Genomic DNA, 56229 nt, shown 5'->3' with positions numbered 1-56229 from the left:
CCGTGGTGATCGGCGGAACGAGCCTGATGGGCGGTATCGGACGGATCGCGGGGACGGTGGCGGGCGTGCTGATCTTCGGCTTTCTCGGCAACATCCTGCTGCTCAACAACATCGACAGCAATACGCAGCTGGTGCTGAAGGGGCTCATCATCGTCGTCGCGGTGTTCCTGCAGCAGACGCGGATGAATCCGCAAACGATGCTCGCGCGGCTGCGCGGCCGGCGCGTGGTGATGAATGCGCCGGGGCGCGAGGAGAAGGCGCGGCCGTGAGGGTTGACCGCGCAGCGCTTGCATGCGTGCGCGGCTCGGCGTGTGCATCAGCGTGAGATGGCGCGGTTGTCGTGAACGCCGCGCTTGAGCGATGCGAATGTAAGCGTGTGCATCAACGCAAGGCGGTCGCGAACGCCGCGCCTGCGTGACACGAACGTAGGCGTGCGTTAAAGCGAGAGGACGGGCAGTGGAGATGTTTTGTGATCGCTGCCCGGCGCGTCAGCGCGGCAACGAAACGATCCGCGTGCCGGCCAGCCGGTCGTGCAGGAACTGCCGGCTAGCGCCGATCCGGCCGATGGCCGCATACAGGACGAACCACACGGCGACGACGATCAACGTCTGCGGCACGGCGAGCCCGAGCAGCGGATGCAGCGCGAGCGGCGGCAAGAACCACAGCCACGCGAACACATAGCGCACGACGGCGCGCGCAACCGACAGGCGCCCGCCATCCCTCGCGCCGACGACGCGCAGCCGCCACGTCTTCATCGGCAGCGTCTGCCCGCCGTGCGTCCAGAACCAGACGAAGTACGCGCCGACCACCAGAGCGACCCACGCCGCGAGCCAGTTGTGATGCACGAGCCCGTTGCGTTGCTGCGTGAGCGTGCTGAACAGATAGCCCGCGAAGAACACCACGCCGAACAGCAGCACGCCTTCGTACATCAGCGTCGCGAGACGCCGGCGCACGGTGGGCGCGGCGAGTTCGGAGGTTTCGGGCGTGGGCGGCAGGGCTGCGGAGTCGACGGAAGTGGACACGGGCGGGGCCTCGGTTGCCGTTGATGAGCCCGCGACGCGGGCTCGCGGAAGTTTATGAGCCGTTGAAGATCGACGGCGCGTCGGAAGGCGAAACGGGCGTCGGCGTCGCCGGAGCGAAGCTGCCGGCTGCGGGAGCGGCAGGCGCGCCCGGCGCGGGCGCCATGCCTGCCGCCGCGCCCGCCGATGCACCCGCCGCCGGCGGCACGGGCACGCTCGCGAGCTTGTCCTTGCCGTTCACGAGGCGGTTGATGTCCTTGATCTCGGACTTGCCCGAAGGCGGCGCGCTGACGACAGTGGGACGGCGCTTGTGCTCGCTCGCGGCGAGCTTCTGCTTCTGCTCTTCGGAGAGCTGCTGATACGCCTTCCACGCATTCTGACGCGCTTCGCGCGGCAGCTCCTTCGACACCTGATAGTTCTCACGCGCGACACGCCGCTGTTCGGGCGTCATGCGCACCCATTCCGACATCCGTTCGTGGAGCCGCTTCTGCGCTTCGGGTGTCATCTTCGGGTAGCGCGACGCGATTTTCAGCCACTTGTGCTTGCGCTCTTCGCTGAAGCTGTCCCACTGCGACGCGAACGGCGCGAGCGCCGCGTGCTCGGAGCTGGTCAGCTTCGCCCAGGCGAGAGGGCTGCTCGACGTCGGCAGGGCAGGCAGTTCGACGGTCAGCGCCGGGGCGGGCGCCGGTTTCGCAGGCGCGCCGGCGGCGGCAGGCGCCGCAGCCGGCGTGGGTGTCGGGTAGAAGCGCGGATAGGTGGCGGCGAATGACACCAGGGCCGCGATCACGCATCCGGACACAACGGCGAGGCCGCGCTTGTAACTCACCCGTCAAGTCTCCGCCGTCAGTGGTTGCGCGTCAGGTACGCGTTGAACCCGTGATCGAGATAGGCATTGAGCGGCAGGTCGTCGCTCAGCATGGCGGCGTCGATATCGGCGAGCTCGGCCGTGCGCTGGTGGTCTTCCCACCACGCGATGCCCGCGAGGCCGATGACGAGCGCCAGCACCGGCCACGCGAGCGCGAGCTTGCGCAGGCGCGGCAGGCGGCGCGATGCTTCCCGTTGCGGCATGCCCGCAAGCGTGCCTGCGCCGACGAAGACAGGCACGAAGGCGGGCGCATGCACGGCTTCGGGCTTCTTGCGAGCGAGCGCGGCACTGCGCGCGGCGGCGAGCCGGTCGGTGGTGGCGGTCGGAATGCGGGCAGCGTTTTCGTCGAGCGCACGGCGAAGCTGCCGCGCAAACTCGAGTTCTTTTATTTCGAGAGCGGAGCTCATAGCGTGATTCCTTTGGCCTTGAGCGCGTGCGCCAGCGTGTGCGTGGCTCGCGAGCAGTGGGTTTTCACACTGCCTTCCGAGCAGCCCATCGCGGCAGCAGTCTCAGCGACATCCATATCTTCCCAGTAACGCATCAGAAACGCCTCCCGTTGACGTGCCGGTAATTTTTGGATTTCGTCGTCGATCAACTGCAGCACCTGCTCGCGCTCGAGCTGCTGCTCGCTGCTTTCCGCGCCCGTTGCGCCGTCCTGGCTTTCGAACGTCTCCAGTGGGTCGAAGTCCTCGTCGTCAGCATTGCCTAACGACGAGAACAGCGTCACCCAGGTGTTGCGCACTTTTTGCCGACGGAAATAGTCGTGCGTCGCATTCTGGAGAATACGCTGAAATAAAAGCGGCAGCTCAGCGGCAGGGCGGTCGCCGTATTTTTCGGCGAGCTTGATCATCGCGTCCTGCACGATGTCGAGCGACGCGTCATCGTCCCGCACGGCGTAGACCGTCTGCTTGAACGCGCGCCTTTCGACGCCCGCCAGAAAATCGGCGAGTTCCTTGTCTGATGCCATCCGTTGGGGGTCGGCGCAGCGAGTGTGCGCGGAATCGGTCGAAAAATGTCGTAAAACTCGCGGATGCTAACAAACTTTCGCGCGAATCGGGAAAAAACGCGGCAACCGTGCGGCTTGCATCCAGCCTTCGGTCGAGCTTTGTCCACGGTTCATGCAGTTTGGGCAAAGCGGTCAGAAGTGGACGACGGAAGGGCAGCCGCCGTCAATCATGGAAATATTTGCTTGACCACCGGACGCATCGTAGATATCGTCTACGGTTCGCAACATAAGTGACTTGTCTCATTTGAGTCGAGCCCAAGAAGCTCGCCTGTCAAACTGGACGCGCCGCTTGAACCCGAGCCACAAGCCCGGCAGAGAGCACCCGATCAATTTTTTGCCGAAAATTCGAAAGGTGAACGATGAATATGCCCAGCGCGGAATTCTCCACGTCGGATACCACACCCCCTCACGAAGCTGACTCGATCGGCGCCACCGTGCTCATGAAGGCACTGGCCGACGAAGACGTCGAGTTTGTCTGGGGCTATCCCGGCGGCTCGGTACTCTACATCTACGACGAGCTGTACAAGCAGGACAAGTTCCAGCACATCCTCGTGCGCCATGAGCAGGCCGCGGTTCACGCCGCCGACGCCTACTCGCGCTCGACCGGCAAGGTCGGCGTGTGCCTCGTGACCTCCGGCCCCGGCGTCACCAATGCGGTGACGGGCATCGCGACGGCCTATATGGACTCGATCCCGATGGTGATCATCAGCGGCCAGGTGCCGACTGCCGCGATCGGCCAGGATGCGTTTCAGGAGTGCGACACGGTCGGCATCACGCGTCCCTGCGTGAAGCACAACTTCCTCGTGAAGGACGTGCGCGATCTCGCCGCCACCGTCAAGAAAGCGTTCTATATCGCCCGTACCGGCCGGCCCGGCCCCGTGCTGATCGACATTCCGAAGGACGTGTCGAAGGCGCCTTGCCAGTACGAGCCGTTGAAGAGCGTGTCGCTGCGCTCGTACAACCCCGTCACGAAGGGCCACTCGGGCCAGATCCGCAAGGCCGTCGCGCTGTTGCTGTCGGCGAAGCGCCCGTACATCTACACGGGCGGCGGCATCATTCTCGCGGACGCATCGCGCGAGCTGAACCAGTTCGCCGATCTGCTCGGCTATCCCGTCACGAATACGCTGATGGGCCTCGGCGGCTATCGCGCCGCGGACAAGAAATTTCTCGGCATGCTCGGCATGCACGGCACGTACGAAGCCAACATGGCGATGCAGCACTGCGACGTGCTGATCGCGATCGGCGCGCGCTTCGACGACCGCGTGATCGGCGACCCCGCTCACTTCGCGTCGCGTCCGCGCAAGATCATTCACATCGACATTGACCCTTCGTCGATCTCGAAGCGCGTGAAGGTCGACATCCCGATCGTCGGCGACGTGAAGGAAGTGCTGAAGGAACTGATCGAGCAGTTGCAGACGGCCGAGCATGGCCCTGACACGGAAGCGCTCGCCGCGTGGTGGAAGGACATCGAAGGCTGGCGCTCGAAAGACTGCCTGAAGTACGACCGCGCAAGCGAGATCATCAAGCCACAATACGTGGTCGAAAAGCTGTGGGAGCTGACGGACGGCAACGCGTTCGTGTGCTCGGACGTGGGCCAGCATCAGATGTGGGCCGCGCAGTTCTACCGCTTCAACAAGCCGCGCCGCTGGATCAACTCGGGCGGCCTCGGCACGATGGGCTTCGGCCTGCCCGCGGCGATGGGCGTCAAGATGGCGCATCCGGACGACGACGTCGTCTGCATCACGGGCGAAGGCTCGATCCAGATGTGCATCCAGGAGCTGTCGACCTGCAAGCAGTACGACACGCCCGTCAAGATCATTTCGCTGAACAACCGCTATCTGGGCATGGTGCGCCAGTGGCAGCAGATCGAATACAGCAAGCGCTATTCGCATTCGTACATGGATGCGCTGCCCGATTTCGTTAAGCTCGCCGAGGCGTACGGGCACGTCGGCATGCGCATCGAAAAGACTGCGGATGTCGAGCCGGCGCTGAAGGAAGCGCTGCGCCTGAAAGATCGCACGGTGTTTCTCGACTTCCAGACCGATCCGACCGAAAACGTCTGGCCGATGGTTCAGGCCGGCAAGGGCATCACGGAGATGCTCCTCGGGTCGGAAGATCTATAACGAGCGCGTTTGTGCGCCGGCTTCGTCATGCGCGTCTTCACAAAAGGCGAGAGCGGATGGAGCGGCGCCAGATCGCATAAGGGCATGCATCGCCTGCATCGACATCTGGAAGAAGCGAACATGAGACACATCATTTCCGTCCTGCTGGAAAACGAACCGGGCGCGCTGTCGCGCGTGGTCGGCCTGTTCTCCGCACGCGGCTACAACATCGAAACCTTGACGGTGGCACCGACGGAAGACCGCTCGCTGTCGCGCATGACCATCGTTTCCATTGGCTCGGACGACGTGATCGAACAGATCACGAAGCATCTGAACCGCCTGATCGAGGTGGTGAAAGTGGTCGACCTGACCGAGGGCGCCCACATCGAGCGCGAGCTGATGCTGATCAAGGTAAGGGCGGTCGGCAAGGAACGTGAGGAGATGAAGCGGATGTCGGATATTTTCCGCGGCCGCATCATCGACGTCACCGAAAAGACCTATACGATCGAGCTGACGGGCGCGAGCGAGAAGCTCGACGCGTTCATCGAAGGGCTCGACGCCACCGCGATTCTCGAAACGGTCCGCACGGGCGGTTCGGGCATCGGACGCGGCGAGCGTATCCTGAAGGTTTGATGACGAGCCACAGAAGCCGGTTCGATCCGGGCCCGGCGTCGCGTCATCCGTCGGGCCCAGGCAACACACACACGCAGCTTTGAATTTTTCTGAATTTCGCCAAGGAACAGACATGAAAGTTTTCTACGACAAGGACGCCGACCTCTCCCTCATCAAAGGCAAGCAGGTCACCATCATCGGCTATGGCTCGCAAGGCCATGCTCACGCGCTGAACCTGAAGGAAAGCGGCGTGAACGTCACGGTGGGTCTGCGCAAGGGCGGCGCATCGTGGAGCAAGGCTGAGAACGCTGGCCTCGCGGTGAAGGAAGTGGCGGAAGCCGTGAAGGGCGCGGACGTCGTGATGATGCTGCTGCCCGACGAGCAGATCGCCGAGGTGTACGCGAAGGAAGTCGCCGCGAACATCAAGCAGGGCGCGGCGCTCGCGTTCGCGCACGGCTTCAACGTGCATTACGGCCAGGTGATCCCGCGCGCGGATCTCGACGTCATCATGATCGCGCCGAAGGCGCCGGGCCACACGGTGCGCAACACGTACCAGAACGGCGGCGGCGTGCCGCACCTGATCGCCGTCGCGCAGGACAAGTCGGGCGCGGCGCGCGATATCGCGCTGTCGTATGCAGCGGCGAACGGCGGCGGCCGTGCCGGCATCATCGAAACGAACTTCCGCGAAGAGACGGAAACCGACCTGTTCGGCGAGCAAGCCGTGCTGTGCGGCGGCACCGTCGACCTGATCAAGGCCGGCTTCGAAACGCTGGTCGAAGCGGGCTACGCGCCGGAAATGGCGTACTTCGAGTGCCTGCACGAACTGAAGCTGATCGTCGATCTGATCTACGAAGGCGGCATCGCGAACATGAACTACTCGATCTCGAACAACGCCGAATATGGCGAGTACGTGACGGGTCCGCGCATCATCACGGAAGATACGAAGAAGGTGATGAAGGAAGTCCTGAAGGACATCCAGACGGGCGAGTACGCGAAGAGCTTCATCATCGAAAACCGCGCGGGCGCGCCGACGCTGCAGTCGCGTCGCCGCATCACGGCCGAGCACCAGATCGAGCAGGTCGGCTCGAAGCTGCGCGCGATGATGCCGTGGATCGCGAAGAACAAGCTGGTCGATCAGTCGAAGAACTAATCTGCCTGTTTTTCGCACTCCGGCGCACGAAATGCGCCGGAAGCGTCAAAAAGCCGTCCAGGTGTGCTGAACCCTGGACGGCTTTTGCTATCCTACGGTTTTCCAAAAGACTGAACCCACCTATGAATTACCCCCATCCGATCATCGCGCGCGAAGGCTGGCCGTTCATCGCCGTCGCGGTCGTCGTTGCGTTGTTGATCCATTTCGTCGCAGGGTTCGGCATTGCCTGGATTTTCTGGCTGTTGGTCATCTTCGTCGTGCAGTTTTTCCGCGATCCCGCCCGCCCCATTCCGACCCAGGCGAACGCGGTGCTGTGCCCGGCCGATGGCCGCATCGTCGCCGTCGAAACCGCGCACGATCCGTATGCGAACCGCGAAGCGCTGAAGATCAGCGTGTTCATGAACGTGTTCAACGTTCACTCGCAGCGTTCGCCCGTCGATGGCGCGATCTCGAAGGTCGAGTACTTTCCGGGCGCGTATCTGAATGCCGCTGTCGATAAAGCCTCGACGGAAAACGAACGTAACGCGATTGTCATCGAAACCGCGAGCGGCGCGACTGTGACGTCGGTGCAGATCGCCGGCCTGATCGCGCGGCGCATTCTCTGCTACGTGCGGGCGGGCGAGCCGCTGACGCGCGGCCAGCGCTATGGCTTCATCCGCTTCGGTTCGCGCGTCGACGTGTATCTGCCGATGGGCAGCCGTCCGCGTGTGTCGATCGGCGAGAAGGTGTCCGCGTCGTCCACGATTCTGGCTGAGCTATAAGCGGCACAGGGAGAGTTCGATGGCCGCATTCAAACCGCGTCGTCCTCGCAGCAGCGGTGCGCCGCAGCCGCGTCCGTTCCGGCGCAACAAGCCGCCCGTCGTCGCGGAATCCGCCGTGATCGACAGCCGGCGCGCCGCGCGCCAGCAATTTCTGCGCAAGCGCGGCATCTATCTGCTGCCGAACGCGTTCACGACGGCTGCGCTCTTCTGCGGCTTCTTCGCTGTCGTGCAGGCAATGAACGTGCGCTTCGAAGTCGCGGCAATCGCGATTTTCGTCGCGATGGTGCTCGACGGCATGGACGGCCGCGTCGCGCGCATGACGCATACCCAAAGCGCATTCGGCGAGCAGTTCGACAGCCTGTCGGACATGGTGTCGTTCGGCGTCGCGCCGGCGCTCGTGATGTACGAGTGGATTCTCAAGGACCTCGGCCGCTGGGGCTGGCTTGCGGCGTTCGTCTACTGCTCGGGCGCGGCGCTGCGTCTCGCGCGCTTCAACACGAACATCGGCGTCGTCGACAAGCGCTTCTTCCAGGGCATGCCGAGCCCGGCCGCGGCGGCGCTGATCGCGGGCTTCGTGTGGCTCGCCACCGACAACCGCGTGCCGCTCAAGCTCGTGTGGCTGCCGTGGGTCGCGTTCGCGCTGACCATCTACGCGGGCGTCACGATGGTGTCGAACGCGCCGTTCTACAGCGGCAAGGCGCTCGACGTGCGCCATCGCGTGCCGTTCGCGGCGATCCTGCTGGTGGTGGTCGCGTTCGTGCTGGTGTCGTCCGATCCGCCGCTGATGCTGTTCGGCCTGTTCGTGCTGTACGGCTTTTCGGGCTACGTGTTCTGGGCATATCGCGCGATGCGCGGAATGGGCAATCCAGCGCGCTCGTCGCAGCGTCCGAACTGACGGCGCTCACACGCGGCGTAATGAAACGGAAACGGAACGGCAGCCTGCGGGCTGCCGTTTTTTCTTGCCGCTCCGTGCCGCCAGTTCGTCTTGCCCGTTTGTGCCGCCGACTCACTTTCGAAAGGTCGCCGATTCACCCGCGCGATGTTGCCGATTCACCTTCGCAATGCGATTGTGTGGATCGCTGGGCGCTGGCAAATCCGCTGGCAAATGCTATGGCCGCCCTGGTTAGCGTCAATTGCGCGTTTTCGGGATTGCCGCTATAGTCGCTGGCATGGCACTTTCCAAGTTCCCCTTCCTGTCTCTTCAAGCCGGCAAGCTACTACGCTCGCTAGCTCTAGCGCGCCTGCCGCGCTGATCGTTTTCGCCCTCCGTTTGCCTCGTTCGTTGTTTAGCGTCGCCTGCGGTGGTGGCGCAAACACTCGAATTCCGTTTTCCTGATTCAAACCAACCGAATCCCCCTGGAGACCTGAGATGGCAGACAAGCTCATCATTTTCGACACGACGTTGCGCGACGGCGAGCAATCGCCCGGTGCGTCGATGACGAAGGAAGAAAAAATCCGCATCGCGAAGCAACTGGAGCGGATGAAAGTCGACGTGATCGAGGCGGGCTTTGCCGCCAGCTCGAACGGCGATTTCGACGCGATCCACACGATCGCCGGCATGGTCAAGGACAGCACGGTCTGCTCGCTCGCGCGCGCGAACGACAAGGACATCCAGCGTGCCGCCGATGCGCTCAAGCCCGCCGATCACTTCCGCATCCACACGTTCATCGCGACGTCCGCGCTGCACATGGAGAAGAAGCTGCGCATGTCGCCCGAGCAGGTGCTCGAGCAGGCGAAGCTGGCCGTGCGTTTCGCGCGCAAGTTCACGAACGACGTGGAGTTCTCGCCGGAAGACGGCAGCCGCTCGGACATGGACTTCCTGTGCCGCGTGCTTGAAGCCGTGATCGCGGAAGGCGCGACGACGATCAACATCGCCGATACCGTCGGCTACGGCGTGCCGGAGCTGTACGGCAATCTCGTGAAGACGCTGCGCGAGCGCATTCCGAACTCCGACAAAGCGATCTTCTCGGTGCACTGTCACAACGACCTCGGCATGGCCGTCGCGAACTCGCTGGCGGGCGTGCAGATCGGCGGCGCGCGTCAGGTGGAGTGCACGGTCAACGGTCTCGGCGAGCGCGCGGGCAATACGTCGCTCGAAGAAATCGTGATGGCCGTGAAGACCCGCAAGGACTACTTCGGCCTCGACCTCGGCATCGACACGACGCAGATCGTGCCGGCGTCGAAGCTCGTCTCGCAGATCACGGGTTTTGTCGTGCAGCCGAACAAGGCCGTGGTCGGCGCCAACGCGTTTGCGCACGCGTCGGGCATCCACCAGGACGGCGTGCTGAAGGCGCGCGATACGTACGAAATCATGCGTGCCGAAGACGTGGGCTGGACGGCGAACAAGATCGTGCTCGGCAAGTTGTCGGGGCGCAATGCGTTCAAGCAGCGTCTGCAGGAACTCGGCATCACGCTCGACAGCGAAGGCGAACTGAACCTCGCATTCCAGCGCTTCAAGGAACTGGCGGACCGCAAGGCCGAAATCTTCGACGAGGACATCATCGCGATCGTCGCAGAAGAATCGGCGGAAGCGCAGGAGAAGGAGCATTACAAGTTCGTGTCGCTGTCGCAGCATTCGGAGACGGGCGAGCGGCCGCATGCGCGGATCGTGTTCTCAGTCGCAGGCAAGGAAGTGGTCGGCGAGGCGAACGGCAACGGTCCCGTCGACGCGACGCTGAACGCGATCGAAACCGAGGTGGGCAGCGGTTCGGAACTGCTGCTGTACTCCGTCAACGCGATCACGACGGGCACGCAGGCGCAAGGTGAAGTGACCGTGCGTCTGTCGAAGGCCGGGCGCATCGTGAACGGCGTGGGTACCGACCCGGATATCGTCGCTGCATCGGCGAAGGCGTATATCTCGGCGCTCAACCGTTTATACGCGGGCCACGACAAGCTGAATCCGCAGCGCGCGGAAATCTGACGCCGCGTTCATTACGTTCGGTTGCATCGAAAAACCCCGCTGCGGCGGGGTTTTTATCGGCTGCGCGTTCCATGAAAAAGCCGCCTCGATGGGCGGCTTTTTTCGTTACTGGCGCTGACGGGCGGCGGCTTCAGAAGAAGCTGCGTCGATCCGGATCGTGCAGCGGATCGGGCGTCTTCTGCGTCAGGCGCAGGATGCCCTGGTCGTCGAAATAGAAGCTGTACATCATGTACCAGACGTTGTCCTCCTGATAGCGATACGTCCACACCTCGCGCTTCATCAGCGGGAAATAGTTCGTTTCGACGGGACGCCCGAAGTTGACCAGCACGTCATCGCGTGTCCATTTGCCGATTTCCGCGCGATAGAACTCGTTCGGCTGCAGCACCTGACGCACGTTCACGATCTTGCCGGACGCATCGACGTCGGCGGCCGTCGTCGTTTCGCCCATCGGCTGCGTCGGCCACATCAGGCGCTTGCCGCCGTTCGGCAGATCGTAAACTTCGCGCGGCGGCCCGAGGCGGGCGACGATCGTCGACGCGTCCGCGCCCTCCTGATAGTTCTGCCAGGGCTGCGCGCAGCCCGCGAGCGTGACGACGCCCGCGCAAACGAGGACAGCCAGCGCGCCGCGCGCCGTGCGCAAGCCTGGCATCGTCGGCGCGACGGATGAAAGGCGGTTGAACATGACACCTCCGATGGCGTTCGATAGTTGATTATTGTTGTGCCGTCGACGGGAGCCGGCCCTCAGGCGCTTTGTCCCGTCCCATGCAAGATCATTTCGGACCCGATATTTTGACACGCGTCGGACCAAAAGATTTTCGGACCGTGCGCTGGGCGAGACGCATATTCGCTTGCTCGTGGGCGGCGCGGCGTCCTATGATCCGCGCTTCGATCGACAGATGAGACGCGCTGATGAAAACAAAATCGACGAAAGCGGCAGTGGCGGCGATGACGCTGGCAATGGGTGCAATCGGAGCAATCGCGGCGATCGCAGTGTGGCCGGCAGCGAGCGCGTATGCGCAGAACGCGCCGTCGCGAGTGCCGATCCGTATCGCGATGATCGAAGGCATGTCCGGTCCGTTTGCGAACGCGGGCGCGGCCGTCGAGCGCAATTTGCGTTTCGGTGTCGAGACGGTCAACGCGCGCGGCGGCGTGAAGCTCGCGGACGGCGCGCATCCTCTCGAACTCGTCGTGCTCGACAGCAAGGGCAGCGCGGAAGAAGCGCTCGTGCAACTGCGCGCGGCCGCCGACAGGCACATCGGCTTTATCGCGCAAGGCAACAGCTCGGCGGTGGCGGCGGCGCTGCTCGCCGCGATCGACAAGCAGAATACGCGCGAGCCGGACAATCGCGAACTGTTCCTCAACTATTCCGCCGACGATCCGGCGCTCACGAACGCGAACTGCAGCTTCTGGCACTTTCGCTTCGACGCGCACGCGGGCATGCGGATGGACGCGCTCGCCGATGTGATCCAGCGCGACAAGTCGGTGAAGAAGGTCTATCTGCTGAATCAGGACTACAGCTTCGGGCATGACGTGAGCACGCTGGCGCGCGCGGCGCTTGCGTCGAAGCGGCCGGATGTCGCCCTGGTCGGCGACGAGTTTCATCCGATCGGCCGCGTGAAGGATTTCGCGCCGTACATCGCGAAGATTCGCGCGAGCGGCGCCGACGCCGTGATCACGGGTAACTGGGGCAACGATCTGACGCTGCTCGTCAAGGCGGCGCGCGAACAGAGCGTCGACACGAAGTTCTACACGTTCTATGGCAACAGCCTCGGCGCGCCGGCCGCGCTCGGCGATGCGGGCGTGAAGCGCGTGGTCGCCGTCGCCGACTGGCACCCGAACGCGGGCGGCGCGGCATCGGATGCGTGGTATGCGTCGTTCCGTCAGCGTTTCCCGGCTGCGCAGGACGACTACCCGGTGCTGCGCATGCCGCTGATGATCGAAATGCTGGCGGCGGCGATGAACCGGGCGGCCAGCGCGCAGCCCGACAAGGTCGCGAAGGCGCTGGAAGGCATGAAATACGACAACGGCTTCCATCCGTCGTGGATGCGCGCCGACGATCATCAACTGATCCAGCCCCTTTACGTGATGGAGATGGACAAGGCGGGCACGCCGGGTGTCCAGTTCGACAACGAGGGCTCGCATTACGGCTTCCGGACGGTGCTGGCATTGCCGCCCGAGCGCACCGTGCCGGCCACGACTTGCCGGATGAAGCGGCCGTGAGCCATGAATCGGCTTGCATGAGCCGTGAATGGGCGTTGCATGAGCCGCGAATGACCCTCGAGGCGCCCCCAAAAACCGACCGCAAAACGGCGCTCGGCCCCGGGCCCGAAGTACGCCCCGAGACGGCGGGCTTCGCCGGATGATCCTGCTGTGATACAATACGCGACTCGTTTCGTTGTAACCCCACGGCACGGCCCTTCTTCCGTGACCGCCTGTTTGATTCAAAGGAAATCAACATGTCCGTAGCTGAAATCAAGAAATCCGACGTCGTCGCGCAATTCGCACGTGGCACAAACGACACCGGCTCCCCCGAAGTTCAGGTCGCGCTGCTCACGACGCGCATCAACGAACTGACGGTTCACTTCAAGGCCCACACGAAGGATCATCACAGCCGCCGCGGTCTGCTGCGCATGGTGAGCCGTCGTCGCAAGCTGCTCGACTACCTGAAGGGCAAGGACGCTGACCGTTACCGCGCTCTGATCGAGAAGCTGGGTCTGCGTAAGTAATCGGACGCATCGGACTTTCTGTCAGCAAGATGCCTGTGTCAGTTCCGCTGATGCAGGCATTTTGTTTTTCGACGGTACGCTTCGTGTGAGGTTTGCCGCCGAATCACCCGTCTGGCGCGCTGGTTGCGTCGCGGGCAAAACGAAACAAAGCCGGGCTCGAGGGTAGGGCGCTGTGTCATTCCAGCGGTTCGCGTGCAAGTGAGCGCATCCACGCGATTCTCTGGAATGGCATAACACTCCTCTACCCGAAAGGCTTCGGTCCTGACGGTGCCGTGCGCTGTATTGCGCGGCATGACCAAAAGATCAAGGAGGACAAATGTCTATGTTTAACAAGGTCGTCAAAGAGTTCAAGTGGGGCCAGCACACCGTTCGCATGGAAACGGGTGAGATCGCTCGCCAGGCGGGCGGTGCCGTGCTCGTCGACATCGAAGACACCGTCGTGCTGGCGACCGTCGTCGGCGCGAAGACGGCGAAGCCGGGCCAGGACTTCTTCCCGCTGACCGTCGACTACATCGAAAAGACCTACTCAGCGGGCAAGATTCCGGGCGGCTTCTTCCGCCGCGAAGGCCGTCCGTCGGAAGGCGAAACGCTGATTTCGCGCCTGATCGACCGGCCGCTGCGTCCGCTGTTCCCGGAAGGCTTCTACAACGAAGTGCAGGTCGTCGTGCACGTGATGTCGATCAACCCTGAAGTCCCCGCCGACATCCCCGCGCTGATCGGCGCGTCGGCTGCGCTCGCCGTGTCGGGCCTGCCGTTCAACGGTCCCGTCGGTGCTGCGCGCGTCGCGTACGTCAATAACGAATACGTGCTGAACCCGACGCGTACGCAAAGCAAGGAATCGCGCCTCGATCTGGTCGTCGCCGGTACGGAGCGCGCGGTGCTGATGGTCGAATCCGAAGCGGATCAACTGCCGGAAGACGTGATGCTGGGCGCCGTCGTGTTCGGTCACGAGCAGATGCAAACGGCCATCGACGCGATTCACGAACTCGTTCGCGAAGGCGGCAAGCCTGAGTGGGACTGGCAGCCGGCGCCGAAGAACGAAGTGCTGATCTCGCGCGTCAATGAGATCGCTTACGCCGATCTGGCCGCGGCCTATCAGACGCGCGACAAGCAGGCTCGCTCGACCCGCCTGAAGGAAATCTACGCAGCGACGCAGGTCAAGCTGGAAGAAGAAGCAGCAGCGGCGGGCACCGTGGCAGCCGACAAGGCAGCCGTCGGCAACGTGCTGTTCGACATCGAAGCGAAGATCGTCCGTTCGCAGATCCTGAACGGCGAGCCGCGTATCGACGGCCGCGACACGCGCACCGTTCGCCCGATCGAAATCCGCACGGGTGTGCTGCCGCGCACGCACGGTTCGGCGCTGTTCACGCGTGGCGAGACGCAGGCGCTCGTCGTCGCGACGCTCGGCACGAAGGGCGATGAGCAGATCATCGACGCGCTCGAAGGCGAGTACCGCGATCGCTTCATGCTCCACTACAACATGCCGCCGTTCGCGACGGGCGAAACGGGCCGCGTCGGCTCGCCGAAGCGTCGTGAAATCGGCCACGGCCGTCTCGCGAAGCGCGCGCTGATCGCGTGCCTGCCGACCGCGGACGAATTCGGCTACTCGATCCGCGTCGTGTCGGAAATCACCGAGTCGAACGGTTCGTCGTCGATGGCATCGGTGTGCGGCGGCTGCCTCGCACTGATGGACGCCGGCGTGCCGATGAAGGCGCACGTCGCGGGCATCGCGATGGGCCTGATCCTCGAAGGCAACAAGTTTGCTGTGCTGACGGACATCCTCGGCGACGAAGATCACCTCGGCGACATGGACTTCAAGGTGGCGGGCACGGCTGACGGCGTGACGGCACTGCAGATGGACATCAAGATCCAGGGCATCACGAAGGAAATCATGCAGGTCGCGCTCGCGCAAGCGAAGGAAGGCCGCATGCATATCCTCGGCAAGATGACGGCGGCTGTTTCGGGTGCGAACACGCAACTGTCCGAATTCGCACCGCGCATGATCACCATCAAGATCAATCCGGAAAAGATCCGCGACGTGATCGGCAAGGGCGGTTCGGTGATCCGTGCGCTGACGGAAGAAACGGGCACGACGATCGACATCTCGGACGACGGCGTCGTCACGATCGCGAGCACGAGCAGCGAAGGCATGGCCGAAGCGAAGAAGCGCATCGAGAACATCACGGCCGAAGTCGAAGTGGGCCAGATCTACGAGGGCACGGTGCTCAAGCTGCTGGACTTCGGCGCGATCGTGAACCTGCTGCCGGGCAAGGATGGTCTGCTGCACATTTCCGAAATCGCCAACGAGCGCATCAAGGACATCAACGACTACCTGAAGGAAGGCCAGCAAGTGAAGGTCAAGGTCATCCAGACGGACGAAAAGGGTCGTGTGCGTCTGTCGGCGAAGGCGCTGCTGAATGAAGCGGCGCAGACGGAACCGACGCCGCAGCAGTAACGCAGTGAAAGCAGGACGGCCGGTAGCGCAAGAGCGCGCCGGCCGTTTTTCATGTAGGGTGGATTGCAGTGCGAACCGGTTTTCGCGGCCGGTTTGCAGCGCTATCCAGACCTTGGGAGAGACGACGATGAACGCAATCGAAATCACCGAATTCGGTGCGCCGGAAGTCTTGAAGCTCGCCGAGCGACCGATGCCAGAGCCGAAAGCGGGTGAAGTGCTGATCAAAGTGTCCGCGTCGGGCGTGAATCGTCCGGACGTGTTCCAGCGCAAGGGCGGCTATGCGCCGCCGCCTGGCGCGTCGGATCTGCCAGGGCTGGAAGTGGCGGGCGAAATCGTCGGCGGAAATATCGACGAGAAACGCAATCCGTTCGGTCTCAAGATCGGCGATCGCGTGTGCGCGCTGATGGCGGGCGGCGGTTACGCGGAATACGCGACCGTGCCGCTGCTGCAGTGCCTGCCCGTGCCGAAGGGTTTCTCCGATGTCGAAGCGGCGGCTTTGCCCGAGACCTTCTTCACCGTCTGGAGCAATGTTTTTGACCGTGCGTTGCTCGGCAAAGGCGAAGGCGGCGAGAACGAAACGTTCCTCGTGCAGGGCGGCTCGAGCGGCATCGGCGTGACGGCGATCCAGATCGCGCATGCACTCGGCTTTCGTGTGTTCGCGACGGCCGGCACGGACGAAAAGTGCCGTGCATGCGAGGCGCTTGGCGCGGAACGTGCGATCAACTACAAGACGGAAGATTTCGTCGAAGTGATCAAGTCGCTCACGAATGACCGCGGCGTCGACGTGATCCTCGACATGGTGGCGGGCAGCTACGTGCCGCGCGAACTGAAGGCGCTCGCCGACGGCGGCCGTCTCGTGATCATCGCGCTGCTCGGCGGCGCGAAGGCCGAAGTGAACCTGAACGACATTCTTCGCCGTCGTCTGACGGTGACGGGCTCGACGCTGCGTCCGCGTCCCGTCGAATTCAAGGCGAAGATCGCCGCGCAACTGAAGGAGCGCGTGTGGCCGCATCTCGAAGACGGCACGATCAAGCCAGTGATCTACAAGGTGTTCCCCGCTGCTCAAGCGGCGCAGGCGCACGAGCTGATGGAAAGCAGCCTGCACGTCGGCAAGATCGTGCTGAATTGGGGCGCGGGTGCTTGACAGCGCCCATTTAATTGAGTTTGACCCGGTCTGTCAGCACACAGTAAAATCGTGTGTTTTGCGCGTTCTGCATGAATTTTGCAGGCGGACCGCGGGCACCAGAGAGCTGGGGACGCTGACGAAGCGGAGGCGTCCAGGACCCGCACCACGATAAAACGAGCGAGACGATGGCGAAACAACGAGCAAAACTGGTAGTCGGTAACTGGAAGATGCACGGTCGGCTTGCCGACAACCGCGTGCTGCTGCAAGCGGTATCACACGGCGCGAACGATCTTCCGGACGATGTGCGAGTCGGCGTATGCGTGCCGTGTCCCTATCTGACGCAAGCGCAGTCGCTGCTGGAAGGCGGCCGCGTCGCGTGGGGCGTGCAGGATGTGTCCGCGCACACGCAGGGCGCCTACACCGGCGAGGTCGCGGCCGAAATGGCTGCTGAATTTGGCACATCGTTCGCGATCGTTGGACACTCCGAGCGTCGTGCGTATCACCGCGAAAGCGCCGAGACGGTCGCTGTCAAAGCGCAACGCGCGCTCGAAGCAGGCTTGACGCCGATCGTCTGCGTCGGCGAAACGCTCGAAGAGCGCGAGTCGGGCAAGACGGAGCAGATCGTAGGCGCGCAACTCGATGCGGTGCTCGCGAAGCTGTCGGTGGAAGATTCGGCTCGCATCGTCGTTGCATATGAGCCCGTGTGGGCCATCGGCACCGGCAAGAGCGCGACGGCGCAACAGGCGCAGGATGTTCATGCGTTCCTTCGCGCGCGTCTCGTGGCGAAGGGCGAAGATGTCGGTAGCGTGTCGCTGCTGTACGGCGGCAGCGTGAAACCGGAGAACGCGGAAGAGCTGTTCAGCCAGCCGGATATCGACGGCGGTCTGATCGGCGGCGCATCGCTGAAAGACAAGGATTTCCTGGCAATCTGCAGTGCAGCCGTCGCGGCGACCGCCGCGCGCTGACACGACAAGACAGAGTGCCCGGGCGAGGATGACCCATTGCGCGCAGCATCTGTTGTTGCGCGATTAAATAAAGACTCAGGTGAGTGTGATGCTGTATTTGAAAACGTTGATCATTGTCGTGCAGTTGCTGTCGGCGCTTGGCGTCATCGGCCTCGTGCTGTTGCAACACGGCAAGGGCGCGGACATGGGCGCGGCCTTCGGCAGTGGCGCATCGGGCAGTCTCTTCGGCGCGACGGGCTCTGCTAATTTTCTGTCACGTACGACTGCGATACTGGCGGCAGTGTTCTTCGCCACCACGTTGGCACTGACGTACATCGGCGCGTATCATTCGAAACCTTCGGCAGGCGTGCTCGGTAGCGCTCCGGCATCGGCTCCTGTGGCTGCCTCGGTCGCTCCTGCTGCGTCCGCACCGGCTAATGCATCGGCTGCAGTCGCTGCATCTGCAGCTTCTGCGCCAGGCCAAGATGTGCCGAAATAAATTTTCGAAGAAAACGCGTTTGTGCGTTGAACAAACTGCTTAAGCGGGTTACAATTCAACTCTTGAAGCGATTCGCGGGTTTTACAAGTTGTTATCCCGGATTGCAGACAGTGCCGACGTGGTGAAATTGGTAGACACGCTATCTTGAGGGGGTAGTGGCGAAAGCTGTGCGAGTTCGAGTCTCGCCGTCGGCACCAATGTTATCTAATGCCAGCCGCTTGCTTCAGCTTCGGCTGGCATTTTCACTTCCAGGGTGGTGTTTGCTGTGGGCTTTCGACATCAAGCATCCCGAAGTGTTTCGCGTCAGGGGTTGTTCAAACTAGTCTGCGTCTCCTGACGTCACTCAGAACCAACCGATTGAGGATAGCTTTGAACCTCGCAGCCTATTTCCCCGTATTGTTGTTCCTCCTCGTGGGCACCGGTTTAGGCGTAGCACTGGTCAGTATCGGCAAGATCCTCGGTCCGAATCGGCCGGATACCGAAAAGAACGCACCGTACGAGTGCGGCTTCGAAGCATTCGAAGATGCGCGCATGAAATTCGATGTGCGCTACTACCTGGTTGCCATTCTCTTCATCATTTTCGACCTTGAAACGGCGTTCCTGTTTCCGTGGGGAGTCGCCCTGCGCGATATCGGCTGGCCCGGCTTCATCTCGATGATGATTTTTCTGCTCGAATTCCTGTTGGGCTTCGCCTATATCTGGAAGAAAGGTGGCCTTGATTGGGAATGACGGGTTAATCGCCGGTTTGCATGGGTGGCGATGGCTCGCCGCCCGTCTGGAGTGGAAAGCAAATGAGTATCGAAGGGGTCTTGAAGGAAGGGTTTGTCACCACCACGGCTGACAAGCTGATCAACTGGACGCGTACCGGTTCACTGTGGCCGATGACGTTCGGTCTCGCGTGTTGTGCTGTCGAGATGATGCATGCGGGCGCCGCCCGTTATGACCTCGACCGTTTCGGTGTAGTGTTTCGTCCGAGTCCGCGTCAGTCGGATGTGATGATCGTCGCCGGCACGCTGTGCAACAAGATGGCGCCTGCGCTGCGCAAGGTCTACGACCAGATGGCCGAGCCGCGCTGGGTGATCTCGATGGGTTCGTGCGCGAACGGCGGTGGCTACTATCACTACTCGTATTCGGTGGTGCGTGGCTGCGACCGTATCGTCCCCGTCGATGTGTATGTGCCGGGCTGCCCGCCCACGGCTGAAGCGCTGGTGTACGGCGTGATCCAGTTGCAGGCGAAGATCCGCCGCACCAATACCATCGCCCGTCAATAAGGCCAGAGCCTCCCCCACAATATGGCAAGCAAACTCGAGACCCTCAAAGCGAACCTCGAGGCGGCCCTTGGCGGCCGCCTGACGAGCATCACCGAATCTGTCGGTGAGCTGACCATCGTCGTGAAAGCGGGCGATTACCTCGAAGTGGCAAAGCGTCTGCGCGATGACGCGACGCTGCACTTCGAGCAACTGATCGACCTGTGTGGTGTCGACTATCAAACTTACGGTGAAGGCGCTTACGAAGGTCCGCGTTTTGCCGCCGTCCTGCATCTGCTGTCCATCTCGAACAACTGGCGTCTGCGCGTGCGCGTGTTCGCGCCGAACGACGATGTGCCTCTCGTTCCGTCGGTCGTCGAGATCTGGAATTCGGCCAACTGGTACGAGCGCGAAGCATTCGACCTGTACGGCATCGTCTTCGAGGGTCATCCTGACCTGCGCCGCATCCTGACCGATTACGGTTTCATCGGTCATCCGTTCCGCAAGGATTTCCCGGTTTCCGGCTACGTCGAAATGCGCTACGACCCGGAAGAGAAGCGCGTCGTCTATCAGCCGGTGACGATCGAGCCTCGGGAAATCACGCCGCGCGTGATCCGCGAGGATCACTATGGCGGCCTGAAACACTAAGAGAACGTCATGGCAGAGATCAAGAACTACACGCTCAACTTCGGTCCGCAGCACCCGGCAGCGCACGGCGTGCTGCGCCTCGTGCTCGAACTCGACGGCGAAGTGATCCAGCGCGCCGATCCGCACATCGGCCTCCTGCACCGCGCGACGGAAAAGCTCGCGGAGAACAAGACGTTCATCCAGTCGGTGCCGTACATGGACCGTCTCGACTACGTGTCGATGATGGTCAACGAGCACGGCTATGTGCTCGCGATCGAAAAGCTGCTCGGCATCGACGTTCCCATTCGCGCAAAGTACATCCGCGTGCTGTTCGACGAAGTCACGCGCGTGCTGAACCACCTGATGTGGATCGGCGCGCACGCGCTCGACGTCGGCGCGATGGCGGTGTTCCTCTACGCGTTCCGCGAGCGCGAAGACCTGATGGACGTGTATGAGGCGGTGTCCGGCGCACGGATGCACGCTGCGTACTATCGTCCGGGCGGTGTCTATCGCGATCTGCCGGACGCGATGCCGCAATACAAGGCATCGAAGATTCGCAATGCAAAGGCATTGTCGAAGCTGAACGAGAACCGCCAGGGCTCGCTGCTCGACTTCATCGAAGACTTCTTCAACCGCTTCCCGAAGTACGTCGACGAGTACGAAACGCTGCTCACCGACAACCGCATCTGGAAGCAGCGTCTGGTGGGCATCGGTGTCGTGACGCCGGAGCGCGCGTTGCAGCTGGGCCTGACGGGCGCGATGCTGCGCGGCTCGGGCATCGAGTGGGATCTGCGCAAGAAGCAGCCGTACGAAGTGTATGACCAGATGGACTTCGACATCCCCGTCGGCGTGAACGGCGATTGCTACGACCGCTATCTGGTGCGCGTCGAAGAAATGCGTCAATCCACGCGCATCGTGAAACAGTGCATTGAATGGCTGCGCAAGAATCCCGGCCCTGTGATGACGGACAATCACAAGGTCGCGCCGCCGTCGCGCGTCGGCATGAAGTCGAACATGGAAGAGCTGATTCACCACTTCAAGCTCTTCACGGAAGGCTTCCACGTGCCGGAAGGCGAAGCGTACGCGGCCGTCGAGCATCCGAAGGGCGAGTTCGGCATCTATCTGGTGTCGGATGGCGCGAACAAGCCGTATCGCCTGAAGATTCGCGCGCCGGGCTATGCGCACCTGTCCGCGCTCGACGAAATGGCGCGCGGTCACATGATCGCCGACGCCGTGACGATCATCGGCACGCAAGACATCGTGTTCGGTGAAGTCGATCGCTAGGCGAATTCACTAGCGGTATTCATCAAGGCGCGCGCTCACGTAGCCGATAACGCATGACAAGCGGGGCGCGCGTCAAGCAAAGGAACGCCGGGTCTGTCGCAACAAGCAGTGCGCGACAGGTTTTCGTTCGGTAGGAATTGAAAGAGTCGTGTCTGAAAATGATCTCAGCTGAAGGCCTGAAAGAAATCGATCGTGCGATCACGAAGTACCCCGCCGATCAGAAACCGTCCGCCGTGATGGCGGCGCTGGCCGTCGGTCAGCAGGAACATGGCTGGCTGTCGCCCGAACTGATGGAGTTCGTCGCGGACTATCTCGGCATGCCGGCCGTCGCCGTGCAGGAGGTCGCGACCTTCTACACGATGTTCGAGACGTCGCCTGTCGGCAAACACAAGATCACGCTCTGCACGAACCTGCCGTGCCAGCTCGGTCCCGATGGCGGTTCGGACAGCGCCGCCGAATATCTGAAGCAGAAGCTCGGCATCGACTTCGGCGAAACCACCCCGGACGGCAAGTTCACCCTGAAAGAGGGCGAGTGCATGGGTTCGTGCGGTGACGCTCCCGTGCTGCTCGTGAACAACCATCGGATGTGCAGCTTCATGAGCCGCGAGAAGATCGACCAGCTGCTCGAGGAACTTTCGAAATGACGTCTTTGCACGATCGTCACATCAAACCGCTGATTCTCGCCGGCCTGAACGGCGACAACTGGCATCTTCAAGACTACGTGGCGCGCGGTGGTTACAAGCAGCTGCGCCGTATCCTCGAAGAGAAGATTCCGCCGGAGCAGGTGATCGCCGACGTGAAGGCGTCGGGTCTGCGCGGCCGAGGTGGTGCGGGCTTCCCGACGGGCCTGAAGTGGAGCTTCATGCCGCGCCAGTTTCCGGGGCAGAAGTATCTCGTCTGCAACTCTGACGAAGGCGAGCCCGGCACGTTCAAGGACCGCGACATCCTGCGCTGGAATCCGCATTCGCTGATCGAAGGCATGGCCATCGGCGCATACGCGATGGGCATCACGGTCGGCTACAACTACATCCACGGCGAAATCTTCGAAGTCTATAAGCGCTTCGAAGAGGCGCTGGAGGAAGCGCGCGCAGCCGGCTTCCTCGGCGACAACATCATGGGCTCGGGCTTCTCGTTCCAGCTGCATGCGCACCACGGATACGGCGCCTACATCTGCGGCGAAGAAACCGCGCTGCTCGAATCGCTGGAAGGCAAGAAGGGCCAGCCGCGCTTCAAGCCGCCGTTCCCGGCGAGCTTCGGCGTGTACGGCAAGCCGACCACGATCAACAACACCGAAACGTTCGCAGCCGTGCCGTTCCTGCTGGAAGTCGGTCCGCAGGCTTACCTCGAAATGGGCAAGCCGAACAACGGCGGCACGAAGATCTTCTCGGTGTCGGGTGACGTCGAGCGTCCGGGCAACTACGAAATTCCGCTCGGCACGCCGTTCTCGACGCTGATGGAACTCGCAGGCGGCATGCGCGGCGGCAAGAAGATCAAGGCCGTGATTCCCGGCGGTTCGTCGGCGCCCGTGATTCCGGGCGACATCATGATGCAAACCGACATGGACTACGATTCGATCGCGAAGGCGGGTTCGATGCTTGGTTCGGGTGCCGTCATCGTGATGGACGAGACGCGCTGCATGGTGCGCTCGCTGTTGCGCCTGTCGTACTTCTATTACGAAGAATCGTGTGGTCAGTGCACGCCGTGCCGCGAAGGCACGGGCTGGCTGTATCGCGTCGTGCATCGCATCGAACACGGCCTCGGCCGCCAGGAAGATCTGGATCTGCTGAACTCGGTCGCCGAGAACATCATGGGCCGCACGATCTGCGCGCTCGGCGATGCAGCCGCCATGCCCGTGCGCGGCATGCTCAAGCACTACTGGGACGAATTCGAGTATCACGTCGCCAACAAGCGTTGCCTCGTCGGCGGTCATGCGGGCGCAGCGGCGGCATCGGAAACGGTCGCTGCATAACGCCAGAGTAAAGCCAGAGGCAAGCGCGGGAGCCGCCGCTTCGCGCAAAAGCGCAGCGGCGAGCGGGCGAACGATTGAGCGGTAACAGGTTAAGGAAGATTGACCATCATGGTTGAACTTGAAATAGACGGCAAGAAAGTAGAGGTGGCCGAAGGCAGCATGATCATTCAGGCTGCGCATAAGGTCGATACCTACATCCCTCACTTCTGCTATCACAAGAAGCTGTCGATTGCGGCCAACTGCCGGATGTGTCTCGTCGATGTCGAGAAGATGCCGAAGGCTGTGCCTGCATGCGCGACGCCGGTGTCGGCGGGCATGATCGTGCGCACGAAGTCGGAAAAGGCGGTGAAGGGTCAGCAATCGGTGATGGAGTTCCTGCTGATCAATCACCCGCTCGATTGCCCGATCTGCGATCAGGGCGGCGAGTGTCAGCTGCAGGATCTGGCCGTCGGTTACGGCAAGTCGTCGTCGCGTTATAGCGAAGAGAAGCGCGTCGTGTTCCACAAGAACGTCGGCCCGCTGATCTCGATGGAAGAAATGACGCGCTGCATTCACTGCACGCGCTGCGTCCGTTTCGGCGAAGAGATCGCCGGCGTGATGGAGCTCGGCATGCTGGGCCGCGGCGAGCACTCGGAAATTACGTCGTTCGTCGGCAAGACGGTCGACTCCGAACTGTCGGGCAACATGATCGACCTGTGCCCGGTCGGCGCGCTGACCAGCAAGCCGTTCCGCTACAGCGCGCGTACGTGGGAACTGTCGCGCCGCAAGTCGGTGAGCCCGCACGATTCCGTCGGCGCGAACCTCGTGGTGCAGGTGAAGAACAACCGCGTGATGCGTGTGCTGCCGTTCGAAAACGAAGCGATCAACGAGTGCTGGATCTCGGACAAGGACCGTTTCTCGTACGAAGGCCTGAACAGCCCGGAACGTCTGACGCGCCCGATGCTCAAGCAAGGCGGCCAGTGGATCGAAACGGACTGGCAGACGGCACTCGAATACGTCGTCAAGGGCCTGAAGGGCATCAAGGCGGATCACGGCGCGGACGCGTTTGCCGCGCTCGGCAGTGCGCATAGCACGGTCGAAGAACTGTTCCTGCTGAAGAAAATCGCGGAAGCGGTCGGTACGCCGAACGTCGATTTCCGTCTGCGTCAGACGGACTTCACGGCGGACGCAAACGGCACGCCGTGGCTGGGTACGGCTATCGCCAATCTGTCGATCCTCGATTCGGCATTGGTGATCGGCTCGTCGCTGCGCCGCGACCACCCGCTGTTTGCCGCGCGTCTGCGCCAGGCAGCGAAGGGCGGCGCGAAGATCACGCTGCTGCAAGCCACCCGCGACGACGCGCTGATCCCGCAAGCTACGCGCATTGCCGCGGCACCGTCCGCATGGCTCGGCGAACTGGCCGGCATCGCTGCCGCCGTGTCGGAAGTGAAGGGCGTTGCGCTGCCGAAAGCGTTCGCAGGCACGCAGGCGTCGGATGTCGCGAAGCAGACGGCGGCATCGCTTACCACGGGCGAGCTTCGCGTCGTGCTGCTCGGCAACGGTGCGGTCCAGCATCCGGAATTCGCGCGCATTCACGCAGCGGCTCAATGGATCGCTGATGCCACGGGCGCATCGCTCGGCTTCCTGACGGAAGCGGCGAACACGGTCGGCGCGCATCTCGTCGGCGCATTGCCGGGCGAGGGCGGTCTGAACGCTCGCGAAGTCTTCGAGCAGCCGCGCAAGGGTTATCTGCTGCTGAACCTCGAACCGGAATTCGACACGGCCAATCCGGCGCAAGCGCTCGCCGCGCTGAACCAGGCGGAAATGGTCGTCGTGATGTCGCCGTTCCAGACGGGCGCCGAATACGCGGACGTCCTGCTGCCGATCGCGCCGTTCACGGAAACCGCCGGCACGTTCATCAACGCGGAAGGCACGGTGCAGATGTTCAACGGCGTCGTGCGTCCGCTGGGCGATACGCGTCCCGCATGGAAGGTTCTGCGCGTGCTGGGCAGCCTGCTCGGCGTGCCGGGCTTCGAATACGACACGGCCGAAGAAGTGCGCGTCGCCGCGTTGGGCGATGGCGATCTGACGCCGCGCCTGTCGAACAGGACGACGACGGCCGTCGCGCGCAGCAGCGTGGCGAAGGCGGCGGATGGCACGTTCGAGCGCATCGCCGATGTGCCGATCTATCACGCCGATCCGCTCGTGCGCCGCGCAGAGTCGTTGCAACTGACGGCGGCCGCGCGCGCCGCGCACACGATCGGCTTGCCGGCCGCGCTGTTCGACAAGCTGGGTTTGAAGGAAGGCGACGCGGTGCGCGTTCGTCAGGGCGATCGCTCGGTGCAGGTTCCGGCCGTGCGTGATGCGAATCTTGCGGAGACGGTCGTCCGCGTATCGGCGGCTACGCCTGCCGGTGCAGCGCTGGGCAGCCTGTTCGGTGAACTGGTGGTGGAGAAGGCGTAAATGACCTTGTTCGATACGATCAACGCGGGCGGTAGCCAGCTTCTCGGCGTGGCCTGGCCTACGGTGTGGGCACTCGTGCGCATCCTCGTGGTGTCCGTCGCGATCCTGCTGTGCGTGGCTTACCTGATCCTGTGGGAACGTAAGCTGATCGGCTGGATGCACGTGCGTCTCGGCCCGAACCGCGTCGGCCCGGCGGGTCTCCTGCAGCCGATCGCCGACGTGCTGAAGCTGCTCCTCAAGGAAGTCATTCAGCCGACGCAAGCGAGCCGCTGGATCTACCTGATCGCGCCGATCATGGTGGTGGTCCCGGCGTTCGCGGTGTGGGCGGTGATTCCGTTCCAGTCGGGCGCCGTGCTCGGCGACATCAACGCGGGGCTGCTGTACGCGATCTCGATTTCGTCGATGGGCGTGTATGGCGTGATTCTCGCGGGCTGGGCGTCGAACTCGAAGTACGCGTTCCTCGGCGCAATGCGCGCGGCGGCACAGATGGTGTCGTACGAAATCTCGATGGGCTTCGCACTCGTCGTCGTGATGATGACGGCTGGCACGATGAACCTCTCGGACATCGTCGGATCGCAGATGCGCGGCATCTTCGCGAGCCATGGCGTGACGTTCCTGTCGTGGAACTGGCTGCCGCTGCTGCCCGCGTTCGTCGTGTACTTCATCTCGGGCATCGCCGAAACGAACCGTCACCCGTTCGACGTGGTGGAAGGCGAGTCGGAAATCGTCGCAGGTCACATGATCGATTATTCGGGCATGGCGTTCGCGCTGTTCTTCCTCGCCGAGTACATCAACATGATCGTGATCTCGGCGCTGGCTTCCGTCCTGTTCCTGGGCGGCTGGAGTGCGCCGTTCGGGTTCCTGTCGTTTATCCCCGGCATCTTCTGGCTGGTCCTGAAAGTATTCTTCCTGTTGTCGGTATTCATCTGGGCGCGTGCGACGTTCCCGCGCTACCGCTATGACCAGATCATGCGTCTGGGCTGGAAGGTGTTCCTGCCGGTTACCGTGATCTGGGTGATCGTGGTCGGCCTCTGGATCATGTCGCCGTTGAATATCTGGAATTAAGGAGGCGGACGAACCATGACCGCAATCCAAAACTTCTTCAAGACCTTCTTTCTGACCGAACTGCTGAAAGGCCTCGCGCTGACGGGACGCTATACGTTCCAGCGCAAGATCACGGTGCAGTTCCCGGAAGAGAAGACCCCGATCTCGCCGCGTTTCCGCGGGCTGCACGCACTGCGCCGGTATGAAAACGGCGAAGAGCGCTGCATCGCATGCAAGCTGTGCGAAGCGGTGTGCCCGGCGCTCGCGATCACGATCGAATCGGAAACGCGCGCGGACAACACACGCCGCACGACGCGCTATGACATCGACCTGACCAAGTGCATCTTCTGCGGTTTCTGCGAGGAGAGCTGCCCGGTCGATTCGATCGTCGAGACGCACATCCTCGAATATCACGGCGAAAAGCGGGGCGACCTGTACTTCACGAAGGACATGCTGCTGGCAGTCGGCGACCGTTACGAAACGGAAATCGCTGCGAACAAGGCAGCCGACGCACCCTATCGTTGATTTGGGTTGATATAGCAGTTCGACGCCGCACGGCTTACCAGGCACAAAACCGTGCGGCGCTGCCAGACCGCTTGGGTGCCGCGTCAGAGAAAGCGATGTATCAGAAGACGCGCGCCGAAGCACCAAGCCTGACGATGGCCTAACGATGAATCGGTAATCATGGAATTCACGACCGTACTGTTCTACATCTTCGCGTTACTCCTGACGGTGTCAGGGCTGAAGGTGATCACTTCGCGCAACCCGGTGGCATCCGCGTTGTTCCTCGTGCTCGCGTTCTTCAACGCGGCCGCGATCTGGATGCTGCTGCAGGCGGAATTCCTCGCGATCCTGCTGGTGCTGGTGTACGTCGGCGCGGTGATGGTGCTGTTCCTGTTCGTCGTGATGATGCTGGACATCAATCTCGACGTGCTGCGGCGCGACTTCAAACGCTTCGTGCCGATGGCGGCGGTGGTGGGCGCCATTATCGTGGTCGAAACGGCGCTGATCCTGTGGCACGGCTACGGCGCGACGGTTCAACCCGTGCGTGACACGACGGCTGCCGTCGCGGGCGCCGCCGACTGGTCGAACACGCGCCTGATCGGCAAGGTCATCTACACGGATTACATCTTCGCGTTCGAAGTGGCCGGCCTCGTGCTGCTGGTCGCGATCATCGCGGCGATGGCGCTGACCGCGCGCCACGGCAAGGACAGCAAGCGCCAGCGCGTGTCGGAGCAGGTGAAGGTGCGCCGCGAAGACCGCGTGCGCGTGGTCAAGATGGCGGCAGAGAAGGAACGTCTGGCTGAACCTGAAGCCATCACCGGCGACGCTGGCGCCGGCAAGAACAGCTGACGCAGAGGAGAGAAACATGTTGTCACTTGCCCATTACCTCGTGCTCGGCGCGATCCTGTTCGCGATCAGCGTCGTCGGCATATTCCTGAACCGTCGCAACGTCATCATCATCCTGATGGCGATCGAACTGATGCTGCTGGCCGTCAACACGAATTTCGTCGCGTTCTCGCATTACCTCGGCGACGTGCATGGCCAGATCTTCGTGTTCTTCGTGCTGACCGTTGCGGCAGCCGAAGCGGCGATCGGCCTCGCAATTCTGGTGACCCTGTTCCGTAGCCTCGACACGATCAACGTCGAGGATCTCGATCAGCTCAAAGGTTAATTTCAGGCACAGGCTCTTATGTCAACGACACTCAATGAAAACCTGTTGCTGGCGGTTGCGCTCGCACCGCTGGCCGGCTCGCTGATCGCAGGGCTGTTCGGCAAGACGGTCGGGCGTGCGGGTGCGCACTCGGTCACGATCCTCGGCGTCGCGATTTCGTTTGTTCTTTCGTGCATCGTTTTCCTCGACGTGCTGAATGGCGCGAGCTTCAACGCGACCGTGTACGAATGGATGACGGTCGGCAAGGTGAAGTTCGAAATCGGCTTCCTCGTCGACACGCTGACGGCCATGATGATGTGCGTCGTGACCTTCGTGTCGCTGATGGTGCACATCTACACGATCGGCTACATGGCCGACGAAGAGACGGGCTACGAGCGTTTCTTCTCGTACATCTCGCTGTTCACGTTCTCGATGCTGATGCTCGTGATGAGCAACAACTTCCTGCAGCTGTTCTTCGGCTGGGAAGCAGTGGGTCTCGTGTCGTACCTGCTGATCGGCTTTTACTTCAAGCGTGAAAGCGCGATCTACGCGAACATGAAGGCGTTCATCGTCAACCGCGTGGGTGACTTCGGCTTCCTTCTGGGCATCGGTCTGATCCTCGCGTACGGCGGCTCGATGAACTACGGCGAAGTGTTCGCGAAGAGCCACGAACTGGCTTCGCTGACGTTCCCGGGCACCGACTGGGGCCTGCTGACGGTCGCGTGCATCTGCCTCTTCATCGGCGCAATGGGTAAGTCGGCGCAGTTCCCGCTGCACGTGTGGCTGCCGGACTCGATGGAAGGCCCGACGCCGATCTCCGCGCTGATTCACGCGGCAACGATGGTGACGGCAGGTATCTTCATGGTGACGCGCATGTCGCCGCTGTTCGAGCTGTCGGATTCGGCGCTGTCGTTCATCACGGTGATCGGCGCGATCACGGCGCTGTTCATGGGCTTCCTGGGCATCGTGCAGAACGACATCAAGCGTGTCGTCGCTTACTCGACGCTGTCGCAGCTCGGCTACATGACGGTTGCGCTCGGCGTGTCGGCGTATCCCGTCGCCGTGTTCCACCTGATGACGCACGCGTTCTTCAAGGCGCTGCTGTTCCTTGGTGCGGGCTCGGTCATCATCGGCATGCACCACGACCAGGACATGCGCAACATGGGCGGCCTGCGCAAGTACATGCCGATCACGTGGATCACGTCGCTCGTCGGTTCGCTCGCGCTGATCGGCACGCCGTTCTTCTCGGGCTTCTATTCGAAGGACTCGATCATCGATGCGGTCAAGCTGTCGCATCTGCCGGGTTCGGGCTTCGCGTACTTCGCGGTAGTCGCAAGCGTGTTCGTGACGGCGCTGTACTCGTTCCGCATGTACTTCATGGTGTTCCACGGCGAAGAGCGCTTCCGCGGTCCGAAGCATCCTGACTCGCCGTTGGGCGCCGAAGCTGCTGCGCACGGCCATGGCGATCACGGTCACGGTCACGACGACCACGCTCACGAGCCGCACGAAACGCCGTGGGTGGTGTGGGTGCCGCTGGTCCTGCTCGCGATTCCGTCGATCGTGATCGGCGCGATCGGCATCGGCCCGATGCTGTACGGCGATTTCTTCCAGCACGGCGTGGCGTTCGAGAAGGTCATCTTCATCAGTGAAAACCATCCGGCGCTGCACGAGATGGCGGAAGAATTCCAGGGCTGGGCGTCGATGGGCCTGCACGCCGCGTCGGGCGTGCCGGTGTGGCTGGCGCTCGCGGGTGTCGTGGTGGCGTGGTTCCTGTACCTGCAGCGCCCGGACTTGCCCGCTACGCTGCGCCGCGCGTTCGGTCCCATCTACACGCTGCTGGATAACAAGTACTACATGGACAAAATCAACGAAGTCGTGTTCGCACGCGGCGCCGTGGCAATCGGCCGTGGCCTGTGGAAGGAAGGCGATGTCGTTGTCATTGACGGCATTGTCAACGGAAGCGCGCGCTTTATCGGCTGGTTCGCGAGCGTGATCCGTTTCCTGCAATCGGGTTACATCTACCATTACGCGTTTGCCATGATCATCGGCATGCTGGGGCTCTTGACCCTGTTTGTAACGCTCGGCGGCAAATAAGAACAGGCTGGAGACACTTCACATGCACACGACGTTTCCGATTCTAAGTATCGCGATCTGGATGCCGATTATTTTCGGCCTGGTGGTTCTGGCCATCGGTTCGGATCGAAACCCCGGTCCTGCGCGCTGGATTTCGCTGATCGGTTCTGTCCTGAGTTTCATCGTGACGATTCCGCTGATCACGGACTTCGACACGAGCACGGCCGCATTGCAGTTCGAAGAGAAGGCCGGCTGGATCGATCGCTTCAATATCACGTACCACCTCGGCATCGACGGTATCGCGATGTGGTTCGTCGTGCTGACGGCGCTGATCACGGTGATCGTCGTGATCAGCGCGTGGGAAGTGATCACGAAGAACGTCGCGCAGTACATGGCCGCGTTCCTGATCCTGTCGGGCATCATGGTCGGCGTGTTCTGCGCGGCGGACGGCCTGCTGTTCTACGTGTTCTTCGAAGCGACGCTGATCCCGATGTACATCATCATCGGCGTGTGGGGCGGGATGAACCGCGTGTACGCGGCATTCAAGTTCTTCCTCTACACGCTGATGGGCTCGCTGCTGATGCTGGTCGGCCTGCTGTATCTGTACACGCAGACGGGCACGTTCGATCTGGCGACGTGGCAAGCCGCGAAGCTGTCGATGACGCCGCAGGTGCTGCTCTTCATCGCGTTCTTCCTCGCGTTCGCCGTCAAGGTGCCGATGTGGCCCGTCCACACCTGGCTGCCTGACGCGCACGTGGAAGCGCCGACGGGCGGCTCGGTCGTGCTGGCCGCGATCATGCTGAAGCTGGGCGCGTACGGTTTCCTGCGCTTCTCGCTGCCCATCGCGCCGGATGCGAGCCATTTCCTCGCACCCGTCGTGATCACGCTGTCGTTGATCGCCGTGATCTACATCGGCTTCGTCGCGATGGTCCAGGCCGACATGAAGAAGCTGGTCGCGTATTCGTCGATCGCTCACATGGGCTTCGTCACACTCGGCTTCTTCATCTTCAACCAGCTCGGTACGGAAGGCGCGATCGTGCAGATGATCTCGCACGGCTTCGTGTCGGGCGCGATGTTCCTTTGCATCGGCGTGCTGTACGACCGCATGCACTCGCGCCAGATCGCCGATTACGGTGGCGTCGTCAACACGATGCCGAAGTTCGCCGCGCTCGTGATGCTGTTCTCGATGGCGAACTGCGGCCTGCCGGGCACCTCCGGTTTTGTCGGCGAGTTCATGGTGATTCTGGCCGCTGTCCAGTACAACTTCTGGATCGCGTTCGGCGCGGCCGTGACGCTGATTCTCGGCGCCGCCTATACGTTGTGGATGTACAAGCGCGTGTACTTCGGCGCGGTGGTGAACGACCACGTGAAGAGCCTCGTCGACATCAACCGTCGCGAGTTCTTCATGCTGGCGGTGCTCGCCGCGTTGACGCTGTACATGGGCATCTATCCGAAGCCCTTTACCGAAGTGATGCACGTGTCGGTGGAAAACCTCCTCTCCCACGTCGCGCAGTCGAAGCTGCCGCTACCGCAGTAATGCCGAGCGGAGGAATTTAAAAGATCATGCAAAACGCTCCTATGACCGCCTTGTTGCCTGACGCGCTGGTGATGGCCGCCATCGTCGTCGCGTGGCTCAACGACACGTTTGCCGGGCCCGAGAGCCGCAAAACGACGTATTTCATCGCGCTCGTTTCGTCGGTGGTGGCCGGCATCTGGTTTGCCATCGAAGCCTTAGCGCCGGGTGCCGGGCCGCAGTACTTCTTCTCGCGCATGTACGTGGTGGACCCGTTCGCCAGCGTGATGAAGGCGGTCGTGTCGCTTGGCTACGCGCTGACGATCATCTACTCGCGCAAGTACCTGGAAGACCGCGGCCTGTACGAGGGCAACTTCTTCCTGCTCGGCATGTTCTCGCTGCTGGGTCAGCTGATCATGATCTCGGGCAACAATTTCCTGACGCTGTACCTCGGTCTGGAATTGATGTCGCTGTCGCTGTACGCGGTGATCGCGCTGCGCCGCGACGCCGCTCCGTCGAACGAAGCCGCGATGAAGTACTACGTGCTGGGCGCGCTGGCTTCGGGCTTCCTGCTGTACGGCATCTCGATGCTTTACGGCGCGACGGGCTCGCTCGAACTGAACGAAGTGCTGAAGGCCGTCGCATCGGGCCGCATCAACGACGTCGTGCTGCTGTTCGGCGTGATCTTCATCGTTGCGGGTGTCGCGTTCAAGATGGGCGCCGTGCCGTTCCACATGTGGGTGCCTGACGTCTATCAGGGCGCACCGACTGCGATGACGCTGATCGTCGGCGGTGGCCCGAAGGTCGCGGCATTCGCGTGGGGCCTGCGCTTCCTGGTGATGGGTCTGCTGCCGCTCGCCGTCGACTGGCAGGAGATGCTGGTCATTCTCGCCGCGCTGTCGCTGATCGTCGGCAACATCACAGGTATCGTCCAGCGCAACGTCAAGCGCATGCTGGCTTACTCGGCGATCTCGAACATGGGCTTCGTGCTGCTCGGCCTGCTGGCCGGCGTGGTCGACGGCAAGACGGGTTCGGCCGCGAGCGCATACGGCTCGGCGATGTTCTACAGCATCATCTATCTGCTGACGACCCTCGGCTCGTTCGGTGTCGTGATGCTGCTTGCGCGCCGCGAGTTCGAAGCCGAAACGCTCGAAGACTTCAAGGGCCTCAACCAGCGTAGCCCCATCTTTGCGTTCGTGATGATGGTGATGATGTTCTCGCTCGCCGGCATTCCGCCGACGGTCGGCTTCTACGCGAAGCTCGCGGTTCTCGAAGCGACGATGAACGCGGGTCTCACGTGGCTCGCGGTGCTCGCCGTGATCACGTCGCTGTTCGGCGCGTTCTACTATCTGCGCATCGTCAAGCTGATGTACTTCGACGACCCCGTCGACACGGCGCCGCTCGCGGGCGACGCCTGCAAGCGCACGCTGCTGGCACTGAACGGCGTCGCCGTGCTGGTGCTCGGCATCGTTCCCGGTCCGCTGATGTCGATCTGCCTGAACGCGATTTCGCATACGCTGCCGCTGTAATGTCGGCAGCGGGGTGGTTCATCGTGCTGTTGGCGCTCGCGGGCGCCAACTTGCCGTTTCTGAATCAACGCCTGTTCGGTGTCGTGCCTTTGAAGGGCGCGAAGAAAAGCGCGTGGATCAGGATCGGCGAACTGATCGTGCTGTATTTCATTGTCGGCGCGCTCGGCTTCCTGCTCGAAGCGCGCGCCGGCAACCGCTTCGAACAAGGCTGGCAGTTCTACGCGATCACGTTCAGCCTGTTCATCGTGTTCGCCTTCCCGGGCTTCACGTTTCAATATCTCGTCAAACGGCGCTGACGGTTCCAGCCGTCGCGCCTCTCTCGCCGCAAGAGGCCGCACATGGCAGAACTTCCCGATCACGACGCTGCGCTCATCGAGACCTGCATCAAAAGCGAAGTGGCTTATCAAGGGCCCTTCATGACGGTCAAGTGCGACACCGTGCGCCTGCCCGACGGCAAAACGGCGACGCGCGAATACGTCAAGCATCCCGGCGCCGTGATGGTGATCCCTCTCTTCGAGGACGGCCGCGTGCTGATGGAGAGCCAGTATCGCTACGCGATGGGCAAGGTGATGTACGAGTATCCGGCGGGCAAGCTGGACCCGGAAGAAGATTCGCTGACCTGCGCGAAGCGCGAGTTGCTCGAAGAAACGGGCTACACGGCGCGCGAGTACGTCTATCTGACGCGTATTCACCCGATCATTTCGTACTCGACGGAGTTCATCGACATCTATGTCGCGCGCGGCCTGACGGCGGGCGAGCGCAAGCTCGATGACGGCGAGTTCCTGGAAACGTTCATCGCGAAGGTGACGGATGTGTCGGAATGGATACGCACGGGCCAACTGAGCGACGTGAAGACGATCATCGGCACGTTCTGGCTCGAGAAGCTGCTGTCGGGCGACTGGCCGGCGAACGCGGCGGAGGCGGGCTGACACGCCGCCCGCTTCGGCTCGGCGGATCGTCTGTAAAACGGCAGCCCTGGCGCTGCCGTTTCCTTTTCTGACGTTCGTTGTGGCGCGGCCATTCACGCTTCGGCGCATCGTGCATCAACGCGCTAGAATCACTGATTATCGTTTTCTGCCTGCACGTCATGCCGTGCCCAATGCCGGAGCGTCGTCCGACTGCGCTTCCGCCAGCCAGCTCGAAGTGCGCAAGCAGAAACGATTTTAACGAACGACCGTTCACAAATTTTGATTTTGCGCTAAACTCGTACGCAAGCCCTGATTCCACATGAAGGTCCTCGATCTACAGTGTCCGCACGATCATCGGTTCGAAGGCTGGTTTGCTTCCACCGATGACTTCGAATCGCAGTTGTCCCGCAAGCTGGTCGAATGTCCGATTTGCGGTGCGACCGAAGTAAGCCGTTTGCCGTCGGCGCCGCGCCTGAATCTGTCGAAGGCGACGAGCGCGCCGTCCGACAAGGCTCCGGCGAACGCGAGCGAGTTGCAGGCGCACGTGATGCGCGCACTGCGCGAGGTGCTGGAAAAGACTGAGAACGTGGGCGACCGCTTTGCCGAGGAAGCGCGGCGCATTCACTACAACGAAGCGCCCGCTCGCAGCATCCGGGGCGTCACGACGCCCGAAGATGCGCGCGCCCTCGTCGAAGAAGGCATCGATGTGATGCCGCTGCCTGTACCCGCCGCGCTGAAAGAGCCGCTGCAATAGCCGTTGCTCGCAGTGCTCCTGGCGGCGACAGGCCGCGGCCAGGAGACACTGCGCATGGATCTGAACTATTCCCCCGCCGACGACGCGTTCCGCGCCGACATCCGCGCCTGGCTCGAAGCGAATCTGCCTGACGAGCTGCGCGACAAAGTCCTCAACCACAAACGTCTGAATCGCGACGATTTCGCGAACTGGCACAAGCTGCTCGGCAAGCGCGGCTGGTCGGCGCCTGCATGGCCCGCCGAATATGGCGGCCCGAACTGGAACGCGACACAGCGCCATATCTGGGACGAAGAGTGCGCGCGCGTCGGCGCGCCGACGGTGTTGCCGTTCGGCGTGTCGATGGTCGCGCCCGTGCTGATGAAGTACGGCAGCGAAGCGCAAAAGCGCCACTATCTGCCGCGCATTCTCGACGGCACCGACTGGTGGTGCCAGGGTTATTCGGAGCCGGGCTCGGGCTCGGATCTGGCGTCGCTGCGCACGCGTGCCGAGCGCGTCGGCGATCATTACGTCGTCAACGGCCAGAAGACATGGACGACGCTCGGCCAGCACGCCGACATGATGTTCTGCCTCGTGCGCACCGACAGTGGCGCGAAGAAGCAGGAGGGCATCTCGTTCCTGCTGATCGACATGAAGACGCTGGGCATCACCGTGCGTCCCATCATCACGCTCGACGAGGATCACGAAGTCAACGAAGTGTTCTTCGAGGACGTGAAGGTTCCCGTCGAGAATCTCGTCGGCGATGAGAATCGCGGTTGGACTTATGCGAAGTATCTGCTCGGCCATGAGCGTACGGGCATCGCGCGCGTCGGGCAGTCGAAGCGCGAACTCGTGTTTCTCAAGCATCTCGCGCTGAAGCACAAGAAGAACGGCAAGCCGCTTCTGCACGATCCGCTCTTTGCCGCGAAAGTCGCGAGCCTCGAAATCGAACTGATGGCGCTCGAAGTCACGGTGCAGCGCGTCGTGGCGAACGAAGCGGGCGGGCGCGGTCCGGGGCCGGAAGCGTCGATGCTGAAAATCAAGGGCACGGAAGTGCAGCAGGGACTGACGGAGCTGATGTTCGAAGCCGTCGGCCCGCTTGCCGCGCCTTTCGATGTGCCGTTCCTCGAAGGCGAACGCGCGCATAGCATCGCGGGCGACGACGATGCCGCGCCGCTCGCCGCGTACTACTTCAACTATCGCAAGACTTCGATCTACGGCGGCTCGAACGAAATTCAAAAGAACATCATCGCGCAGATGATTCTCGGACTGTGAGGAGCGGCGCATGGACTTCAATTTCACCGACGAACAACAGCAATTCGCGGACGCGCTGCGCCGCTACCTCGACAAGCACTACGGCTTCGAAGCGCGGCAGGCGATCGTGCGCTCGGAAGCGGGCGTATCGGACGAGCACTGGTCGGCGTTCACCGAGCTCGGCTTGACCGCGCTGCCCGTGCCCGAGGCTAATGGCGGCTTCGACGGCGGCACGGTCGACATGCTGGTCGTGATGCAGAAGCTAGGGCGCGCGCTAGTCGTCGAGCCGTACTGGTCGACGGCTGTCGGCATCGAAGCGCTGAAGCTGTCCGGCACGGGCGAAGGCGACGACGCCGCTGTGCTCGAACGCGCGGCGCTCGGCGAGATCAAGCTCGCCGTCGCGTTTCATGAGCCCGGCGCGCGCTACGATCTGTTCGCGATCGAAACGACAGCGACGCGTCAAGGCGACGGCTACGTGCTGAGCGGCACGAAGTCGGTCGTGCTGCACGGCGCGCAGGCCGATCATTGGATCGTGCCGGCGCGGCTCGACGGCGACGTGGCGCTATTCGTCGTCGCACGCGATGCCGCGAGCACGCGGACCACCGCGCAAGTCACCGACTATCGGACGATCGACGGCCAGCGCGCGGCGACGCTCGCGTTCAACGCAACGCCGGCACGCAAGCTGAACGGCCGGCATGCAGGCGCCGCCGCGCTCGAACACATCGCCGACTACGGCATCGTACTGTTGTGCTCGGAGGCGATCGGCGCGCTCGATGCGCTGAATCACGCGACCGTCGAATACACGAAGACGCGCCAGCAATTCGGCGTGCCTATCGCGCGGTTCCAGGCGCTGCAGCATCGGATGGTCGAGATGCTGATTCACACCGAGCAGGCGCGTTCCGCGACGTATCTCGCGGCCGTGCGCTACAGCAGCAATGATGTCGACGAGCGCCGCCGCGCGGTGTCCGCGGCGAAAGTGCGCGTGGGCCAGGCCGCGCGCTTCGTCGGCCAGCAGGCTGTGCAACTGCACGGCGGCATGGGCGTGACGAACGAAGTCGCGGCCGCGCATCTGTTCAAGCGCCTTGCGATCATCGAGACGACGCTCGGCGATGTCGATCATCATCTTGCGCGCTTTGCCGCGCTGCCGGGATTCGCGACGGCCGACGCGTGAGCGCCGCCTTCAACACATGCAACGAGGTGACAGATGGGTTTGAGCTACGAGGACATGGAGGTCGGCAAGACGTATGAAGTCGGCACGCACACGTTCACCCGCGACGAGATCATCGGCTTTGCGGAGCAGTACGATCCGCAACCGTTCCATGTCGACGATGCGGGCGCTGCCGCGTCGCCGTACGGCACGCTGATCGCGAGCGGCTGGCACACATGCTCGGTGATGATGGGCATGCTCGTGCGCAACATGCTGCAAGGCTCGACGTCGATGGGCTCGCCCGGCATCGATGACTTGCGCTGGCTCAAGCCGGTGCGCGTCGGCGACACGATCCGCATGACCAACAGCATCCTCGACAAGCGCGTGTCGGCGAGCAAGCCGGATCGCGGCATCGTGTCGACGGAATGGCAGGGCATCAATCAGAACGGCGAACTCGTGATCACGGTGCGTTCGAAGGCGATCTTCGGGCTGCGCAATCCCGGGGCGGCCGCATGACGCCCGAGTTGACGCTGAGCCACGCCGACGACGTGCGCGCGCTCATCGGCCAGCCGCCGCGCGTGAGCCAATGGGTCGAAGTCGATCAGGCGAGCGTCGACCGCTTCGCCGACGCGACGGGCGATCACCAATGGATACATGTCGATCCTGAGCGCGCAAAGCGTGAGTCGCCGTTCGGCGGACCGATCGCACATGGCTTTCTGACGCTGTCACTGATTCCTGCGCTGCTCGTCGGCACGTTCGGCTTCGAGCAGCGGATGGGCGTCAATTACGGGCTCAATCGCGTGCGCTTCACTGCGCCTGTGCCCGTGGGCTCGCAGTTGCGCGCGCGCTTAGTCGTGGCGGGCGTGACGGATGTCGAAGAGGGCGGCGTGCAGATCGTATGGAACGTGACGCTCGAACGGCAGGGCAGCGAGCGCCCCGTGTGCATCGCGGAGTTCATCACGCGACACTATTTCTAGCAAGGTCCGCAAGCGCCGTTGCGATGATCTTCAACGCCTCGCAACGGCACACTTCACCGATGCCGTCGCTCAGTGCTTCGCGTACTGCGTCGCGCCGAACAGCACTTCCTTCGCCTTTTCGTCCATCAACGGCACGCGCTCGGACGCCAGCACTTCGACGCCGCGTTGCACGGCGGGGCGCGCGGCGATCTCTTCCTGCCAGCGCTTCACGTTTGGAAACTCGTCGATCTGCAGGCCCTGGTTCTGCCACGAGCGCGTCCACGGATAGGTGGCGATATCCGCGATCGTGTAGTCGTTGCCCGCCAGATAACGCGTCTTGCCGAGCTTCGCATCCATCACGCCGTACAGGCGCTTCGCTTCGTTCGTGTAGCGGTTGATTGCGTATTCGATCGGCTGCGGCGCATACACGCGGAAGTGATGCGTCTGGCCGAGCATCGGGCCGATACCGCCCATCTGGAACATCAGCCATTGCAGCGTTTCGTAACGCGCGGCGAGATCGGAGGGGAGAAACTTGCCTGTCTTCTCGGCGAGGTAGATCAGGATCGCGCCGGACTCGAACAGTGAAAACGGCTTGCCGTCTGCGCGTTTCGGTCCGTCGCTGTCGACGATGGCAGGGATCTTGTTGTTCGGGCTGATCTCCAGAAACGCGTGCGTGAACTGATCGCCAGCGCCGATGTTGATGGGATGCGCGTTGTATTCGAGGCCTGTCTCCTCGAGCATGATGTGAATCTTGTGGCCGTTCGGGGTTGCCCAGCTGTAGACGTCGATCATCGTGGCTCCTTGGGTTTTGTTGTCTGCGACGCTGTTTTGCTTTGCCCTTATCGCTGGCATCCGCGATTGCGCCTCGCGGCGCGGGCGTTGCCCCTGTGCGGGGCGGCACTTACTTTCTTTGCCGCCGCAAAGAAAGTAAGCAAAGAAAGCGGGCTCACACCGCCAGTGCTTGACGATTACCCACGGGCTCTCAACGACCCCGTGTTTCACGCGGCAGCATGCTAGTCCATGTGCGTTGCCAGCTCGCCGATCGAACGCCTCACCCACGTCATGCACCCGCGTTGCAGCCCACCATATCGAACGTTCCCGCGCCCCTTTGCGGCAAACTGTGTGTAGGCATTCGCACCGCACAGGACACATTCGCCAAGCATGCGGCTCAAGTGCGGGCGTTGCCCTGTACGACACAGCAACCTCATTCACTACCGACATGCGGCGCTGAAGCGTTCGATACCTTTAGACGTGCCACACGCGTATGAAGTAGGTGAGGCGCTTAGCGGGAGCGCTGGCAACGAGCACAAGCCAGCACACTGGTGTGCGAAATACGGGGCCGTTGAGAGCCCGTGGGTAAACGTCAAGCGCGGGCGGTGTTAGCCCGCTTTCTTTTGCCTACTTTTCTTTGCGGCGGCAAAGAAAAGTAGGTGCCGCCCCGCACAGGGGCAACGCCCGCGCCGCGAGGCACTAAAGCGGATGCCAGCGGCACGCCTGGCAAACCCAAAACCAACCAGCGCCGCAGAGACAAAAAAAATTAGACCACAGTTCGCCTGAGGCCGCTGACGGCCTGCCAGAGTCCGATCATGAACCCGCGCCCGGAGCCTCGGTGCGAGAAGCGGACGCAGTCAAATCGCGATACTTCGCCAGTTCAACCTTCGCAATCGCATTGCGATGCACTTCATCAGGACCATCGGCGAAGCGCAGCCAACGTGCCGTCGTGTACGCATACGCGAGCGGAAAGTCGTCGCACATGCCCGCCGCGCCGTGTGCCTGCATCGCCCAGTCGATCACCTGACACGCCATGTTCGGTGCGACGACCTTGATCATCGCGATCTCGCCGCGCGCGCCCTTGTTGCCAACGGTGTCCATCATGTATGCCGTCTTCAGCGTCAGCAGGCGCGCCTGCTCGATCAGGCAGCGCGCTTCGGCGATGCGTTCCTGCGTGACCGTCTGCGCAGCGATCGGCTTGCCGAACGCGACGCGTTGCAGCGTGCGCTTGCACATCAGTTCGAGCGCGCGTTCCGCAAGTCCGATCAGGCGCATGCAATGATGGATGCGCCCCGGCCCGAGACGCCCCTGTGCGATTTCGAAACCGCGTCCTTCGCCCAGCAGCATGTTGGCGGCAGGCACGCGGACGTTGTCGAGCGTGATCTCCATGTGGCCGTGCGGCGCGTCGTCGTAGCCGAACACCGTCAGCGGACGATGCACGGTGATGCCCGTCGCGTCGGCGGGCACGAGAATCATCGACTGCTGCTGATGACGCGGCGCGTCGGGATCGGTCTTGCCCATCACGATGAAGAGCTTGCAGCGCGGATCGCCCGCGCCCGACGACCACCACTTGTGCCCGTTGATCACATACGTATCGCCGTCGCGCACGATGCTCGTCTGAATGTTGGTCGCATCCGATGACGCGACTTCCGGCTCCGTCATCAGGAACGCCGAGCGAATCTGGCCTTGCAGCAGCGGTTCCAGCCACTCGCGCTTGTTCTCGTCGCTGCCGTAGCGCTCGACGGTCTCCATGTTGCCGGTGTCGGGCGCGCTGCAATTGAACACTTCGGGCGCCCACGGCACGCGGCCCATGATCTCGCACAGCGGCGCGTACTCGAGATTCGTGAGACCGGCGCCGCGCTCGGAGTCGGGCAGGAAGAGATTCCACAGGCCCGCATCGCGCGCGCTTTGCTTGAGGCTTTCGATCAGCTCGGTCGGCACCCACGCGTTGCCTGCTTCGCGATTGCGCGCGACTTCGGCGGCAAAGGCCTGCTCGTTCGGGTAAATGTACTCGTCGAAGAAAGCGAGCAGCTTCTCGCGCAATGCCTGGACCTTCGGGGTGTAGTCGAAATTCATCTTGCCCTCGTGGATGACGTTGAATCCGCTCTACAGACTGACTGAATGACAGCGGCGACGTTCAATCAGCGCACTTTCTGCGCGTAGCGCCATGCGAGTTCGGCCATCGGCCGCGCGCGGCGTCCCGCGTCGAGCGCCTGCTCGCTCGCCGCCGTGCCGTCGACCACGCGCTTCATGATCCCTTGCAGGATCGCCGCGATGCGGAACATGTTGTACGCGAGATAGAAGTTCCAGTCGCCGCGAATCGTGAAGCCCGTGCGCTCGCAGTAACGTTGCACGTACTGTGCCTCGTCGGGTATGCCGAGCGCAGCCCAGTCGAGCCCCGCGATGCCGCGAAACTGTGCGGGATCGACGTGCCACGCCATGCAGTGATACGCGAAGTCGGCGAGGGGATCGCCCAATGTCGACAGCTCCCAGTCGAGCACGGCGAGTACGCGCGGCTTGTGCGGATGAAAGATCAGATTGTCGAGCCGGTAATCGCCATGCACGACGGACGCACGCTCGCCGGTTTCTGCAGGCATGTGCCGCGGAAGCCATTCGATCAGGCGATTCATCGCGTCGATCGGTTCCGTCTCCGATGCCAGGTACTGCTTGCTCCACCTTCCGATCTGCCGCGCGAAGTAGTTGCCCGGCTTGCCATAGCCTGCAAGACCCGCCGCCTCGACATCGACGCTGTGCAGCGCGGCGATCACGCGATTCATCTCGTCGTAGATCGCGCCGCGCTGCGCCGGCGTCATGCCGGGCAGCGACTGATCCCACAGCACGCGGCCCTGCACGAACTCCATCACGTAGAACGCGCGGCCGATCACGCTTTCGTCTTCGCACAGCGCGAGCATCTTCGCGACGGGCACGTCGGTGTCGCGCAGCGCATGCATCACGCGGTACTCGCGTTCGATCGCATGCGCGGACGGCAGCAGTTTCGCGGAAGGACCCGGCTTCGCGCGCATCACGTAAGAGCGCGCGGGCGTGATCAGCTTGAAGGTGGGATTCGACTGGCCGCCCGCGAACTGTTCGAGCGTCAGCGGCCCCGCGAAGTCTTCGATGTGCTGCGCGAGCCACGCGGAAAGCGCATCGACGTCGATGCGCTGCCGTTCGCTGACAGGCCGCGTGCCTTCGAAAGCGGAGTAGTCGGTTTGAGTCGTCGATCCGGCTGGTGTCGCGTCTTGCGGCATGTCTCCTCCATTGGACGAACGATTGGCGACTTCTAGGTGCGCTTGTATCGGACGTATTGCGCGTAAAGCATTTCCATCGTCGTGTTGCGCACGTCGCGATGCAGCGGCGACGGCGGCGAGTGATTGATGAGCCGCACGACCCAGTCGCGCGGCGCGTCGCCCACGTCGAGCGCATTGATGCAGCCCGTGGCCTGCGAGATATGGCCGAAGAACGTGCGGCCGCCCGCCGTCAATGCGTGCGACAGGATCGCGCGATTGACGCCGCCGTGCAGCACGAGCAGCGCGACGTCCCACGATGTGTCGTCGCGCAGCGCGGCCACGGCGGGCAGCACGCGGTCGAACAGCTCGCCGATCGTCTCGCCGCCGAGAAAGCGCGTATCTTCCGCCACGATCCCGTCGAACGCGCCGAGAAACGCCGCTTCGAGATCGGCAGCGGGAATCGAGCCGGGCTCTCCGCTGCGTACCTCTTCCCACGCGGGTTCGATCTCGACTTGCTGATCCTGTCGGTTCATTTGCGCGAGCACGCGCTGCGCCGTCTCGACCGTGCGAGGCAAGCCGCTGACGATCACGCGATCGAAGCGCACGTTCTGCCCGGCGAACGCGCGGCCCGCGGCGTCCGCCTGCGCGCGGCCGTTCTCGTTGAGCGGCACGCGTTCCGGGTCGATCGTGTGGCCCGACGCATCGAAGTACGTGACGTCGCCGTGCCGCATCAGATAGATGCGGCGGCGCTTCGGCAACTGATAGCCCGATTGCGTCGGCGTGTTCATTTGTAGCGGGGCGCGCGCTTTTCGAGGAACGCCGTGATGCCTTCGAGCCCGTCGCGATGATGCAGCGACGCGACGAAGCTGTCGCGCTCCGCGACGAGGTGATCGGGCAGCGACTGCATGCCCGCCGCCGCGATCAGGCCTTTGATGCGCGCCTTCGCGTTCGGCGACACCTTGCCGAGATCGTCGGCCCATGCGATCGCGGCATCGCGCACGGCGCCCGGCTTCGCGAGCCGGTTCACGACGCCAAGCTCATGAAGACGCGTCGCGCCGATCGGCTTGCCTTCGATCAGCACTTCCGTCGCGATCTGGCGCGGCAACGCGCGCGCGAGGAACCACGAGCCGCCGCCGTCGGGCGTCAGGCCGACGCGCGCATACGACATCACGAACTTCGCATCGTCGGCGGCGACGATCAGGTCGCATGCGAGCGCGAGCGAAAAGCCCGCGCCCGCCGCCGCGCCTTCGACGGCCGCGATCACCGGCTTCGACGAGGCCTGCAGCGCGGCGATCCATTCGCCGAGCAGATCGATGCTTTGCGCCTGCACGGAAGGATCTTTCGCGCGATTTTCCAGCAGGCGGTTCAGGTTGCCGCCCGCGCAGAAGAACTGGTCGGCGCCCGTGATGACGACGGCGCCGATCGACGGATCGCGCTCGGCCGTATCCATCGCTTCGATGCCGGCGGCGTACATATCCGGGTGCATCGCGTTGCGCGCGCCCGGATTCGAGAGCGTCAGCACGAGCGTCGACTCGCTTTCGGCTGGGCGGCTGGCGAGCAGTTCGGCGGCCATTATGCTTGCTCCTTTGCGTTGCCGTTGTCCGCGGCATCGGCCTGCGTCAGCGACATGCCGAGCTGCGCGCGGCGCGCGAGCCACGGCGACGGACGATAGCGCGGATCGCCGAGCACGCCGAAGATGTTGCGCAGGATCGTCAGGATGGTTTGCGCGCCGAGCGCATCGCCGAGCGCGAGCGGTCCCTTCGGATAGCCGAGGCCGAGCGTCACGGCGAGATCGATGTCCTGCGGCGACGCGATTCTGCGTTGCGCGATATCGCAGCCGATGTTGACGATGGTCGCGACGACGCGTTGCGCGACGAAGCCCGTCGAATCGCGGATCACGGTGACGGGCACGCCGTCGTGCGCGAAGAGGGCGTGCGCGGCATCGCGCGCGGCGCGTGTAGTCGCGGGCGTCGTCATCAGCGTGCGGCGTTGCGCGCCGGCGAGCGGAAACAACGTATCGATCGCGACGACGCGGCTCGCGTCCAGGCCTTCGTCGACGGCAGCCGTCGTCGCATCGAGACCGAGCGGCGTCACGACGATCAGCGAATCGGCGGCCGGCGTCGCGCCTTCGTCCACGGCGACGCCCGTCTTTGCGACGAGTTCGAGCACCGCATTGCGCGCGGCGGGCACGCGGTTGCTGACCCACACACGCTTGGGCAATTCCGTCGGTGCGGGCGCTTCGGCATCTACCTGCTGCTTGCCGTCGACATACTTGTAGAAGCCTTCGCCCGCCTTGCGCCCGATCAGGCCGCCCGCGAGCCGCGTGCCCGTGATCGGCGACGGCGTGAAGCGCGGTTCTTCGTAGAACTGGTGATAGATCGATTCCATCACGGGATGCGATACGTCGAGCGCCGTCAGGTCCAGCAACTCGAACGGCCCGAGCCGGAACCCCGCCTGCTCGCGCATGATGCGGTCGACGTCGACGAAGCTCGCGATGCCTTCGTCCGCGATCCGCAAGCCTTCCGTGTTCATGCCGCGGCCCGCGTGATTGACGATGAAGCCGGGCATGTCCTTCGCGCGCACGGGCGTGTGGCCCATGCGGCGCGACAGATCCATCAGCGCTTCGCCGGCTGCGGGATCGCTGCGCAGACCGTCGATCACTTCGACGACCTTCATCAGCGGCACCGGGTTGAAGAAGTGATAGCCGAGCACGCGCGACGGGTCCGCGCATGCGGCCGCAATCGCCGTGATCGACAGCGACGACGTGTTCGACGCGAGAATGCAGCGCTCGCTGACGATGCCTTCGAGTTCCTTGAAGAGCCCGCGCTTCACGTCGAGTTTTTCGACGATCGCTTCGACGACGAGATCGCAGTCCTTGAGTTCGTCGAGCGCATTCGCGCCCGCCACGCAGGCGAGGGCGGCGAGCGAGCGCGAGTTGTCAAGCTTGCCTTTGGCGACGAGCTTCGCGAATGTGTCCGACAGGTAATCGCGCGCGGCGCCGACCGCGGTGGAATTGGTATCGTAGAGGCGGACCTTGAGGCCCGCGAGCGCGGCGATCTGCGCGATGCCGCGGCCCATCGCACCCGTACCGACGATGCCGACGGTCTCGATGCTGTACTGGCGAGAGGTGACGGATGACATGATGTGACTCACTCCATGGTTATTTTAAAATAGTACGTTCGTTTCAGATCGATCGCATTCGTCGCCTGACGCGGCGCGCGTCGATTCCGGCGGCGCGCTGCGCGATGTGCGGAGGCGCAAGGCGCGACGAACGACAGACGACTTTCGACAACCATCCGCAGGGAGACATCGGATGATCAAGCTGCACGGTTTTGCACTGTCCAACTATTACAACAAAGTGAAGTTTGCGCTGCTCGAATTCGGCATTCCGTTCGAGGAAGTGCTTTCGATGCCGAGCCAGGATGAGGCGTTTCTTACGCATTCGCCGCTCGGCAAGGTGCCGTTCATCGAAACGGAGCATGGCAGCCTGTGCGAGTCGCAGGCGATCATCGAATATCTGGCTGCTGCCTACCCGGAAAAGGCGATGTTCTCTCCCGACCCGTGGGAGGCCGCGAAAGAACGCGAGCTGATCACGTTCGTCGACGTGCATCTCGAACTGACGGCGCGCAATCTGTATAAGCAGGCGTTCTTCGGCGGCACGATCACCGATGCCACCAAGGGCCGCACCGAGAAACTGCTGATCCATCACATAAGCGGCTTCAGACGGCTTGCGAAGTTCACGCCGTATCTGCGTGGCGACAGGTTCAGCATCGCGGACGTCGCGGGCTTTGTGAGCCTGCCGCTGGTCGGCATGGCGACGCAGGCCATTTACGGACGCGATTTTCTGCTCGATGTCGGCATCGACTGGAAGCCGTACGTGAAGGCGATCAACGCGCGGCCGGCTGCGCAGCGCGTGACGGACGATCGCAAGGCGCACGTCGACGCGCAAAGGAAGAAGTGACGACGCGGGCGCGCGGGACTGCTTCGCGCGCGATGGCGAAGAACCTCGGTTCGTTCGCGACGTCGCGCGCGCCATGTCAGAGACGCGCCAGCCGTTCGAGCGCGGTCGCGAGCGTGTCTTCTTTCTTCGCGAAGCAGAAGCGCACGACGCCCGATTCGTGCGGCTCGTGATAGAACGCCGACACGGGAATCGCCGCGACGCCGATCTCGCTCGTCAGCCATTGCGCGAACTCGGCTTCGGGCATGTCGCTGATGGCCGAATAGTCGACGCACTGGAAATACGTGCCCGTGCATGGCAGCAGCTTGAAGCGCGTGCTTTCCAGACCGGCCCGGAAGAAATCGCGCTTCTTCTGGTAGAACGCGGGCAGGTTCAGATACAGCGCCGGGTCCTGCATGTATTGCGCGAGGCCCAGTTGCATCGGCGTGTTGACGGTGAACACGTTGAACTGATGAACCTTGCGGAATTCGGCCATCAACGGCGCGGGCGCGGCGACATAGCCGACCTTCCAGCCCGTCACGTGATACGTCTTGCCGAAGCTCGACACGACGAAGCTGCGCTGCGCAAGCTCCGGATAGCGCGCGACGCTTTCGTGCGGCGCGCCGTCGTAGACCATGTGCTCGTAGACTTCGTCGGACAGGATCAGCACGTTGGTGCCGCGCACGATCTCGTCGAGCTTCTTCATGTCGTCCGCGCGCCAGACCGTGCCCGTCGGGTTGTGCGGTGTGTTGATCAGGATCATGCGCGTTTTCGGCGTGATCGCGGCGGCGAGCCTGTCGAACGGAATCGCGTAGTCGGGTGCTTCGAGCGTCACGAATACGGGTTTGCCGCCCGCGAGCTCGATCGACGGCAGATAGCTGTCGTAGGTCGGCTCGACGACGATCACTTCATCGCCCGGATGCACGGCGCACAGGATGGCCGTTAGAAGCGCCTGCGTTGCGCCTGCCGTTACCGTGATTTCCGTGGTCGCGTCGTAGCGACGGCCGTATACGCTTGAGATCTTGTCCGAGATGGCCTGGCGCAGCGGTGCGACGCCCGCCATCGGCGGATACTGGTTGTGACCTTCGCGCATCGCGTTCGACACCGCCTCGACGATGCGCGGATCGCAATCGAAATCCGGAAAGCCCTGGCCGAGATTGACCGCGTCCTTTTCGACGGCAAGCGCGCTCATCACGGTGAAGATAGTCGTGCCGACGTTCGGCAGGCGGGAGGGGAACGAAGGGGGCGTGGTCGTCATAGGCGTGATCGTCGTGTCGTGCGGTGCGTTCATTTCGCGGTCCGAATGCGGCGCCCGGTTGCCGAGGCCGCGGTCATCGATGCCGTTTGGGTCGGGTGTGATGCTCGATTGTAGGGAAAATCTGCGCGGCGCATCCGCGAGCCGGGCTCGAAGCGTATGGGCCTCGGCTGTGGGACGGCTTCAGGCCCGGCCTCAGGCCGCGACGGGCTCGCCACTGACGAGCGCGCACTCGGCGACGAACGGCGCGGGCTGCGCAATCCGGAAACCGAAATCGCGCGCGATCCGTTTCGCGAGCTTCAGCACCGCGCGATCCTTCGAAATCAGCCAGTCGGCCTGCATTGCATGCGCAAGCTCGAGGAATTTCTGATCGTCGCGGTCCTTGCATTTAGGCAACGGGCGCGTGTCTCCGGCGTTATCGGCTTGATCGGCGTTTTCAGCGGGAACGGGCGGCTCGACGAGTGTCGACAGCCGCGCGAGCCTCGCGAGCGCGTCGGCTTTGTCGATGGCGCGCTTTTCGAACTGCGGATAGTCGAGCACGTGCGTCAGTTCCGCGAGACACCGCGCGTCGATCAGCGCGCGCAACGCGCCGCGTTCGAGCGCGGCGAGAATGGGGCGCGTGTGCGGATCGTCGAACACGAGAATGTCGATCCACACGTTCGAGTCGAGCACGACAGCGGGCGTGGCTGCGAAGGCGTTCTGTTGAGGCAAGGCAGGGGTTTCGGGCATTCGTTACAATCTGGCTTTCGTCTTTGACCGCCAGGCACGGCGTGCCTGAAAGCCTCTATGATAATCGTTCTGTCGCCGGCCAAATCGCTCGACTACGACACCCCGCCGCACGTCAAGAAGCACACGATCCCCGATTTTGTCGATGACGCCGCCGAACTGATCGGCGATCTGCGCCGTCTGTCGCCGCAAGACATTGCGTCGCTGATGGACATTTCCGATCAACTCGCGCATCTGAACTTTCAGCGTTACGCCGACTGGTCGCCGAAGTTCGACGCGTCCAATTCGAAGCAGGCCGTGCTCGCATTCAACGGCGACGTGTATGAAGGCTTCGACGCGAAGTCGCTCTCCGCATCCGATCTCGACTACGCGCAGCAACATGTGCGCGTGCTGTCGGGGTTGTATGGGCTCTTGCGTCCGCTCGACCTGTTGCAGCCGTATCGGCTCGAAATGGGCACTCGCTTTGCGAATCAACGCGGCAAGGATCTGTACGCGTTCTGGGGCGAGCGCATCACGCAGGCGCTCAACCGGCAACTGGAGAAAAAGCCGGGTAATTCGCGCGTGCTGATCAATTGCGCGTCGACGGAATACTTCAAGTCCGTCAAGCCGAAGCTGCTCGCTGCGCCCGTCGTCACGCCCGTGTTCGAGGACTGGAAGGGCGGCCGCTACAAGATCATCAGCTTTCACGCGAAACGCGCGCGCGGTCTGATGGCGCGCTTCGCGGTCGAACACCGCCTCGATGCGCCGGAGCAACTCAAGGGCTTCGATGCCGAAGGCTATGCGTTCGACGCCGCGGCATCGAACGATTCCACTTACGTATTTCGCCGGCGCATCGCGGACTGACGCCGCGCCAAAAAGAGCAGGAAAGAGATCATGACGTTATCCATTACGAGCAACTTCGACGCCGGCGCGATCGAAGTCCTGTCGTGCGAACAGGCCGACAACATCCGTTTGCGCGTGCGCCCCGACAGCCACGCCGACTTTGCGCAGTGGTTCTATTTCCGTCTGACGGGCGCGCGCGGCGAGCGCTGCGTGATGACGTTCGAGAATGCCGCCGACTGCGCGTTCGCCGAAGGCTGGCGCAACTATCAGGCGTGCGCGAGCTACGACCGCGTGAACTGGTTCCGCGTGCCGACCGCGTACGACGGCCGCGTGCTCACCATCGATCACACGCCCGATTTCGACAGCATCCATTACGCGTACTTCGAGCCGTATAGCGAAGAGCGCCACTCGGAATTTCTCGGCGCCGTCCAGCAGATGCCGCATGCCGCGCTGACGGAACTCGGCAAGACCGTCGAAGGCCGGCCGATGTCGCTGCTGACGCTCGGCACGCCGACGCTGCTCGGCGACGGCACGCTGAAGCCCAAGAAAAAAATCTGGATCATCGCTCGCCAGCATCCGGGCGAGACGATGGCCGAATGGTTTGTCGAAGGGCTGGTGAAGCGGCTCGCGGGGTGGGGCGACTGGTCGGGCGACCCCGTCGCGCGCAAGCTCTACGATTACGCCGATTTCTTTATCGTGCCGAACATGAATCCCGATGGCAGCGTGCACGGCAATCTGCGCACGAATGCGGCGGGCGCGAACCTGAATCGCGAATGGATGGAGCCTGACGCGGCGCGCAGTCCCGAGGTGCTGCTCGTGCGCGACGCGATTCATGCGACCGGTTGCGATCTGTTCTTCGACATTCACGGCGACGAAGCGCTGCCGTATGTGTTCGTCGCGGGCTCCGAGATGTTGCCAGGCTTTACCGAGAGGCAACGGCAGGAACAGACGGCGTTTGTAGAGGGCTTCAAGCGCGCGAGTCCTGACTTCCAGGACAAGTACGGTTACGAAGCGAGCAAGTATCGGCAGGATGCGCTCAAGCTCGCGTCGAAGTACGTCGGCAACGAGTTCGGCTGCCTGTCGCTGACGCTGGAGATGCCGTTCAAGGACAACGCGAATCTGCCCGACGAGCGCGTCGGCTGGAACGGCGAGCGCAGCGCATCGCTCGGCGCGTCGATGTTGCAGGCGATCCTCTGGCATATGGAGGCGTTTGCCTGACGGCGGTTCGCCAGTTACGCGCATCGTTTGATGCGCGTAGTAAAGGTATGCAAAAAAGGGTATGCAAAAAAGCGAGGCCACGCGTGATGTGTGGCCTCGCTTTTTGCTGCTCGTTTGATCGGACGTTCGACGCTGCCGTTACGCAAGCGTCATTGCTTTTTCTTCGCCGCCGACTTCTTCGTGCTTGCCTTCGAGGCATTGCTCTTCGTCGCGCTGCTCTTGGCCGTCACCGCCTTGCCCGACGATTTGCTGGTCTTCTTGGTGGCCGGTTTGCTGGCTGCGCCGCCCTTCGTCGATTTTCCGCCTGACTTTTTCTTCGAGCCCTTGCCGCCGGCCGCGTGCTTGCCTTTCGCGCCGTGCGAGCCCGACGATGCTGCGCTACGCGCGTGCAACGGCGGCACGGGATCGTTCCAGCTGAACGCGAGCATCTGCGGACCGACATAGCCGCAGCGGAACTTGAGTTGCGACGGATCGCCACCGCCTTGTGGAATGCCGAGGCCTTCGACGGTCACGATGTTGTCGACCTTGACCTTCTGCTTGCCTTCGTCGAACGAATCGTTCCAGGGCGTGATGGCCGCATGCGCGCTATCAAACGAGCTGGGTGGAAACTCGACGTGATCGAAAGCCGTCGACGTGCTCGCGACGAAATCGCCATGCGCGGCGCAATCCGCAACGAGCGGATCGGCGTGCATTTCGTTGATGAATTTGTTGACGAGGTCGTTGTGCTGCCCAAGTTGATCGGCGAAGGCGGGCATAGCGCACACGAGCGACGCGCTCGCCGCCCACACCGCTAACCGGCCGACCAACCGCAGCAATCGGCGCGGTGCGTTGGTGCGTTCCATCTATCTGGGTGAAAAATGCTGTGAAATGCTGTGGAGACTTCAGGCAAATAAGATGCCCGTCGACGGGGTTGAGTTCAATCCTGGTAGAAATATTTTGCGGCGTCGTATGGAGGCAACTCGAGGAGAGATCGGTGGGCCTGTGCTGCTTGCGTGTCGGCCTGGCAGACGCGTGAGCGCGCGCGTTTCAGACATCGAAGGTTGATTGACGAAGCGCTCAGGTGCGTGGGCCGCCGAGGCGATAGCGCCGCACATCATAAGTCGTAACCCACGCGGGACGATAGACGGCGATCAACGCAGTCGACATGCCCGTGAACCACGATTCGCCCGAGGCAAGCAGGAACACGCTAAACGCATAGCCGGCCGGAATAACGGACATCGAACCATCGGCAAGCGCGATATGCGTTCCCAGTGCAACCGCCGATGCGACCGAAACGGCAATCGCAGGTGACACGAAGCCCTGCCCGAAGATGAACATGAACAGATTGCGCGGCAGCCATGCGATGCTCGCGCGCTGCAGTAGCGTCGACACGCCGACGGGCACTGCGCCGAATACAAGGAACGTAAGCGCGATGCCTTGCCACGGTGCATCGAAGACGACGGCGGCGAGGCCCGTGACGACGGCCATCGCAATCAGCGCAAGACCCCAGTCGAACAACGTGACGACAAGCGTTGCGCCGAGCAGGTGAATCACGGTGCCGTCTTCGAGCCATGCGTTAGTCGCCCACAGCACCGAGACGGCCACGATGATTGCGAGCCATACATGCTGAAGCACGGGTTCCTGCAATCGCTTGAACGGGTTCTTCCAGAACGTAAGCGCGAGCAGAGCCACAGCGGCGATCCAGCCACCGACAGCGACCCACAACGGAAGCGGCGTATAGAGGAAACCCATGTCTTCATATTACTCGTTGAAGGCCCAAAGGTGTGAGCGGATTCCGTGCCAGCAACGTTTTATGTCGATTCACGGTTGCTTCCTTTCGACCTTTACATCGCCGTCGTCGGATGCGCGGCTCTTGCGGCGCGCAGCGTAAGGCGTCGTCGCTTCGGCCGCCATCGGCAGCGCGTTGGGGTTGTCGTTGGCGGGCAACGGATAACGGAACGTGCGCGGCTTGCGCTGACGCAATGGCGCGACGTTCGACGTCACGCGCGCGGGGCGTGGGATGCGATTGTGTCCGCTGCGCAGCACTTCGAGCTGCGCGGTGAGCCAGCCGTTGTAGATGGCCACGGCGGCTGCGCGGTTCGGCGCGCCGAGTTGCTGGAAGATCGTCGCCAGATGGATTTTCACGGTGCCCTCACTGATGCCTAGTGCGCGTGCGATCATTTTATTCGTGCTGCCCATATGGACGCAGCGCATGATCTGTTCCTGTCGCGGCGAAAGGCCGCCTGCAAAGCGCGGCCGCTTCGGCGTCGTTGCGATCAGTTCGAGAGAGCGCGCTTCCGTGCGCTGACGCGCGAGCTTGCTGCCGTGCGTCGGCGCATCGAGCGACAACGCGCCGGCCGGGATGTAGTGACAGCCGAGCAGAACCATTTCGAGTGCGCGCACGATCACGCGGGGATCGGTCGTGCGCGGAATGACGCCGAGCACGCCTTTTTCGACGAGCGCGCGCACGTGGGCCGGCGATATATCGTCGACCAGCACGGCGACGGGCAAGCCCGGATGATTCGCGAGCAACGCGCGTGCGTCGGCGGGCGACATCCAGTCTTCCCAGTCGATCACGAGCAGATCCGGCTCGAGGCGCCGCAACGTGCGCTCCGCCTGTGGCCAGTCCTGCGCTTCACCGAAGCGTGCCTGTCGGTCGATTTGCCGCAGAAGCGCCTTGAGTCCTTCCCTGCGTTCGGCGTCCGAGTTGAGAACTGAAAATCGCATGCATTGCCTCCTGATCTGTCTGTCGTGGCGGCGCGTTGCACGCGACGAGATTGTCGTCGTACAGCGATGCACCATCGCAACGATGATGACAAATTCCCTCTCTCGTGACGGCCTGTCCGGATGGCATAGGACGAGTGCCATGAAAAAAGCCCCGCATTCAGCGGGGCTTGATTCGATGCAGAGAAAATTCTGAAGTGATCAGTGGAAATGCGGTTGTGCGGGCTCGGCATCTTCGGGCATTTCAGCGTGAACGATCTCGCCGAGCGGATCCGCATAAAGCGGCACGCCGCAGTCGTCACAATATTCCGGCTCGAAGCGGCCCGCGTGACGGCGAATATCGGTGATGCCCGTTTCTTTCAGCAGCGCGACGATGTCTTCGAGCGGGCCGTCGCTTGCCATTGCTTCTTGCGGTTCTTCGTCGATGCCGGGGTCGCCGTTTTCGCGGCCATACAGTGGCCACACGACGCCGTAGATGACATCGTTGCTGCCGCGGCGCGTGAAGCCGATGCGGTATTCGTCGATGCGCCGCTCGCCGAAGCCCGCGACGACCGCGCGCAATTCGTCGGGCATCGCGCCGATCGTGTCGAACAGATAGCGCACCGCCGTGCGCACGGTGTGCGGGCGCACGCGCTCGTCGGCATCGCGGCAGGCCGAGTAGTACGCATCCGGCAGCAGGCATTCGAACTCGCAGCCCGGCAGCACGACGGCCAGGTTCGCGCCGCCTTGCGTCGCCCATTGCTCGAGACACTGGCTGCGCTCGATGCGCGAGCCGTGCTCTTCTTCCTGCCAGCGGAACACGGGCGCGCCGACGGGCGCCGCGACGACGGCCAGCAGGAAGCGCGGATCGGCAAGAATGGGCGACGTTTCCGGCAACTCGCCGAAGTTGATCTTCGCGTTGCCGCCGCCGACGGCCGCCTGCGCGAGTTGCTGCGCGAGACGCCACGTTTCGACGTGGTGACGCGGCAACTGGTCGATGCTATACATGAAAGGCGCCATCGCGATGCGGGTGCCATCGGCCAGCACATGCGCCTGCAGATGCGCGCGCAGCGCGTCGGCGGCATCGCCCTTGAGCGAGCCCGACGGAATCACATAACGCGTCCACGCCAGCACGGGCGCGGCGATCAGCAGCGCTTCGTACTGGACGCCGTCGTGCTCGACGGTCAGCGATTCGCTATGCGTTTCGGCCATGTCAGCGAGGGCGCCATAGGCGTCCGGATGATTCTGCTGAAGATGGTCAAGCGCGGCGTCGAGGGTCGTCTGGTTGCCGTTGCGGACTATTTTTGCGAGCAGCGCGTCCAGCTTGGCTTCCCAGAAGCGATCCTCGGTACGGCTGCCCGACGCGAAAAGCGCGAGCGAAAGACCGACCAGCTTGTCGGCGTCGGGAGGGAGACGTTTGGCGATTCGCGAGCGCATAAATCCGGAGGTTGTGTGCAGAGAACCATATATTCTAGTCCTTTCTGCGTCGACATATTATCGATACGCATTGCTGGCAGTCGTCGGCCCGTCGCGCGGGCGTTCCACAGCCACGAGAGGGCGGGCGGCGGCGCGTTCCGTCAGCGTTGCCATCGATCAGTGCTGCTTTCTTTGGCGCTTTCCTATACTTTTTTGCAGACGTTTGGCCGTTTGCGCGTTGGTTGCCGCGGTCTGGCAGGAATGGCATCGGGGAGAGGCGCATGGTGAAATCGGATCAACTGATCGAGCGGCTCGCAGCTGTGTTCGCGCTGCTGCTGCTGGTCGGCGGCTCGCTGCTGGTGCTGGCGCCGTTCACGACGGCGCTGCTGTGGGGCGCGATTCTCAGCTACAGCTCGTGGGGGCTCTTTCGCAAATTGTCCGCGACTCTCGGCGGGCGGCGTAAATGGGCCGCGACGCTGATCGTGCTCATCATTCTGGTCGTCGTGCTGGGGCCCTTCGTCTATGCGGGCTTTGCGCTCGGCGCGCATGCGAAGGACATCACCGCGTTTGTCGAGCGTCTGATGAATTCTGGCTTGCCGGATCTGCCGGACTGGGTTGCGCGCATTCCGCTTGTCGGCTCGACCATCGAGTCCTTCTGGGAGCGCGTGACGAGCAGCAACTCGGAAATGGTCGCGCAGTTGCGCGTGCTGGCCGCGCCGGCCGGCAAGTGGATACTCGCCGCCGCCCTCGCCGTCACGCACGGTCTCGGGATGCTGGCGCTCAGCATCATCCTCACTTTCTTCTTCTATACGGGCGGCGAGGGCGCTGCCGCGTGGCTCAACGCGGGCATGCGGCGTGTTGCGGGTGAGCGCGCCGACTATCTGCTGACATTGGCGGGCAGCACGGTAAAGGGCGTGGTGTACGGCATCCTCGGGACGGCGCTGGTGCAGGGCGTGCTGGCCGGCTTCGGTTGCTGGATCGCGGGCGTGCCGGCTCCGGCGCTGTTGGGCCTCGCGACTTTCTTCCTGTCGGTGATTCCGGGCGGCCCCGTCGTGGTATGGCTGCCGGCCGCGATCTGGCTTTATCACGGCGGCGAAACCGGCTGGGCGATTTTTCTCGTGGTTTGGGGCGTGCTGGTCGTCGGCATGTCCGATAACGTCATCAAGCCTATCCTGATCGGCAAGAGCAGCGACATGCCGCTGATCCTCGTGATGCTGGGCATTCTGGGCGGCGCGTTTGCGTTTGGTTTTCTCGGTGTGTTTATCGGGCCGACGCTTCTTGCGGTGGCTTATACCGTGCTGCACGACTGGACGATTGGTTCACCCGATGCCCGCGAGCTGGCGGCAAGAACGAGCGGCCAGCCTGCCGATACGGTGGCGCAAGTGGAGAAAGCGCCGGGCACGTCGAGCAAATAGCCGCCGTTAAAAAACTTCCGTCATACCCTTGTCATTCGGCCGTGGATGGCCTAAGATTCGCCTCCTTCGTTCGGGGCGCGCACTTTGTGGCGCGACGCAGCGGGGGCCGCGGCAGAAACGGCGCGGTGGTGTAGCCGGCAGGGTTTGAAGCGATGATGCAAAAAACCTGTTGACGAACACCGGAAGGTTCTTCATAAT

Annotated in this window: 55 protein-coding genes and 1 tRNA gene (1 of these 56 only partly in view); 39 read left to right on the top strand and 17 right to left on the bottom strand. The window is 62.8% G+C overall.

What is annotated here, in order from left to right:
* A protein-coding gene (locus VSR68_RS28550) for an ABC transporter permease (RefSeq protein WP_342943054.1) crosses the window boundary here: on the top strand, window positions 1-269 show its 3' portion. The gene continues 1063 nt to the left of window position 1, outside the view; the window shows 269 of its 1332 coding nt (coding positions 1064-1332); its start codon lies beyond the left edge, outside the window; its stop codon occupies window positions 267-269.
* 219 nt (window positions 270-488) lie between these two features.
* On the opposite strand, the gene VSR68_RS28545 is transcribed toward VSR68_RS28550, so the two are convergent.
* Genes VSR68_RS28545 through VSR68_RS28530 form a run of 4 tightly spaced genes read right to left on the bottom strand, consistent with a single transcriptional unit; the run spans window position 489 to window position 2851 of the window.
* The gene (locus VSR68_RS28545) at window positions 489-1022 is read right to left on the bottom strand and encodes an RDD family protein (RefSeq protein WP_342943053.1); all 534 of its coding nucleotides are present in this window, start codon (window positions 1020-1022) and stop codon (window positions 489-491) included.
* A gap of 52 nt (window positions 1023-1074) precedes the next feature.
* Entirely contained in the window at window positions 1075-1845 is a 771-nt protein-coding gene (locus VSR68_RS28540) for a DUF3106 domain-containing protein (RefSeq protein ID WP_342943052.1), read from the bottom strand.
* 17 nt (window positions 1846-1862) lie between these two features.
* Window positions 1863-2291: a DUF3619 family protein gene (locus VSR68_RS28535; RefSeq protein ID WP_342943051.1), complete on the bottom strand. Its 429-nt coding sequence runs from the start codon at window positions 2289-2291 to the stop codon at window positions 1863-1865.
* Window positions 2288-2851, bottom strand: coding sequence for an RNA polymerase sigma factor (locus tag VSR68_RS28530; RefSeq protein ID WP_342936325.1), 564 nt, complete (start codon window positions 2849-2851; stop codon window positions 2288-2290). Before VSR68_RS28530 ends, VSR68_RS28535 begins: the two co-directional genes overlap by 4 nt.
* Before the next feature lie 398 nt (window positions 2852-3249).
* Between VSR68_RS28530 and VSR68_RS28525 the strand changes: the two genes are divergently transcribed.
* The 6 genes from VSR68_RS28525 (at window position 3250) to VSR68_RS28500 (ending at window position 10435) form a co-directional block, all read left to right on the top strand.
* Window positions 3250-5013 carry an acetolactate synthase 3 catalytic subunit gene (locus VSR68_RS28525; RefSeq protein WP_342943050.1) on the top strand — a complete coding sequence of 588 codons (1764 nt, stop codon included), beginning with the start codon at window positions 3250-3252 and terminating at the stop codon, window positions 5011-5013.
* Between the two features lie 120 nt (window positions 5014-5133).
* Window positions 5134-5625, top strand: coding sequence for an acetolactate synthase small subunit (gene ilvN, locus VSR68_RS28520; RefSeq protein ID WP_007588180.1), 492 nt, complete (start codon window positions 5134-5136; stop codon window positions 5623-5625).
* Window positions 5626-5737: 112 nt separating this feature from the next.
* Complete coding sequence (gene ilvC / locus VSR68_RS28515) at window positions 5738-6754, top strand: ketol-acid reductoisomerase (RefSeq protein WP_342943049.1); 1017 nt, start codon at window positions 5738-5740, stop codon at window positions 6752-6754.
* Between the two features lie 122 nt (window positions 6755-6876).
* Window positions 6877-7515: a phosphatidylserine decarboxylase gene (locus tag VSR68_RS28510; protein WP_090864409.1), complete on the top strand. Its 639-nt coding sequence runs from the start codon at window positions 6877-6879 to the stop codon at window positions 7513-7515.
* A gap of 19 nt (window positions 7516-7534) precedes the next feature.
* On the top strand, window positions 7535-8410 hold the full coding sequence (pssA, locus tag VSR68_RS28505; protein WP_152762421.1) for a CDP-diacylglycerol--serine O-phosphatidyltransferase: 876 nt from the start codon (window positions 7535-7537) through the stop codon (window positions 8408-8410).
* A 474-nt stretch (window positions 8411-8884) separates the two neighbouring features.
* Window positions 8885-10435 carry a 2-isopropylmalate synthase gene (locus tag VSR68_RS28500; RefSeq protein WP_342943048.1) on the top strand — a complete coding sequence of 517 codons (1551 nt, stop codon included), beginning with the start codon at window positions 8885-8887 and terminating at the stop codon, window positions 10433-10435.
* Between the two features lie 130 nt (window positions 10436-10565).
* Here the strand turns inward: VSR68_RS28500 and VSR68_RS28495 are convergent, their stop codons facing one another.
* Entirely contained in the window at window positions 10566-11084 is a 519-nt protein-coding gene (locus VSR68_RS28495; protein ID WP_428983602.1) for a hypothetical protein, read from the bottom strand.
* A gap of 260 nt (window positions 11085-11344) precedes the next feature.
* Here VSR68_RS28495 and VSR68_RS28490 point away from each other — a divergent pair, with 260 nt between their 5' ends.
* From VSR68_RS28490 to VSR68_RS28355, 28 genes are all read left to right on the top strand, one after another.
* On the top strand, window positions 11345-12655 hold the full coding sequence (locus VSR68_RS28490) for a branched-chain amino acid ABC transporter substrate-binding protein (RefSeq protein ID WP_342943046.1): 1311 nt from the start codon (window positions 11345-11347) through the stop codon (window positions 12653-12655).
* Between the two features lie 236 nt (window positions 12656-12891).
* Window positions 12892-13161, top strand: coding sequence for a 30S ribosomal protein S15 (gene rpsO / locus VSR68_RS28485; RefSeq protein WP_087733293.1), 270 nt, complete (start codon window positions 12892-12894; stop codon window positions 13159-13161).
* Between the two features lie 316 nt (window positions 13162-13477).
* Window positions 13478-15616: a polyribonucleotide nucleotidyltransferase gene (gene pnp, locus VSR68_RS28480; protein WP_342943045.1), complete on the top strand. Its 2139-nt coding sequence runs from the start codon at window positions 13478-13480 to the stop codon at window positions 15614-15616.
* 127 nt (window positions 15617-15743) lie between these two features.
* Window positions 15744-16760, top strand: coding sequence for an NAD(P)H-quinone oxidoreductase (locus tag VSR68_RS28475; RefSeq protein ID WP_342943044.1), 1017 nt, complete (start codon window positions 15744-15746; stop codon window positions 16758-16760).
* Window positions 16761-16927: 167 nt separating this feature from the next.
* Window positions 16928-17707, top strand: coding sequence for a triose-phosphate isomerase (gene tpiA, locus VSR68_RS28470; RefSeq protein ID WP_342943043.1), 780 nt, complete (start codon window positions 16928-16930; stop codon window positions 17705-17707).
* Window positions 17708-17795: 88 nt separating this feature from the next.
* Window positions 17796-18185: a preprotein translocase subunit SecG gene (gene secG, locus VSR68_RS28465; protein ID WP_342943042.1), complete on the top strand. Its 390-nt coding sequence runs from the start codon at window positions 17796-17798 to the stop codon at window positions 18183-18185.
* Window positions 18186-18297: 112 nt separating this feature from the next.
* A tRNA-Leu gene (locus tag VSR68_RS28460) sits at window positions 18298-18382 on the top strand.
* Between the two features lie 172 nt (window positions 18383-18554).
* On the top strand, window positions 18555-18914 hold the full coding sequence (locus VSR68_RS28455; protein ID WP_007588164.1) for an NADH-quinone oxidoreductase subunit A: 360 nt from the start codon (window positions 18555-18557) through the stop codon (window positions 18912-18914).
* A gap of 62 nt (window positions 18915-18976) precedes the next feature.
* The gene (locus tag VSR68_RS28450) at window positions 18977-19456 is read left to right on the top strand and encodes a NuoB/complex I 20 kDa subunit family protein (RefSeq protein ID WP_006052903.1); all 480 of its coding nucleotides are present in this window, start codon (window positions 18977-18979) and stop codon (window positions 19454-19456) included.
* A 21-nt stretch (window positions 19457-19477) separates the two neighbouring features.
* Window positions 19478-20080, top strand: a complete 603-nt coding sequence (locus VSR68_RS28445) for an NADH-quinone oxidoreductase subunit C (protein WP_342943041.1) — start codon at window positions 19478-19480, stop codon at window positions 20078-20080.
* Between the two features lie 9 nt (window positions 20081-20089).
* Window positions 20090-21343 (top strand): NADH-quinone oxidoreductase subunit D, encoded by a 1254-nt coding sequence (locus VSR68_RS28440; RefSeq protein ID WP_342943040.1) that lies wholly within the window; start codon window positions 20090-20092, stop codon window positions 21341-21343.
* A 158-nt stretch (window positions 21344-21501) separates the two neighbouring features.
* Complete coding sequence (gene nuoE / locus VSR68_RS28435) at window positions 21502-21987, top strand: NADH-quinone oxidoreductase subunit NuoE (protein ID WP_342943039.1); 486 nt, start codon at window positions 21502-21504, stop codon at window positions 21985-21987.
* The gene (nuoF, locus tag VSR68_RS28430; protein WP_342943038.1) at window positions 21984-23312 is read left to right on the top strand and encodes an NADH-quinone oxidoreductase subunit NuoF; all 1329 of its coding nucleotides are present in this window, start codon (window positions 21984-21986) and stop codon (window positions 23310-23312) included. Before nuoE ends, nuoF begins: the two co-directional genes overlap by 4 nt.
* 108 nt (window positions 23313-23420) lie before the next feature.
* A complete protein-coding gene (gene nuoG, locus VSR68_RS28425) occupies window positions 23421-25754 on the top strand; it encodes an NADH-quinone oxidoreductase subunit NuoG (RefSeq protein WP_342943037.1) in 2334 nt (777 codons plus the stop codon).
* Window positions 25755-26819, top strand: coding sequence for an NADH-quinone oxidoreductase subunit NuoH (gene nuoH / locus VSR68_RS28420; protein ID WP_342936310.1), 1065 nt, complete (start codon window positions 25755-25757; stop codon window positions 26817-26819).
* Window positions 26820-26834: 15 nt separating this feature from the next.
* Window positions 26835-27323 (top strand): NADH-quinone oxidoreductase subunit NuoI, encoded by a 489-nt coding sequence (nuoI, locus tag VSR68_RS28415; protein ID WP_007588142.1) that lies wholly within the window; start codon window positions 26835-26837, stop codon window positions 27321-27323.
* Window positions 27324-27482: 159 nt separating this feature from the next.
* The gene (locus tag VSR68_RS28410; protein WP_342943036.1) at window positions 27483-28151 is read left to right on the top strand and encodes an NADH-quinone oxidoreductase subunit J; all 669 of its coding nucleotides are present in this window, start codon (window positions 27483-27485) and stop codon (window positions 28149-28151) included.
* Between the two features lie 16 nt (window positions 28152-28167).
* Window positions 28168-28473 carry an NADH-quinone oxidoreductase subunit NuoK gene (gene nuoK, locus VSR68_RS28405; protein ID WP_087733282.1) on the top strand — a complete coding sequence of 102 codons (306 nt, stop codon included), beginning with the start codon at window positions 28168-28170 and terminating at the stop codon, window positions 28471-28473.
* Window positions 28474-28491: 18 nt separating this feature from the next.
* Window positions 28492-30546: an NADH-quinone oxidoreductase subunit L gene (gene nuoL, locus VSR68_RS28400; RefSeq protein ID WP_342943035.1), complete on the top strand. Its 2055-nt coding sequence runs from the start codon at window positions 28492-28494 to the stop codon at window positions 30544-30546.
* A gap of 22 nt (window positions 30547-30568) precedes the next feature.
* Window positions 30569-32062: an NADH-quinone oxidoreductase subunit M gene (locus VSR68_RS28395; RefSeq protein ID WP_342943034.1), complete on the top strand. Its 1494-nt coding sequence runs from the start codon at window positions 30569-30571 to the stop codon at window positions 32060-32062.
* A 26-nt stretch (window positions 32063-32088) separates the two neighbouring features.
* Complete coding sequence (nuoN, locus tag VSR68_RS28390) at window positions 32089-33567, top strand: NADH-quinone oxidoreductase subunit NuoN (RefSeq protein WP_342943033.1); 1479 nt, start codon at window positions 32089-32091, stop codon at window positions 33565-33567.
* Entirely contained in the window at window positions 33567-33863 is a 297-nt protein-coding gene (locus VSR68_RS28385) for a DUF2818 family protein (RefSeq protein WP_342943032.1), read from the top strand. Before nuoN ends, VSR68_RS28385 begins: the two co-directional genes overlap by 1 nt.
* Window positions 33864-33905: 42 nt before the next feature.
* Complete coding sequence (locus VSR68_RS28380; RefSeq protein ID WP_342943031.1) at window positions 33906-34496, top strand: NUDIX hydrolase; 591 nt, start codon at window positions 33906-33908, stop codon at window positions 34494-34496.
* Between the two features lie 298 nt (window positions 34497-34794).
* Window positions 34795-35229 carry a DUF1178 family protein gene (locus tag VSR68_RS28375; protein ID WP_342943030.1) on the top strand — a complete coding sequence of 145 codons (435 nt, stop codon included), beginning with the start codon at window positions 34795-34797 and terminating at the stop codon, window positions 35227-35229.
* A 54-nt stretch (window positions 35230-35283) separates the two neighbouring features.
* Window positions 35284-36480 (top strand): acyl-CoA dehydrogenase family protein, encoded by a 1197-nt coding sequence (locus VSR68_RS28370; protein WP_342943029.1) that lies wholly within the window; start codon window positions 35284-35286, stop codon window positions 36478-36480.
* A gap of 10 nt (window positions 36481-36490) precedes the next feature.
* Window positions 36491-37630, top strand: coding sequence for an acyl-CoA dehydrogenase (locus VSR68_RS28365; protein WP_342943028.1), 1140 nt, complete (start codon window positions 36491-36493; stop codon window positions 37628-37630).
* 33 nt (window positions 37631-37663) lie between these two features.
* On the top strand, window positions 37664-38122 hold the full coding sequence (locus VSR68_RS28360) for a MaoC family dehydratase (protein WP_342943027.1): 459 nt from the start codon (window positions 37664-37666) through the stop codon (window positions 38120-38122).
* On the top strand, window positions 38119-38583 hold the full coding sequence (locus VSR68_RS28355) for a MaoC family dehydratase (protein WP_342943026.1): 465 nt from the start codon (window positions 38119-38121) through the stop codon (window positions 38581-38583). The genes VSR68_RS28360 and VSR68_RS28355 overlap by 4 nt, the downstream gene beginning before the upstream one ends.
* Window positions 38584-38652: 69 nt before the next feature.
* Here the strand turns inward: VSR68_RS28355 and VSR68_RS28350 are convergent, their stop codons facing one another.
* The 6 genes from VSR68_RS28350 to VSR68_RS28325 all read right to left on the bottom strand — a co-directional run bounded on the left by VSR68_RS28350 (window position 38653) and on the right by VSR68_RS28325 (window position 45701).
* Window positions 38653-39354, bottom strand: a complete 702-nt coding sequence (locus VSR68_RS28350) for a glutathione binding-like protein (protein ID WP_342943025.1) — start codon at window positions 39352-39354, stop codon at window positions 38653-38655.
* Between the two features lie 792 nt (window positions 39355-40146).
* Entirely contained in the window at window positions 40147-41409 is a 1263-nt protein-coding gene (locus VSR68_RS28345; RefSeq protein WP_342943024.1) for an acyl-CoA dehydrogenase family protein, read from the bottom strand.
* A 65-nt stretch (window positions 41410-41474) separates the two neighbouring features.
* A complete protein-coding gene (locus VSR68_RS28340; RefSeq protein ID WP_342943023.1) occupies window positions 41475-42581 on the bottom strand; it encodes a phosphotransferase in 1107 nt (368 codons plus the stop codon).
* Between the two features lie 32 nt (window positions 42582-42613).
* Window positions 42614-43348, bottom strand: coding sequence for a histidine phosphatase family protein (locus VSR68_RS28335; RefSeq protein WP_342943022.1), 735 nt, complete (start codon window positions 43346-43348; stop codon window positions 42614-42616).
* Entirely contained in the window at window positions 43345-44133 is a 789-nt protein-coding gene (locus VSR68_RS28330) for an oxepin-CoA hydrolase, alternative type (protein ID WP_342943021.1), read from the bottom strand. The genes VSR68_RS28335 and VSR68_RS28330 overlap by 4 nt, the downstream gene beginning before the upstream one ends.
* Complete coding sequence (locus VSR68_RS28325) at window positions 44133-45701, bottom strand: 3-hydroxyacyl-CoA dehydrogenase (RefSeq protein WP_342943020.1); 1569 nt, start codon at window positions 45699-45701, stop codon at window positions 44133-44135. The genes VSR68_RS28330 and VSR68_RS28325 overlap by 1 nt, the downstream gene beginning before the upstream one ends.
* A 172-nt stretch (window positions 45702-45873) precedes the next feature.
* Here VSR68_RS28325 and VSR68_RS28320 point away from each other — a divergent pair, with 172 nt between their 5' ends.
* Window positions 45874-46521 (top strand): glutathione S-transferase, encoded by a 648-nt coding sequence (locus VSR68_RS28320; protein WP_342943019.1) that lies wholly within the window; start codon window positions 45874-45876, stop codon window positions 46519-46521.
* Window positions 46522-46597: 76 nt separating this feature from the next.
* Here the strand turns inward: VSR68_RS28320 and VSR68_RS28315 are convergent, their stop codons facing one another.
* Both VSR68_RS28315 and VSR68_RS28310 read right to left on the bottom strand, forming a co-directional pair.
* Window positions 46598-47788, bottom strand: coding sequence for a pyridoxal phosphate-dependent aminotransferase (locus tag VSR68_RS28315; protein ID WP_342943018.1), 1191 nt, complete (start codon window positions 47786-47788; stop codon window positions 46598-46600).
* 159 nt (window positions 47789-47947) lie between these two features.
* Window positions 47948-48481 carry a putative toxin-antitoxin system toxin component, PIN family gene (locus tag VSR68_RS28310; protein ID WP_342943017.1) on the bottom strand — a complete coding sequence of 178 codons (534 nt, stop codon included), beginning with the start codon at window positions 48479-48481 and terminating at the stop codon, window positions 47948-47950.
* A 57-nt stretch (window positions 48482-48538) separates the two neighbouring features.
* Between VSR68_RS28310 and yaaA the strand changes: the two genes are divergently transcribed.
* A complete protein-coding gene (yaaA, locus tag VSR68_RS28305) occupies window positions 48539-49321 on the top strand; it encodes a peroxide stress protein YaaA (protein ID WP_342943016.1) in 783 nt (260 codons plus the stop codon).
* 30 nt (window positions 49322-49351) lie between these two features.
* Window positions 49352-50518: a M14 family metallopeptidase gene (locus VSR68_RS28300; RefSeq protein ID WP_342943015.1), complete on the top strand. Its 1167-nt coding sequence runs from the start codon at window positions 49352-49354 to the stop codon at window positions 50516-50518.
* A gap of 149 nt (window positions 50519-50667) precedes the next feature.
* Here the strand turns inward: VSR68_RS28300 and VSR68_RS28295 are convergent, their stop codons facing one another.
* From VSR68_RS28295 to VSR68_RS28280, 4 genes are all read right to left on the bottom strand, one after another.
* Window positions 50668-51360, bottom strand: coding sequence for a BspC domain-containing protein (locus VSR68_RS28295; protein ID WP_342943014.1), 693 nt, complete (start codon window positions 51358-51360; stop codon window positions 50668-50670).
* 214 nt (window positions 51361-51574) lie between these two features.
* Window positions 51575-52249 (bottom strand): energy-coupling factor ABC transporter permease, encoded by a 675-nt coding sequence (locus VSR68_RS28290; protein WP_342936287.1) that lies wholly within the window; start codon window positions 52247-52249, stop codon window positions 51575-51577.
* Window positions 52250-52318: 69 nt separating this feature from the next.
* A complete protein-coding gene (locus VSR68_RS28285) occupies window positions 52319-53224 on the bottom strand; it encodes a response regulator transcription factor (RefSeq protein ID WP_342943013.1) in 906 nt (301 codons plus the stop codon).
* A gap of 198 nt (window positions 53225-53422) precedes the next feature.
* Window positions 53423-54637, bottom strand: a complete 1215-nt coding sequence (locus VSR68_RS28280) for a DUF2863 family protein (RefSeq protein ID WP_342943012.1) — start codon at window positions 54635-54637, stop codon at window positions 53423-53425.
* Window positions 54638-54897: 260 nt separating this feature from the next.
* Here VSR68_RS28280 and VSR68_RS28275 point away from each other — a divergent pair, with 260 nt between their 5' ends.
* Entirely contained in the window at window positions 54898-56031 is a 1134-nt protein-coding gene (locus VSR68_RS28275; protein ID WP_342943011.1) for an AI-2E family transporter, read from the top strand.
* Window positions 56032-56229 lie beyond the last annotated feature (198 nt).

The sequence above is a fragment of the Paraburkholderia phymatum genome, from assembly GCF_038900715.1.
In the GTDB taxonomy this organism is placed as follows: domain Bacteria; phylum Pseudomonadota; class Gammaproteobacteria; order Burkholderiales; family Burkholderiaceae; genus Paraburkholderia; species Paraburkholderia phymatum_A.
This window is presented reverse-complemented; position numbering and strand designations above follow the sequence as displayed.

Excerpts from the sequence above, each read along its gene's own strand:
- VSR68_RS28535 (WP_342943051.1), bottom strand. The coding sequence starts at position 2,291 with ATGAGCTCCGCTCTCGAAATAAAAGAACTCGAGTTTGCGCGGCAGCTT.
- VSR68_RS28530 (WP_342936325.1), bottom strand. The coding sequence starts at position 2,851 with ATGGCATCAGACAAGGAACTCGCCGATTTTCTGGCGGGCGTCGAAAGG.
- VSR68_RS28525 (WP_342943050.1), top strand. The coding sequence starts at position 3,250 with ATGAATATGCCCAGCGCGGAATTCTCCACGTCGGATACCACACCCCCT.
- ilvN (WP_007588180.1), top strand. The coding sequence starts at position 5,134 with ATGAGACACATCATTTCCGTCCTGCTGGAAAACGAACCGGGCGCGCTG.
- ilvC (WP_342943049.1), top strand. The coding sequence starts at position 5,738 with ATGAAAGTTTTCTACGACAAGGACGCCGACCTCTCCCTCATCAAAGGC.
- VSR68_RS28510 (WP_090864409.1), top strand. The coding sequence starts at position 6,877 with ATGAATTACCCCCATCCGATCATCGCGCGCGAAGGCTGGCCGTTCATC.
- pssA (WP_152762421.1), top strand. The coding sequence starts at position 7,535 with ATGGCCGCATTCAAACCGCGTCGTCCTCGCAGCAGCGGTGCGCCGCAG.
- VSR68_RS28500 (WP_342943048.1), top strand. The coding sequence starts at position 8,885 with ATGGCAGACAAGCTCATCATTTTCGACACGACGTTGCGCGACGGCGAG.
- VSR68_RS28495 (WP_428983602.1), bottom strand. The coding sequence starts at position 11,084 with ATGCCAGGCTTGCGCACGGCGCGCGGCGCGCTGGCTGTCCTCGTTTGC.
- VSR68_RS28490 (WP_342943046.1), top strand. The coding sequence starts at position 11,345 with ATGAAAACAAAATCGACGAAAGCGGCAGTGGCGGCGATGACGCTGGCA.
- rpsO (WP_087733293.1), top strand. The coding sequence starts at position 12,892 with ATGTCCGTAGCTGAAATCAAGAAATCCGACGTCGTCGCGCAATTCGCA.
- pnp (WP_342943045.1), top strand. The coding sequence starts at position 13,478 with ATGTCTATGTTTAACAAGGTCGTCAAAGAGTTCAAGTGGGGCCAGCAC.
- VSR68_RS28475 (WP_342943044.1), top strand. The coding sequence starts at position 15,744 with ATGAACGCAATCGAAATCACCGAATTCGGTGCGCCGGAAGTCTTGAAG.
- tpiA (WP_342943043.1), top strand. The coding sequence starts at position 16,928 with ATGGCGAAACAACGAGCAAAACTGGTAGTCGGTAACTGGAAGATGCAC.
- secG (WP_342943042.1), top strand. The coding sequence starts at position 17,796 with ATGCTGTATTTGAAAACGTTGATCATTGTCGTGCAGTTGCTGTCGGCG.
- VSR68_RS28450 (WP_006052903.1), top strand. The coding sequence starts at position 18,977 with ATGAGTATCGAAGGGGTCTTGAAGGAAGGGTTTGTCACCACCACGGCT.
- VSR68_RS28445 (WP_342943041.1), top strand. The coding sequence starts at position 19,478 with ATGGCAAGCAAACTCGAGACCCTCAAAGCGAACCTCGAGGCGGCCCTT.
- VSR68_RS28440 (WP_342943040.1), top strand. The coding sequence starts at position 20,090 with ATGGCAGAGATCAAGAACTACACGCTCAACTTCGGTCCGCAGCACCCG.
- nuoE (WP_342943039.1), top strand. The coding sequence starts at position 21,502 with ATGATCTCAGCTGAAGGCCTGAAAGAAATCGATCGTGCGATCACGAAG.
- nuoF (WP_342943038.1), top strand. The coding sequence starts at position 21,984 with ATGACGTCTTTGCACGATCGTCACATCAAACCGCTGATTCTCGCCGGC.
- nuoG (WP_342943037.1), top strand. The coding sequence starts at position 23,421 with ATGGTTGAACTTGAAATAGACGGCAAGAAAGTAGAGGTGGCCGAAGGC.
- nuoH (WP_342936310.1), top strand. The coding sequence starts at position 25,755 with ATGACCTTGTTCGATACGATCAACGCGGGCGGTAGCCAGCTTCTCGGC.
- nuoI (WP_007588142.1), top strand. The coding sequence starts at position 26,835 with ATGACCGCAATCCAAAACTTCTTCAAGACCTTCTTTCTGACCGAACTG.
- VSR68_RS28410 (WP_342943036.1), top strand. The coding sequence starts at position 27,483 with ATGGAATTCACGACCGTACTGTTCTACATCTTCGCGTTACTCCTGACG.
- nuoK (WP_087733282.1), top strand. The coding sequence starts at position 28,168 with ATGTTGTCACTTGCCCATTACCTCGTGCTCGGCGCGATCCTGTTCGCG.
- nuoL (WP_342943035.1), top strand. The coding sequence starts at position 28,492 with ATGTCAACGACACTCAATGAAAACCTGTTGCTGGCGGTTGCGCTCGCA.
- VSR68_RS28395 (WP_342943034.1), top strand. The coding sequence starts at position 30,569 with ATGCACACGACGTTTCCGATTCTAAGTATCGCGATCTGGATGCCGATT.
- nuoN (WP_342943033.1), top strand. The coding sequence starts at position 32,089 with ATGCAAAACGCTCCTATGACCGCCTTGTTGCCTGACGCGCTGGTGATG.
- VSR68_RS28385 (WP_342943032.1), top strand. The coding sequence starts at position 33,567 with ATGTCGGCAGCGGGGTGGTTCATCGTGCTGTTGGCGCTCGCGGGCGCC.
- VSR68_RS28380 (WP_342943031.1), top strand. The coding sequence starts at position 33,906 with ATGGCAGAACTTCCCGATCACGACGCTGCGCTCATCGAGACCTGCATC.
- VSR68_RS28375 (WP_342943030.1), top strand. The coding sequence starts at position 34,795 with ATGAAGGTCCTCGATCTACAGTGTCCGCACGATCATCGGTTCGAAGGC.
- VSR68_RS28370 (WP_342943029.1), top strand. The coding sequence starts at position 35,284 with ATGGATCTGAACTATTCCCCCGCCGACGACGCGTTCCGCGCCGACATC.
- VSR68_RS28365 (WP_342943028.1), top strand. The coding sequence starts at position 36,491 with ATGGACTTCAATTTCACCGACGAACAACAGCAATTCGCGGACGCGCTG.
- VSR68_RS28360 (WP_342943027.1), top strand. The coding sequence starts at position 37,664 with ATGGGTTTGAGCTACGAGGACATGGAGGTCGGCAAGACGTATGAAGTC.
- VSR68_RS28355 (WP_342943026.1), top strand. The coding sequence starts at position 38,119 with ATGACGCCCGAGTTGACGCTGAGCCACGCCGACGACGTGCGCGCGCTC.
- VSR68_RS28350 (WP_342943025.1), bottom strand. The coding sequence starts at position 39,354 with ATGATCGACGTCTACAGCTGGGCAACCCCGAACGGCCACAAGATTCAC.
- VSR68_RS28345 (WP_342943024.1), bottom strand. The coding sequence starts at position 41,409 with ATGAATTTCGACTACACCCCGAAGGTCCAGGCATTGCGCGAGAAGCTG.
- VSR68_RS28340 (WP_342943023.1), bottom strand. The coding sequence starts at position 42,581 with ATGCCGCAAGACGCGACACCAGCCGGATCGACGACTCAAACCGACTAC.
- VSR68_RS28335 (WP_342943022.1), bottom strand. The coding sequence starts at position 43,348 with ATGAACACGCCGACGCAATCGGGCTATCAGTTGCCGAAGCGCCGCCGC.
- VSR68_RS28330 (WP_342943021.1), bottom strand. The coding sequence starts at position 44,133 with ATGGCCGCCGAACTGCTCGCCAGCCGCCCAGCCGAAAGCGAGTCGACG.
- VSR68_RS28325 (WP_342943020.1), bottom strand. The coding sequence starts at position 45,701 with ATGTCATCCGTCACCTCTCGCCAGTACAGCATCGAGACCGTCGGCATC.
- VSR68_RS28320 (WP_342943019.1), top strand. The coding sequence starts at position 45,874 with ATGATCAAGCTGCACGGTTTTGCACTGTCCAACTATTACAACAAAGTG.
- VSR68_RS28315 (WP_342943018.1), bottom strand. The coding sequence starts at position 47,788 with ATGAACGCACCGCACGACACGACGATCACGCCTATGACGACCACGCCC.
- VSR68_RS28310 (WP_342943017.1), bottom strand. The coding sequence starts at position 48,481 with ATGCCCGAAACCCCTGCCTTGCCTCAACAGAACGCCTTCGCAGCCACG.
- yaaA (WP_342943016.1), top strand. The coding sequence starts at position 48,539 with ATGATAATCGTTCTGTCGCCGGCCAAATCGCTCGACTACGACACCCCG.
- VSR68_RS28300 (WP_342943015.1), top strand. The coding sequence starts at position 49,352 with ATGACGTTATCCATTACGAGCAACTTCGACGCCGGCGCGATCGAAGTC.
- VSR68_RS28295 (WP_342943014.1), bottom strand. The coding sequence starts at position 51,360 with ATGGAACGCACCAACGCACCGCGCCGATTGCTGCGGTTGGTCGGCCGG.
- VSR68_RS28290 (WP_342936287.1), bottom strand. The coding sequence starts at position 52,249 with ATGGGTTTCCTCTATACGCCGCTTCCGTTGTGGGTCGCTGTCGGTGGC.
- VSR68_RS28285 (WP_342943013.1), bottom strand. The coding sequence starts at position 53,224 with ATGCGATTTTCAGTTCTCAACTCGGACGCCGAACGCAGGGAAGGACTC.
- VSR68_RS28280 (WP_342943012.1), bottom strand. The coding sequence starts at position 54,637 with ATGCGCTCGCGAATCGCCAAACGTCTCCCTCCCGACGCCGACAAGCTG.
- VSR68_RS28275 (WP_342943011.1), top strand. The coding sequence starts at position 54,898 with ATGGTGAAATCGGATCAACTGATCGAGCGGCTCGCAGCTGTGTTCGCG.